Raw genomic sequence first — 57,284 nt, forward strand, 5'->3', positions numbered from 1 at the left:
ACCGCCCTCAGCTCATCCGCAGCGCCAAGAAGAAGTCGAGTTTGTCCTCCAGGCGGGACAGGTCGCGGCCGGTGAGTTGCTCGATGCGGCTGACGCGGTAGCGCAGTGTGTTGACGTGCAGGTGGAGGCGGGAGGCGCAGCGGGTCCACGAGCCGTCGGAGGAGAGGAAGGCCTCCAGGGTGGGCACCAGTTCGGCGCGGTGCTTGCGGTCGTACTCGCGCAGCGGGTCCAGCAGCCGGGCGGTGAAGGCGCGGCGCACGTCGTCGGGGACGAACGGCAGCAGCAGCACGTGCGAGGCCAGCTCCTCGTGCCCCGCCGCGCGTACCGCGCCGGGGCGGGCCGCGGCGACCCGGCGGGCGTGCCTGGCCTCCTCCAGCGCCCCCCGCAGGCCCTCGGCGGAGTGCACGGCCGCGCTCACCCCCAGGGTGAGCCGCCCGTCGTCGGCGAGGGCCTGCCCCAGCGGTTCGCCGACCGCGGCCAGCAGGGAGTCCGCCTGGAGCCCGGCACCGTCGGGCGCGCCGGTGAGCCCGGTGGTGCGGGCGGGCTCCCCCCGGGTGCCTCCGCGGCCCGCTTCGGCCTCCTCCTGCGGGCTCTCGCCCGGCAGCGGCACCAGCGCCACCGCCTCGCCGTCGACGTGGGCGACGGCGACGCGGTCCGAGCCGTCGGGGCCGACCGCGCGCGGGTCGATCAGCAGCTCCTCCAGCAGGGTCTGGGCGACGGCGCCGCCGTCCAGCGCGCGGGCCGGGTCGGGCTCGTCCCAGTCGACGCGGGCCACGATCACCTGCCAGTGCGGTGACGCGCCCTGTCCTGGCAGCAGGACGGGGGCCGCGACGCGCAGCCTGGCGGCGATCTCCGAGGGCGGGGCGCCGGTCTGCACCAGTTCGAGGACTTCCTGGGCCAGCCTGCGCCGCACCGTGCGGGAGGCGTCGCGCCGGTCGCGTTCGACGGCGATCAGCTGGGTGACGCCGTGCAGCAGGTCGAGGCGTTCGGCCGGCCAGTCGCCGGTGTCGGCGGCGACGGCCAGCAGCCAGTCGGACAGGACGGTGCGGCGCGGGTCGCCCGCCCCGCGGTGGACGGGGAAGAGGGAGTAGGCCGTGGACTCGTCGGTGGTGCGGTGCGGACTGCGCCGTCCGGCCCGTACGGCCGCCATGTGGGCGCCCGCCAGCCGGGTGGCGGTCTCCTGCGGCAGCCCCGGGCCCTCCGTGGGGCGGGCGATCTGGCGTCCTGTGGGGGAGAGCACCCAGGCGGCCAGGTCCAGGTCGGAGCCGAGCAGGTCCAAGACGACGTCGGGGCCGCCGCCCGCCGGGCCCGAGGACATCAGCCGCCGGTGCCGTTCCACGACGGCGGCCAGGTCTCCGGCGCGCTCGGTGGAGACCTGGCGCACCACGTGTTCGGTGATGGTGGCGAAGGCGACGGACTCGGTGACGGAGAACAGGGGCAGCCGGTGCCGGGCGCAGGCGGCGACCATGTCCTCGGGGACGCGGCCGAGCTCGGCCTCGCCCGCCGCCAGCCCGGCGACGCCCGCGCTCGCGAGGATCTGTACGAACGGTTCGGAGTCCTCGGGCGCGTGCCGCCAGGCCAGCCCCGTGAGCACCAGTTCGCCGCCGGACAGGTAGCGGCTCGGGTCGCGCAGGTCGGTGGTCATCACGCCGCGCACCGTGCGGTCCAGCTCGTCCTCGCCGCCCAGGAGCCTGAGGCCCAGCGAGTCGTTCTCCAGGAGGGCGCGCAGCCGCATCGTCTCGTCGCCTGCCGTTCGTGTGTCGGGTGGTGGTGGTGTGCGGGGGAGGCCGGGAGGAAACCGTGAGGTTACCGGTGCCCGGCTTTCGTCTGAATCTACAAGACCCGGTGGCCGACCAGCCAAACACTTCATGGTTTCGGTGGCTGCACCAGGGCGGGCACCAGTCTGTGTACTGACCGCGTCCCCGCCACGCTTCCCGGATCCGCCCCGCACCGAAGACCGCACCGAAGATCGCACCGAAGATCGCACCCCCACCCGAGCACCGAGAAGAGACACCATGGAGTTCCTGCGCCCGGCCACCTGGGAGGAGGCGCTCGCCGCGAAGGCGGAGCACCCCTCAGCCGTGCCCATCGCGGGCGGCACCGACGTCATGGTCGAGATCAACTTCGATCACCGCCGCCCCACCCACCTCATGGATCTGGGCCGGATCCGTGAGCTGCGGGAGTGGGAGATCGGTGACGGCACCGTCCGACTCGGCTCCTCCGTGCCCTACTCGACGATCATCGACCAGCTCGCCACCGAACTGCCGGGCCTCGCACTGGCCTCGCACACCGTCGGCTCGCCCCAGATCCGCAACCGGGGCAGCGTCGGCGGGAACCTCGGCGCCGCCTCCCCCGCAGGGGACTCGCACCCCGCGCTGCTCGCAGCGGGCGCCGAGGTCGAGGCGGAGTCGGTGCGGGGTACCCGGTTCCTCCCCGTCGAGGACTTCTACACCGGCGTCAAGCGCAACGCGCTCGCCGAGGACGAGCTCATCAAGAGCGTGCACATCAAGAAGGCCGAGGGGCCGCAGCAGTTCTCGAAGGTCGGCACCCGCAACGCCATGGTCATCGCCGTGTGCGCCTTCTCCCTCGCGCTGCACCCCGGAAGCCGCACGGTCCGCGCCGGCATCGGTTCGGCCGCCCCCACTCCGCTGCGGGCCAGGGCCGCCGAGGACTTCCTCGGCGCGGCGCTGGCCGACGGCGGCTTCTGGGACAGCGGAAGGGCCCTCCCGCCGTCGCTCGCCCGCGAGTTCGCCGAACTGTGCTCGGGCGCCTGCAACCCGATCGACGACGTGCGCGGCAGCGCCGCCTACCGCCGCCGCGCCGTCGGCGTCATGGCCCGCCGCACGCTGGGCTGGACGTGGGAGAGCTACCGCTCGACCGGCAACGGCCGCACCACCGAAGGAGGCGCCCAGTGCGCGTGACATTCACCGTCAACGGACGCCGGCACGAGGCCGACGACGTGTGGGAGGGCGAGTCCCTGCTGTACGTCCTGCGCGAGCGGATGGGCCTGCCCGGCTCGAAGAACGCCTGCGAGCAGGGCGAGTGCGGCTCGTGCACCGTCCGGCTGGACGGCGAGCCCGTCTGTGCCTGCCTGGTCGCCGCGGGTCAGGCCGAGGGGCGCGAGGTCGTCACGGTGGAGGGCCTGGCCGCGTACGCGAAGGAGCGCGCCGGCTCCGCGCGCACCGGCGATCTCGCCCCGGTGCAACAGGCGTTCCTCGACGCCGGAGCCGTCCAGTGCGGCTTCTGCACCCCCGGCCTGCTGGTGGCCGCCGACGAACTGATCGAGCGCAACCCCCAGCCCTCCGACGCCGACATCCGCGAGGCGCTCTCGGGCAACCTGTGCCGCTGCACCGGCTACGAGAAGATCATGGACGCCGTCCGCCTCGCCGCCGCCCGCACCGACGACGGCGCCCCGGAGGTGGTCTGAGTGGCCCCCGCGACCGGACCCACCGGGACCCCCACCAGGCTGGACCAGAGCGCCGGCACCCGGGCCGGGGTCGGTGACTCGCCGCTGCGGCCCGACGGCACCCTCAAGGTGACCGGCGACTTCGCCTACTCCTCGGACATGTGGCACGAGGACATGCTGTGGGGCTGCACCCTGCGCAGCCCGCACGCGCACGCCGAGATCCGCTCCATCGACACCGGCGAGGCGCTCCGGCAGCCCGGCGTGCACGCGGTCCTGACCTTCGACGACCTGCCCGCCGCCACGACCCACTACGGCCTGGAGATCCGGGACACCCCGGTACTCGCGCACGGCCGGGTCCGCCACCACGGGGAGCCCGTCGCACTGGTGGCGGCCGACCACCCGGAGACGGCGCGCCGCGCCGCGGCGAAGATCAGGGTGGAGTACGAGGAGCTGCCCGTCGTCCACGACGAGGCGAGCGCGCTCGGCGAGGGCGCGCAACTGCTCCACCCGGACCGCGACGATGACCACGCGCCGCACGTACCGCACCCGAACATCGTGCACCGCCAGCCCATCGTCCGCGGTGACGCGGAAGCGGCCGCCGGGCGCGCCGACGTGATCGTCACGGGCGAGTACGAGGTCGGCATGCAGGACCAGGCCTTCCTCGGCCCGGAGTCCGGCCTGGCCGTGCCCGCGGAGGACGGCGGTGTGGACCTCTACATCGCCACCCAGTGGCTGCACTCGGACCTGCGCCAGATCGCCCCCGTCCTCGGGCTGCCCGAGGAGAAGGTGCGCATGACGCTCTCCGGCGTGGGCGGCGCCTTCGGCGGCCGCGAGGACCTGTCCATGCAGATCCACGCGTGCCTGCTGGCGCTGCGCACCGGCAAGCCCGTCAAGATCGTCTACAACCGGTTCGAGTCGTTCTTCGGCCACGTCCACCGGCACCCCGCCACCCTGTGGTACGAGCACGGAGCCACCCGCGACGGCAAGCTCACGCACATGAGGTGCCGCATCGTGCTGGACGGCGGCGCCTACGCCTCCGCCTCACCCGCGGTCGTCGGCAACGCCTCCTCGCACGCGGCGGGCCCCTACGTCGTCGACGATGTGGACATCGAGGCCCTCGCGCTCTACACCAACAACCCGCCGTGCGGCGCGATGCGCGGCTTCGGCGCGGTCCAGGCGTGCTTCGCGTACGAGGCGCAGATGGACAAGCTCGCCGCCGCGCTGGACATGGACCCGGTCGACTTCCGGCAGCGGAACGCCATGTCGCGGGGGTCGCTGATGCCCACGGGTCAGCCCGTGGACTCACCCGCGCCGGTGGCCGAACTGCTCCGCAGGGTCAAGGCCATGCCGCTGCCGATGGAGGCGCAGTGGGAGAGCGTCGGCGGCGAGGCCGACGTACGGGCGCTGCCCGGCGGGCTGTCCAACACCACCCATGGCGAGGGCGTCGTGCGGGGCGTCGGTTACGCGGTCGGCATCAAGAACGTCTGCTTCTCCGAGGGCTTCGACGACTACTCCACGGCCCGGGTCCGTCTCGAGGTGGTCGGCGGTGAGCCGGTCGCCCTGGTGCACACGGCGATGGCCGAGGTCGGCCAGGGCGGCATCACCGTCCACACCCAGATCGCCCGCACCGAACTGGGCGTCACCCAGGTGACCCTCCACCCCGCCGACACCCAGGTCGGCTCCGCGGGCTCCACCTCGGCTTCCCGGCAGACGTACATGACCGGCGGCGCCGTCAAGCACGTGTGCGAGCTGGTGCGCGAGAAGGTGCTCCGGCGTGGCCGCGAGCTCTTCGGCACCCACCATCCGGCGTGGGCGACGGCCGAACTGCTGCTGGAGGGCGGCAAGGTCGTCACCGACGGCGGTGAGGTGCTCGCCTCCCTCGTGGACGTGCTCGGCGAGGAGGCCGTCGAGGCCGAGGACGAGTGGCGGCACCGCGCGACCGTGCCCTTCGACCTGGAGACGGGGCAGGGTTTCGGCCACGTCCAGTACTCCTTCGCCGCGCACCGCGCCGTGGTGGAGGTCGACACCGAGCTCGGGCTCGTCAAGGTCGTCGAGCTGGCCTGCGCGCAGGACGTCGGCAAGGCCATGAACCCCCAGGCAGTGGAGGGCCAGATCCATGGCGGCACCACGCAGGGGCTCGGTCTTGCCGTGATGGAGGAGATCGTGGTCGACCCCGCGGCCAAGGTCCGCAACCCCTCTTTCACGGACTACCTGATCCCCACGATTCTGGACACGCCGACCATCCCGGTCGACGTGCTGGAGCTCGCCGACGAGCACGCCCCGTACGGGCTGCGGGGTGCGGGGGAGGCGCCGACGCTGTCGTCGACGCCTGCCGTGATGGCGGCCATCAGGGCCGCGACCGGGTGCGCGCTGCCGCGCGTGCCCGTACGACCGGAGCACATCGTCGAGGTGTGATCCTTCTCCCCAGCCCCGCCCCTTCCCGACACCGGGGGCTCTGCCCCGGGACCCCCGCTCCTCCGTCGCCGGAGGGGCTGCTCTTGAGCCCGCCCCAAGATGGAGGACGAGCGAAGCGCTCGGGGGAAGGGGGGCGAAGCGCCCTCCGAGAAACGGTGAATGTGGGGGTCCCCCCCGGACGGAGTCCGGGGGAGGGGTTGGGGCCAAAGCGCCGGCGCGGGCCGTCCCCCGGGTCGTGGCTTCCCAAATCCCCGGTGTCTGCCGGGGTGCCCCTGTGAACCTTGGGAGTCAGCACAATGACCCAGTCCAAAGTAGGGCCGACGACGTCGCCGGAGGACGCGGGCCCCGGCTCGCGCATCCCCGCGGGACGCTCGTGGCTCGACCGGTACTTCCACATCTCCGCGAGAGGGTCGAGTTACGGCCAGGAGGTGCGCGGCGGTATCACCACCTTCATGGCGATGGCGTACATCGTCCTGCTCAACCCCGTCATCCTCTCCGTGCCCGACGCCACGGGGCACAGGCTGGACGGCGGCGAGGTCACCACGGCGACCGCGCTGGCGGCCGCGGTGACCACCCTCGTGATGGGCTTCGTCGGCAACGTGCCGCTGGCGATGGCGGCGGGCCTCAGCGTCTCCGCGGTCATGTCCACGCAGGTGGCCCCCGAGATGACGTGGGGCAACGCGTGGGCGATGTGCGTCATCTACGGTGCCGTGATCATCCTCCTGGTGGTCACCGGGCTCCGTGAGCTCATCATGAACGCGATACCCATGGCACTGAAGCACGCCATCACCATGGGCATCGGGCTGTTCGTCTGTCTGCTCGGTCTGGTACAGGCCGGGTTCGTCACCTCCACGGGCGGCCCCGGGGGCCTGCCCGGCGTCAAGCCGATCCAGCTGGGCACCGCCGAGGTGCTCACCGGCTGGCCGGTGCTGTGCTTCTCCGTCACCGTGCTGCTGATCTTCGCGCTCCAGGTGCGCAAGGTGCCCGGCGCGATCCTGATCGGCATCGTCGGAGGCACCGTCATCGCGGGGGTCATCCACCAGCTCGCCGGGCTCACCAAGAAGGACTGGGGCGGCCACAACGCCCCCGAGTTCCCGGGGTCGCTGGTCAGCTCGCCCGACTTCGGGCTCTTCGGTTCCGTCTCGTTCGACGGCCTCGGCGACGTCGGCGCCATCTCCATCGGCGTCATCGTCTTCACCCTCGTCCTGGCGGGCTTCTTCGACGCCATCGGCACCATCATCGGCATCGGCCAGCAGGCCGGGCTCGCCGACAAGGAGGGCCGCATGCCGGGGCTGGCCAAGGCGCTGACCATCGACGGTGCGGGCGGCGTCATGGGCGGTCTGGCCGGTGCCTCGGGGCAGACCGTCTTCGTGGAGTCCACCGCCGGTGTCGGCGACGGTGCGCGCACCGGCTTCGCCAGCGTGATCAGCGGCCTCGGCTTCGCCCTCTGCCTGTTCTTCACGCCCCTCGCGCAGATGATCCCTCCGCAGGTGGCGGCGGCCGCGCTGGTCGTCATCGGATCGATGATGATCACCAACGCCATGCACATCGACTGGTCGGACCCGGCCACCTCGATCCCGGTCTTCCTGACGACCGTTCTGATGCCTTTCGCGTACTCGATCACCACCGGCATCGGCGCGGGCGTCATCTCCTATGTTCTGATCAAGGCAGTACAGGGAAAGTTCCGCGAGCCCGGATGGTTGATGTGGGTGCTGGGATTCGTCTTCCTGGCCTATTTCGCGCTCAACCCGATCGAGCAGTGGCTGGGGGCGAAATAGCCGCCCGGCCGCCGGCCTGACGTCTGGCGGGAGCGGGTGCGGTCTCCCTGGCCGTTCCCGCTCCCGTTCAGGCTGTTTCGACCTGCGCCAACGCCGAGGAGTAGGCACATGCTGGACATCGCCGCACAGCTGGACCGCTGGTGCGAGGAAGGACGCGACTTCGCCGTCGCCACCGTCGTCGGCGTCAGCAACAGCGCCCCGCGACAGGTCGGCGCGGCACTGGCCGTCGACGCGGGCGGCGAGGCCGTCGGCAGCGTCAGCGGCGGCTGCGTCGAAGGCGCCGTCTACGAGCTGTGCCAGGAGGCACTGGCCTCCGGCGCCAGCATCCGCCAGACCTTCGGCTACAGCGACGAGGACGCCTTCGCCGTCGGCCTCACCTGCGGCGGCATCATCGACATCCTGGTCACCCCGGCGCGCGCCGGAACGCGGGCGCGCGAGGTGTTCACCGCGGCCGTCGCCGAGGCCGCCGAGCGCCGCACCGCCGCGCTCGTCCGCCTCGTGGAAGGCCCCGACGAGCTGCTGGGCGGCGCGCTGTGGCTGGACGCCGAAGGGGAGCCCCACGGCGCCCTGGGCGGCGCGCCCGAGCTGGACGCCACGGCGGTGGCCGAGGGGCGCGCCCTGCTGGACGCCGGCCGCACCGCGACCGTCACCGTCGGCGCCGACGGCAGCAGGTGCGGGCAGCCGGTGACCCTGCTCGTCGAGTCGAGCGTCCCCGCGCCCCGCATGCTGGTGTTCGGCGCCATCGACTTCGCGGCCGCGCTGGTGCGGATCGGCACGTTCCTCGGCTACCGCGTCACCGTGTGCGACGCGCGCCCCGTCTTCGCCACCGCCCGCCGCTTCCCCGACGCCGACGAGGTCGTCGTCGACTGGCCGCACCGCTACCTCGACACCCAGGAGCTGGACGGCCGCACCGTCGTCTGCGTGCTCACCCACGACGCCAAGTTCGACGTGCCGCTGCTGGAGCGCGCGCTGCGGCTCCCGGTGGCCTACGTCGGTGCCATGGGCTCGCGCCGCGCCCACCTGGACCGTCTTGAGCGGCTGCGTGAGGCCGGGCTGACCGACGCCGAACTCGCCAGGCTGCGCTCGCCCATCGGCCTCGACCTCGGCGCCAGGACACCACAGGAGACGGCGCTCTCGATCGCCGCCGAGATCGTCGCCGTGCGCCACGGCGGCACCGGCGTGCCCCTCAACGGCGCCCACACCCCCATCCACCACGACCGGGGCCCGTCCCCCGCCTCGCTGACGGGCGGCACGGACCGGGCGGCGGGCTGAACGCGCCGACGGCGGACGGCGCGGCGGGCTGAACCGGCCGACGGCGGACGGCGGACGGAGCTAGAGCAGTTTCACGTTCACCAGCAGCGCCCGGTGGTCCGTGCCCCGCAGGTCCAGGAACGTGCCGTCCACCGGCACCATCTCCTCGCTGAGCAGCACGTGGTCGATCTGCGCGCCCAGCACCGGGGTGGTGCGGGCCGGCCACGTCGGCGTGCGCGAGTTACCGAGCAGGCGGGCCGCGTCGTGCATGCCGGTGTCCAGGACGGCACGGAAGCTCGCGTGGTCCTGCGAGGAGTTGAAGTCGCCCGCGATCAGCGTCGGCAACCTGCGGTCCGCGGCGTAGGCGCGCAGCGCGTCCAGCTCGGACCGCCACGTCGCCGTGTCGCCGGGCGTGGGCGGCATCGGGTGCGCCACCTGGAGGGCGACGCGCTCGCCGTGGACCTCGGCGACGGCGCCGGGCATCGACAGCCGGCCGCTCACCTGGCTCCGGTCGTGCAGCGGGTAGACGCTCAGCAGCGCCGAACCCCGCGCGCCGCCGTCCACGCCGGTGACGAGCCTGTGCGGGTACTCCTCGCGCAGCGCGGGAGTGTTCAGCGCCTTCGCGCACCCCGTGTCGCACTCCTGGACGGCCACCAGCTGCGGACGCTCCCTGCGCAGCGTCTCCACCAGATCCCGCGTCGCACCGCCGTACTCGAGATTGGCCGTCAGAACGCGGAACTGCGCCTTGCCGACCCGGCCCGCCGCCCCGTCCGGCGCCGGTGGCCCGTATGGACGCAGGAACCAGCCGGTGCCCGCCAGCACCACCAGCGCCCACACCAGCACCAGCCACCGCCGGGCCAGCGCGGCGCCCACCAGCGCCAGCCAGGCGGGCACCATGAACCACGGCAGGAACGCCAGCAGCTGCGGCACCGGGGTCGGCCCGGCCTCGTCCGCGGCACGAAAACCCAACGGCACGCTGAGGACGAGGAGCGTCAGCGCACACAGCGCCGCGACGAAGGGGTGCCGGCGCCGCCGCCCCGCGAGCGCACCGTCCGCCCCGTCCCGCTCTCTGTCCGTCCTCGCCCCCGTGTACACGTCCCCGATGATGCCGCACCTCCTGTCACGTTGGGGTAAGCCCCCGCCCGGGGGTGGTGCGCGCGCGGGTGTACCCCCACGATGGGCTCCCAGCACTTCCAGCCCCCGCTGACCAGGAGGGAACATGATCCCGTCCACGCCCACCGAGGCCTTCCGCGCCGCCCGCGACACGCTGCTGACGCACCGGACGGACTACGAGGCCGCGCGCGCCGCCTTCACCTGGCCACGGCCCGAGCACTTCAACTGGGCGCTGGACTGGTTCGACCACATCGCCGAGGGCAACGACCGGCTCGCCCTGCACATCGTGGAGGAGGACGCCACCGAGCGGCGCGTCACCTTCGCGCAGATGCGGGAGCGCTCGAACCGGGTCGCCAACTGGCTGCGCGGCCGCGGTGTCGTCCCCGGTGACCGCGTCATCGTCATGCTGGGCAACCAGGTCGAACTCTGGGAGACCCTGCTGGCGCTGATGAAGCTGCGCGCCGTCGTCATCCCCGCGACCCCGCAGCTGGGCCCGCGCGACCTCACCGACCGCGTCACGCGCGGGCAGGCCCGCCACGTCCTGGCCCGCGCCGCCGACACCGGCAAGTTCGCCGAGGTGGCCGGCGACTACACGCGCGTCGCCGTGGGCAGCGGCGGTACGCCCGAGGCCGGCTGGCTCGCCTACGAGGACGCGTACGAGGCCGACGGCGCCTTCGACCCGCAGGGCGTCACCCGCGCGGACGACACCCTGCTGCTGTACTTCACCTCGGGGACGACCGCCCTGCCCAAACTGGTGGAGCACACGCACGTCTCCTACCCGGTCGGACACCTGGCGACCATGTACTGGATCGGACTGCGCCCCGGCGACGTCCACCTCAACATCTCCTCGCCGGGCTGGGCCAAGCACGCCTGGTCCAACTTCTTCGCCCCCTGGAACGCCGAGGCGACCATCTTCATCCACAACTACACCCGCTTCGACGCGGGCCGCCTCATGGCCGAGATGGAACGCGGCGGTGTCACCAGCTTCTGCGCACCGCCCACCGTCTGGCGCATGCTCATCCAGGCCGATCTGGGCAAGCTCGCGGCCGTACCGCGCGAGGTCGTCGCCGCGGGCGAGCCGCTCAACCCCGAAGTCATCGAGCACGTGCGCCGCGTGTGGGGCGTGACCATCCGCGACGGCTTCGGTCAGACGGAGACGGCCGTCCAGGTCGCCAACACCCCGGGGCAGGTCCTCAAGACCGGCTCCATGGGGCGCCCCACTCCGGGCTTCGACGTCACCCTCCTCGACCCCGTCACCGGTGAGGCGGGCGCCCGCGAGGGCGAGATCTCCCTCGACCTCGCGGGCGCCCCGGTCGGCCTGATGCGCGGCTACCACGGCGACACCGAGCGCACCGAGCGTGCCATGGCGGACGGCTACTACCGCACCGGTGACATCGGCTCACGCGACGCGGACGGCTACCTCACCTACGTGGGCCGCTCCGACGACGTCTTCAAGGCGAGCGACTACAAGATCTCCCCGTTCGAGGTGGAGAGCGTCCTGCTGGAGCACGAGGCCGTCGCCGAGGCGGCCGTCGTGCCGTCGCCCGACCCGGTGCGGCTCGCGGTGCCGAAGGCGTACGTCGTGCTGGCGGACGGCTACACGCCCGACGCGCAGACCGCGCGCGTGCTGTTCGCGCACTGCCGCGAGCGGCTGGCACCGTACAAGCGGGTGCGTGTGGTGGAGTTCGCCGAGCTCCCCAAGACGATCTCCGGCAAGATCCGCCGGGTCGAGCTGCGCGCGCACGCGGCCGGGGAGACGGGCACCCCAGGGGTGGAGCACCGCGACGGCTGAGACGCTCCCCGCTCCCCCCGGGAAACGGTTGCCCGTGCGGGAGCGGGGCACCCTCATCTCGGGGTGCGCAGCAGGCGCTGGGCCGTCTCGTTGATGGCGCTCGGCGTTCCGGTGAGGTCGAGGACGAACAGGGGGAGTGCGAGCGCCTCGGCGCGGGCCCGCGCCTCGGGCGCGTACCCGGCGAGGGCGAAGCACACGGCCACGACGGAGTCGTTGAGCCCGGTCAGCCACAGGGTCTCCACCTCACGCACCCCGGTCGGCGTGGTGGAGGGATCGACGTGGGCGATGACCCTCGCGCCGCGCACGTCGACCCCGGAGGCCGGGGTCCGCTCGGCGACGCGCACCCCCTCGAACCCGAGCCACCGCAGGTACTGCGCGGCGGCGTTCTTGGCGTCGTGCGCCGTGCGGATGGTGACGGGCCTGAACGGCGGCCGCGCCACGGGCGCCCCGGGCGCGGCGGGCGGCGCCGCGGGGGGTGTGGCGGGCGGTGCGGCCGCGGGCGGCCTTGTGGTGGCGCCTTCGCGCGCCGAGGCGCCCGCGCGGGCGACCGGCACCCGCAGCGTGGTGCCGCAGCCGCAGCCCAACTCCGGCTGCGGCCACTCGTCGACGCGGCCGCACGCCGGGCACCGCACGGAGATCCAGGAGCCCGCCCAGGTGCGGTGGCGCACCTGGACGGCGGAGGCGGTGGCGAGCAGGGGCAGGGCGATCGGGGCGCCGCATCCGCAGGGGTAGACGGGAGCGGCGTAGTGGTGCTCGCGCCGGCACACGGGGCAGCGCACAAGCACACTTTCAGCCATCGTTCGGGCTCCAGCAGGTCGTCCGGCGCATCGCCGGTCACGGCACGATTCCCTCCATCGTGCCCCACTCGCGCCCTGATCGTCAGTGGTCGTTCCGCTCGTCGGGGTTTGCGCGGAGGGGGCCGCTGTCGGGCGGTGCCCGCCGTGCGGGAGGATGGCATGAGGATGCCCCCGCGCGGGACGGCCACCCCTCATCAACTGGACCGTCCCGCACGGGGGCGCGCACGGACCGACCTCCCAATCGGTCTCGTACGCCGCTCGTGGTGCGGCTGGCGCGGAGCGCGGGTGCTCAGCCCTCCTGCAGCTCGCGGACCGCCTCTTCGACGCGCTTGCCGTACTCCGGGTCGGCGGCGGCGAAGTGGGCGATGTTCTTCTCGACGACGTCCTCGCGCGAGACCTGCGCCAGCCCGCCGGCGATGTTGGCGATCAGGCGCTTCCTCTCCTCCTCGGACATCAGCCGGTAGAGCTCGCCGGCCTGGAAGAAGTCGTCGTCCTTGGTGTGCTGCGGCGCCTCGTGGGTGCCCCAGTGGCCGGTCACCTGCTGCGGCGCGGACAGCGGGGCGCCGGTCTCGACGGGGCCGCCGTAGGAGTTGGGCTCGTAGTTCTTGGCGTGGCGGTCGTAGGCGTTGGTGGCCATCAGGCCGTCGCGGCCGTAGTTGTTGGCGCCCGTCGCCACGGCCTTCGGCGCGTTGACCGCGAGCTGGGTGTGGTTGACACCGAGCCGGTAGCGGTGCGCGTCCGCGTAGGCGAACAGCCGGCCCTGGAGCATCTTGTCCGGCGAGGGGCCGATGCCGGGCACGAAGTTGTTGGGCGAGAACGCGGACTGCTCGACCTCGGCGAAGACGTTGTCCGGGTTGCGGTCCAGCACCAGGCGGCCCACGCGCTGGAGCGGGTAGTCCTTGTGCGGCCAGATCTTGGTCAGGTCGAACGGGTTGAAGCGGTAGTCGGCCGCCTCCGCCGCGGGCATGACCTGGACGTACAGCGTCCAGGACGGGTAGACGCCGCGCTCGATCGACTGGAGCAGGTCGGTCTGGTGGCTGTTGGGGTCGGAGCCGGACAGCTCTTCGCCCTGCTCGGCGGACAGGCAGCGGATGCCCTGGTTCGTCTTGAAGTGGTACTTGACGAAGAAGGCCTCGCCCTGCGCGTTGGTCCACTGGTAGGTGTGCGAGCCGTAGCCGTTCATGTGGCGGTAGGAGGCCGGGATGCCGCGGTCGCCCATCAACCAGGTGACCTGGTGGGTGGCCTCGGGCGAGTTGGCCCAGAAGTCCCAGACGTTGCCGGGCTCCTGCTTGCCGGTGAACGGGTCGCGCTTTTGCGAGTGGATGAAGTCGGGGAACTTCAGCGGGTCCTTGATGAAGAAGACCGGGGTGTTGTTGCCGACGAGGTCGTAGTTGCCCTCCTCGGTGTAGAACTTCAGGGCGAAGCCGCGCGGGTCGCGGGCCGCGTCGGGGCCGCCGAGGCTGTCGGCGACGGTGGAGAAGCGGGCGAACGTCTCGGTACGGCGGCCGACCTCACCGAGGAAGTGGGCGCTGGTGTAGGCGCTGACGTCGTCCGTCACCTCGAAGTAGCCGTACGCGCCGGAGCCGCGGGCGTGCACCACGCGCTCCGGGATCCGCTCCCGGTTGAACCGCGCCAGCTTCTCCAGCAGGTGCTGGTCCTGGAGGAGGAGCGGGCCACCGATGCCGGCGGAGGTGGAGTTCTGGTTGTCGGCGACGGGCGCACCCGCCTCGGTGGTCAGCGTGGGCTTCGACGACTTCGACATGGACGACCTTCCTGGGGCGTGTTTCGCGGAAAACAGTTTCCGCATCATGGAGCGTAGGGAGGCCCGCAGGGTGAGTCAACAGTTTGTTGAAATTTTGGCGCGGGGGGAACCCGCCCGACGGCGAGACGATCGGAAACCCGCCGCTTCCCGGGTCTTGTCCGCCCGTGCCCGCCGCTCATATCGTCCTCGGGTCGCGACGCACGCACCTGCTGACCGCACGTGCGACAGGGAACATGACGCTTTCACGGGAGAAACCATGGAAACGCTGTCAGAGTTCACGCCACGCGAGGCCGGGGCCCTCCCGGCGGAGCCGCAGACCTCCTTCGCCGACACCGACATGAGCACCGCGGCGGCGGACCGCTGCCCGATCAGCATGTGCGTCGACCACTGCGTCGGCACGCAGACCGGCTGACCGCACGCCGGCGGACCGGCGGTGGCACGAAGATCGGCCGACCGCACGGTCCGGCGGTTCGGCGGCCCCGGGCCGCCGCTCAGCTCCGCTGACTGCTGAGGGACCAACGCCTTGGGGGAGTCGGGTCGATGACGGACTGGAACGCGCTGGGCAGCCTGCGCGCGCTCGTCGGGGAACCGGCTCCTCCGGGGCACCCGGCGGTCACGGGGACGCACGTGGTCACCCCGGGACCGCACTGGGTACACGTGCGGCCCCGCGAGGCGGACCCGCTGCCCGGCGAGGGCTGGAAGCTGCACATCTCCTCCCGGGCCGCCACCCTCCCCGCGCTCGCCGAGGTGCTGCTGCCCAGGCTCGTGCGGGAGCGGTGCCGCTTCAAGGTCGTGCGCACCGCGCGGGCGCTCGCCCTCATGAACGACGGGCAGCGCAGCCCCGCCTCGGTCGGCAAGGCCGTCACGGTCTACCCGTCCGCCGGGCGGGTCCGCGAGCTGGGCCTGGAGCTGGCCGCGCTGCTGCGCGGCCACGAGGGCCCCCGGGTGCTCAGCGACCGCCGGGTCGCCCCCGACGCACCCGTCTACTACCGGTACGGCCCCTTCCGGGCGCAGTGGCACGCGGGGGACAAGGGCACCCTCGTGGTCCGGCTGCACGGCGAGGACGGCGAGCCCTTCGACGCGGCCGCCACCCTCGGCTACCGGCAACCGTCCTGGGCCCGCGACCCCTTCACCCCCGAGGCCGCCGGCGAGGTGCCGGCGCCGGACGACCCCGGTGACCCGGATCACGGTGACCCGGACCACGGCGCGGGCGCCGCCGGAGCACCGCTGCTGGGCGGGCGCTACCGCGTGCTGGAGGGTCTGCAGGAGTCGGCGCGCGGCAACGTCTACCGCGCCGAGGACACCCGCGCCCCCGAGCCGGCCCACGGTGCGGCGCGCCCCACCCTCGTCGTCAAGCAGGCGCGCGCCTTCGTGGCCGAGAGCGCGGACGGCGCGGACGTACGGGCGCGGCTGCGCAACGAGCGGCGGGTGCTGGAGGCCTGCGCCGGCGTGCCCGGCATCCCCGCCTTCGTCGACCACTTCGCGCACGAGGCGGACGAGTACCTGGTCACCACGGATGCCGGAGACACCAACCTGCTCCGCCACGTGCGCAGGAACGGCGCACTGCTGCCGCCGGGACCCGGGCCAGGATCCGGCGGTGAGGGGCGGGAGGAGCGCGCGGAGCGGGGGCGGCGCGAGGAGCGCTTCGCCCGGCTGTGCCAAGACCTGGCCACCACGCTGCGGGCGCTGCACGAGCGGGGCGTGGTCATGCGGGACATCTCGCCGCGGAACGTCGTACTGGGCCCGCGCCGTGCCCACCTGATCGACTTCGGCATCTCCGCGCTCGACGGCTTCCACCTGCCCGGCGGGACCCCCGGGTTCGCCCCCCGCGAGCAGCTCGACAAGACGGCTCCTCCCCGCCCCGAGGACGACCACTTCGCGCTGGGCATGGTCCTCGCCTACGCCGCGACGGGGCTGCTGCCCGTGGTGGGGGCCGCCACCACCCGGCTGGCGCGCGAGCGGCAACTCGCCTGCCTCGCGGCCGTGTACGGCGCAAGCCGCGCCGCGCTGCGGACCACGCTGGCCCAGCTGCTGAGCGGCGACGCGGACGCCGGGCGCGGCGCCCTGCTGGCCCTGGCCACCCAACCCCCGGCGCCGGAACCCGCACCGGCACCCGCGCCCGCGCCCGTGCCGGCACCCGCACCCGTGCCGGTACCTGCCCCGGCATCGGCGCCCGCCCCCGGGCCCCGCCCGGCCGGGCTGCCGTCCCACCCGGCGGGAGCCGCTGTGGGCGCGCACCTGGCGCAGGCGGTGCGGGAGGCGCTGCTGTCGGGGGTCGCCGACTACCAGTTCGGCGGCGAGTACGCCGACTTCCCCGCCGTGGACGCGAGCCTCTACACCGGCAGCGCGGGCGTCGGCCTCGAACTGCTGCACCACAGGGAGGAGCCCGGCGTCGCCAAGGTCCTCGACCAGCTCGCCGCGCACGCGCACGACGGGCTGTGCCGCGTCGCGCTGCCGCCCGGGCTCTTCTCGGGGCGTACCGGCACCGAGCTCTTCCTCGCCAGGGCACGCGCGGCCGGTGTGGCCGTACCCGAGGGGGAGCGGCCCGGTGGCACCGACTGGAGCGCGCCGGAGCCGGAGACTGACGTGATCAGCGGCCGTGCGGGAGTGGGCCTGGCCGCCCTGGCGCTGGGCGACCTGGACGCGGCACGCGAGCAGGCCACCCGTCTGGCCGCGCTGCCGCCGCGCACCGACCCGCCCCACGAGGACGACGCGAGCGGCAGCGACCCCGGATTCGGCTACGCGCACGGGTTCGTCGGAACGACCGACCTCCTGCTGCTCGTCGCGGCCCGCACCCCCGGCGACTCCGCTCTGCTGCGCGCCGCGCACACCCACGCGCGCGAACTGGCCCGCCGCACGGTGCGGCTGGCCGCCGCCTCGCGCGGCCCCGAGGCCCTGCCGATGGTGGCCTCCTGGTGCCGCGGCCTGGCGGGCGCCGCCCGTACGCTCCAGCACGCCGGCGAACTCTTCGAGGACGAGGCGGACTTCGTAGCGGGCGCCGAACAGGCCGCGCTGGCCGCCGCCGCGTGGGTGCCGCGCATGGAGACGCTGGGGCAGTGCTGCGGCGCCAGTGGCGTGGGCACCATGCTGGTGGAGCTGGCGCGGGCGAGGGGAGACGACCGCTGGCTGGAGGCCGCGCACGAGGTGGCACGCCATCTGCTGCGGCGCAGTCTCGGCCCCGACGAGGCGCCCGTGCTGCTGAACACCGAGCACCAGGAGACCCCGTACTCCTGGGCGCAGGGGTACGCCGGGCTCCTCACCTTCCTGCGCCGCCTGGAGCGGCCCGAGAGCCCCGACGTGCTCGGCCCCGCCCCCTCGCGGTGAGGGAGCGGGGCCGGCGGCGCACAGGAGAGGGCGGGGCGGGCCGCCCGGGCCTCAGCCCAGCGGCACCGTGGCCGTCGGCGCGTGGGACGCCTCGGTGGCCAGCTCCTCGAACTCGTTGACCGAGCCGATGTCGCTGCCGCTCATCGAGATGTTGGTGATCCGCTCCAGGATCGCCTCCACCACGACGGGCACCCGGTGCTCGGCGGCGATCTTCTTCGCCTCCTCGAAGGCGGGCAGCAGCTTGTCCGGCTCGGTGACGCGGATCGCCTTGCAGCCCAGGCCCTCGGCGACCTTGACGTGGTCGACGCCGTAGGCCCCCAGCTCCGGGGTGTTGATGTTCTCGAACTCCAGGTTGACCTGGAAGTCCATGTCGAACCCGCGCTGCGCCTGGCGGATCAGGCCCAGGTAGGAGTTGTTGACCAGCACGTGCACGTACGGGATCCGGTGCTGCGCGCCGACGGCCAGTTCCTCGATCATGAACTGGAAGTCGTAGTCGCCCGACAGCGCGACGACGCTCGCCTCCGGGTCCGCCTTGGCGACGCCGAGGGCGGCCGGGACTGTCCAGCCCAGCGGGCCCGCCTGGCCGCAGTTGATCCAGTGCCGCGGCCGGTAGACGTGCAGGAACTGCGCGCCCGCGATCTGCGAGAGGCCGATGGTGGACACGTAGCGGGTCTCGGGCCCGAAGGCGCGGTTCATCTCCTCGTAGACGCGCTGCGGCTTGAGCGGCACGTTGTCGAAGTGCGTGCGGCGCTGCAGCTCGCCCTTGCGCTGCCGGGCGGTGTCCGCCCACTTGGCCAGGTCCTTGAGCCGCCCGGCGGCCTTGCGCTCCTTGGCGACCTCGACGAAGAGGGCCAGCGCGGCGTGCGCGTCGGAGACGATCCCGTAGTCCGGCGCGAAGATCTTGCCGATCTGGGTCGGCTCGATGTCCACGTGGACGAAGGTGCGGCCCTCGGTGTAGGCGCCCAGCGCGCCCGTGTGGCGGTTGGCCCAGCGGTTGCCGATGCCCAGGACGAAGTCCGACTCCAGGAACGTGGAGTTGCCGTACCGGTGCGAGGTCTGCAGGCCGACCATCCCGGCGTGCAGCGCGTGGTCGTCACCGATCGCGCCCCAGCCCATCAGGGTCGGCACGACGGGGACGCCGGTCAGCTCGGCGAACTCGACCAGCAGGTCGGACGCGTCGGCGTTGATGATGCCGCCGCCCGCCACGATCAGCGGCCGGTCGGCCTCGGCCAGCATGTCCAGGGCCTTTTCGACCTGTTTGCGGGTCGCGGCCGGCCGGTGCGGGACCAGCGGCTCGTAGGTGTCGACGTCGAACTCGATCTCCGTCTGCTGGACGTCGATCGGCAGGTCGATCAGGACCGGTCCCGGGCGGCCCGAGCGCATCAGGTGGAACGCCTCCTGGAAGACGCCCGGCACCTGCGCTGCCTCCTTGACGGTGGTGGCCTTCTTGGTGACCGGGGCCGCGATGGAGGCGATGTCGACGGCCTGGAAGTCCTCCTTCTCGATCACCGCGACGGGCGCCTGGCCCGTGATGCACAGGATCGGGATGGAGTCACCGAGCGCCGAGTAGAGGCCGGTGATCATGTCGGTGCCGGCCGGGCCCGAGGTGCCGATGCACACGCCGATGTTGCCGGGCGCGGTACGGGTGTAGCCCTCGGCCATGTGCGAGGCGCCCTCGACGTGGCGGGCGAGCGTGTGCTCGACGCCGCCGGCGGCGCGCAGGGCGGCGTAGAACGGGTTGATCGCGGCACCCGGCACGCCGAACGCGACATCCACACCCTCACGCTTGAGGATCTCAACTGCCGCACGGGCAGCGGTCATACGAGCCATCGAACTCTCCTGGTTCGGTGCAGGTGGTACCCGGGCGGCGGCGCCTGGGCGCGACAGGACAGTGTCGACGCCGCCGCCCGGAGTCGGTGGGTGTAAGCCCGCAGGTCAGGAACCGGGAGGGGTGTCCGGGGTGACCCGGGTGGGGCGTTCCTCAGTTGGCGCCGTCGGGGTTCTCGCCCGACAGCCGCTTGACGCTGCGCACCAGCGCCGAGTGGTCGAGCCCGCCGTCGCCCTGCGCACGCAGCGAGGCGACGAGCTGGGCGACCAGCGCACCGGCCGGAACGGCGGCGCCGACGGCGCGGGCCGCGTCGGTCACGATGCCCATGTCCTTGTGGTGCAGGTCGATCTTGAAGCCGGGCTGGTAGTCGCCGGCCAGGATGCTGTCCTTCTTGCGGGTCAGCACGGTGGAGCCCGCCAGGCCGCCGTTGAGCACGTCGAGCGCCGCGCCCAGGTCCACGCCGGACTTCTTGAGGAAGACCACGGCCTCGGCCACGGCCTCGATGTTGACGGCGACGATCAGCTGGTTGGCCGCCTTGACGGTCTGGCCCGAGCCGGCCGGGCCGCACAGCACGATCGTCTTGCCGAGCGCCTCGAGGATCGGCTTCGCCGCGTCGAAGTCCTCCTGCTCGCCGCCGACCATGATGGAGAGCACGGCCTCGATCGCGCCGGCCTCGCCGCCGGAGACCGGGGCGTCGATGGCACGGACGCCCTTGGCCTTGGCGGCCGCGGCGACCTCGATGGAGGTCTGCGGGGTGATCGAGGACATGTCGATGATGAGGCCACCCTCGCGGATGTTCTCCAGGACGCCGCCCTCGTGCAGCACGACGGCCTCGACCTGCGGGGAGGCCGGAACCATCGTGATCACGACGTCGGCGTCCTTGACGGCCTCCGCGATGGAGGAGGCGCCCTTGCCGCCGTCCTTGGCGAACTGCTCGACCTTCTCGGTCTCCAGCGTGTACGCCGTGACGTCGTAGCCCGCCTTGAGCAGGTTGCGGGCCATGGGGTCGCCCATGATGCCCAGACCGATGAAGCCGATCTTCGTGTTGCCGGCCGTGTGAGCCATGACTGCTTGCCTTTCGCAGATCCTGTCGTTGCCCGCCCCGCGCACGGGGCACTGCCCCGGACCGCGTCCGGGGCGGGTGATTACTTGCTGAGCCAGCCGAAGGAGGCCGCGCTGCCGTTGTCGCCGGGCTTGTACTCCAGCCCGATCAGACCGTCGTATCCGGCCTTGTCGAGCCGGCCGATGAGGTCGTCGAAGTCGAGGGAGCCGGTGCCCGGCGCGCCGCGGCCCGGGTTGTCCGCGATCTGCACGTGCCCGGTCTTGGCGGCGTAGCGCTCGATGACGCCCGCCAGGTCCTCGCCGTTCATGGACAGGTGGTAGAGGTCCATGAGGAACCGCGCGTTGCCCAGCCCGGTCGCCTCGTTCACCTTGTCGACGAGCTCGACCGCCTTCGGGGCGCTCACCAGCGGGCACTTGGGCGATTCGGGCGCGTTGAGCGCCTCGATCAGCAGGACGCCGCCCACCCGGTCGGCCTCCCGCGCCGCCAGCACGAGGTTCTCCAGCGCGAGTTCGTCCTGCTCCTGCTCGGTGGCGCCCTCGACGCGGTTGCCGTAGAGGGCGTTGAACGCCTTGCAGCCCAGCGACTGGGCGAAGTCCGCGGCCACCTCGAGGTTGGCGCGGAACCTCTCCGACTCCCGGCCGGGGAGGGACAGGGCGCCCCGGTCCGGGCCCGGGAGCTGTCCCGCGTAGAAGTTCAGCCCGGTGAGCTGGACGCCCGCGTCCTCGATGGCGCTGCGCAGCGCGTCGAGCTCCGCGCGCTCGGGCACGGGGGCGTCGACCCAGGGCCACCACAGCTCGATCTTGTCGAATCCCGCGGCAGCGGCGGCCGCCGGGCGCTCCAGCAGGGGCAGCTCGGTGAAGAGGATCGAGGCGTTGACGGTGAACCGGTCCGAGGAGACCACTGCGACCGCCCTCCCTTCCTTGGTGTTTCGTCCAGTGAGCGCGTCGAGTAATTCCGTATGGTGAAACTCGTATTCTGCTCACTGGAAGATTGCTCTGCGGGTGGCCGTCCTGTCAAGAGCCGCAGCCGGCCGCGGGCAGTCGCAGTCGGTCCCCGGGCAGCGAGAAGCCCCGGGCACCGTCGGGATGACGGAGCCCGGGGCTCGGTCGCGCACGCGCTGCCGGCGCGCCTGCTCAGGGCTTGCGGGCGACCCCCGCCCACATGCTCACGAGCGCGTCGGTGGTGTCCCCCGGATCGTGCGGAGGCAGGTTCACGACCTGCGAGGTGTCCTCGTCCGGGTGCCAGCGGTGGGGCACCTCGATGCCCGGCTCGACGAGGTCGAGCCCCTCGAAGAAGCGGGCGAACTCCCCCTTCGGCCGCACCTGGGCGCTGCCCCCGTCCATCTTGTAGACCTCCATGGCCTGCTCCCACTCCTCGGGCGCGAAGTCCGGGGTGCACTGGGAGAGGACGACGTAGCTGCCGGCGGGTATCGCCTCGACCAGGTGCCGGACGATGCCGTGCGCGTCGTGCTCGTCGGTGATGTAGTGCAGCAGCCCCACCAGGCACAGGGCGACCGGCCTGTCGAGGTCGAGCGTCTCGCGCACCTGCGCGGAGTGCAGGATGGTGTCGGGCCGGGTGATGTCCGCGTCCACGTACGCCGTGCGCCCCTCGGCCGAGCCGGTCAGCAGGGCGCGGGCGTGTGCGAGCACGATCGGATCGTTGTCCGCGTACACGACGCGCGACCGCGGCACCATCGCCTGCACCACCTCGTGCAGGTTGGGGCTGGTGGGGATGCCGGTGCCGATGTCCAGGAACTGGTGGATGCCGCGCTCGGCCAGGAACCGCGCGGCGCGGTGCATGAAGGCGCGGTTGGCGCGGGCGGCGTTGCGGAAGCCGGGGAAGGCGGCCAGCAGCTTCTCGGCCACCTCACGGTCCGGCGGGAAGTTGGTCTTGCCGCCCAGGAAGTAGTCGTAGATGCGGGCGCTGTGGTGCCGGTCGAGGCCCAGGTCGCGCCCGCTGTGCGGTGGCCTTGCGGCACGCTCCGTCCGCCGTCGCCGCTCGCCGTTCCGGTCCATGTGTCTGCCCCTGTCGTCAGGCCTGAGCTGTGGGCGGCATCGTAGTGGCCCCGGGTGTGCGGAGTGCTCCATTCCGCGACGTCAACTACCGCGTCCGTAAGGGTGGTTGCGGGGTTCCCCGTGAGGGAGTATGGAGGCGTCGCGGCGGACACGGGCCCGCCGGGGCGCGTATTCTCCCGGTGCCTGTACCGGACCGGTGCTCAGGTGCCACACTGTCGTGACCGCCCAGTCACCCTTGGGAGTCGGAATGTCCGCCATGATGCAGCCGTCAGGGGCGCCTTCGCGTGGGGGCGCGCCAGAAGCGCCGAACGGCCCCACCGCGCTGCGCATCATCCTGGGTGTCAAGCTGCGCAGGTTGCGGCAGGCGCTGGACATCTCCCGGGAGGACGCCGGCCGCGCCATCCGCGGCTCCCACGCCAAGATCACCCGGCTGGAGCGCGGTCAGGTCGGCGCCAAGGAACGCGACCTGCGGGATCTGCTGACGCTCTACGGCATCCACGATCCCGAGGAGCGCGAGGGATTCTTCGACCTCGCCCGCCAGGCCAACTCGCCGGGCTGGTGGTACCAGTACTCGGACGTGCTGGAGGACTGGTTCGAGCTGCACCTCGGCCTGGAGGACGCGGCCTCCCTGATCAGGACGTACGAGGTCCAGTTCCTGCCGGGGCTGTTGCAGACCGAGGAGTACGCGCACGCCGTCAGCCGCCTCGGCTATCCCAACACCGAGCCCCGCAAGGTCGCGCGGATCGTGGATCTGCGCATGGCCCGCCAGAAGCTGCTGCACCGCTCGGACCCGCCGCACCTGTGGGCCGTGGTCGACGAGGCCGTGGTCCGCCGGCCCTTCGGCGGTGCGGAGGTGATGCGGGCGCAGCTGGAGCACCTGCTGAAGATCGTGCGGCTGCCCCACGTCACCCTCCAGGTCGCGCCCTTCGAGGTGACCGCGGCGGCGGCCGGCACGCCGGTGACGCTGCTCAGGTTCGCCGACCCCGACCTGCCCGACAAGGTCTACCTGGAGCACCTGACCAACGCGGTCTACCTCGACAAGCCCGGCGAGATCGACCAGTACACGCTGATCATGGACCGGCTGTGCGCCGAGGCGTTCTCGCCGACGGAGACGGTCTCCTTCATCGAGGAGCTCCTGGAGGAGCTGCCCTGAGCAGCCCGGGGCGGCGCCCTCGGTAGTGTGTGGCGCATGGAACGCTTGCGTGTGGAGTTCACGACCGAGCCTTTCGATCTCGACGAGGCTCCGCAGCACGCTGTCGTGGCCCGTCAGGTCGTCCAGGGCGCGGCACTGGATGCCGTGGACGTCGGCCCCTTCGGCAACACCGCCGAGGGCTCGGGTGAGCAGGTGCTGGCGGCCGTGACCGAGCTGCTGCGCCGCTCCTTGGAGGCGGGGGCGACCCGGGTCTCCCTGCAGGTCAACGTGATCGGCCAGGACGAGGGCTGGAGCGGGGAGGACGAGGGCTGATGGGGGACGGGCCGCACGCCGCCCATCCGTTCGTCGTGGCGGTCAAGCCGCTGGTCGACGCCATGGGCGGGGCGATGGTGGAGCCGGAGCAGGCGCAGGGGGACGACGTGGTCCTCGCCTGGGAGGGCGAGGACGTGGTGGCCGTGCGGCTGCCGCACCTGTCCGACTCCCTCGACCACCTCCTGGCCGAACTGGAGAGACGGCACGGGGTGCCGCTGGCTCAGCTCGACCGCAGGACCAAGCAGTCGGTGGTCCGGATCCTGGAGACGCGGGGAGCGTTCTCGGTCCGGCACGGCGTGGAGACGGTGGCCGGCGCCCTGGGTGTTTCGCGCTTCACCGTCTACAACTACCTGAACCGGGACAACACCAGCTCGGACTGACGGCCTCCGCTGCCCCGCCGGGGACCGCACACGAGAGCCCGCCATGCTTCCGCATGGCGGGCTTTCGTTTCCAAGATGTCGAAAAGGCTTCAACAAACTGTTGACGTGGTGTTGCCGGGGGACTTAGCTATTCCCAGCCCGAACAGCACCACGGCCACGGAGGTCCCGTGACTTCGCGTTCGACGCCAGGTCTCACCTGGCTCAACACCGCCAAGGACACCGAGGCGCGCGCCGCGCTCCACGACGTGTGCGCCGCACGAAGCTGGGGGAGCGCGCTGCTCACCCGGCGACCGTACGACAGCGCCGAGGCTCTTCTCGCGGCGAGTGACGAGGCCACCGGGGCTCTCACCGACGAGGGTCTCGACGAGGCCATGGCCGGGCACCCGCCCATCGGCCGCCCGAAGCCCGGCGACCCGACCTCGGCCCGCGAACAGCGGAGCATGGCCGGTGCCTCCGAGGCACTGAAGGCGGAGATGCTCGAACTCAACCTGGCCTACCAGGACAAGTTCGGGCACGTGTTCCTCATCTGCGCCACCGGCAAGAGCGGAGAGGAGATGAGGGACGCCGTTCGTCACCGGATCGACAACTCCCCCCGGCAGGAGCGGGAGATCGTGCGGCAGGAGCTGGCGAAGATCAACCGTCTTCGGCTCACCCGCCTTACGGAGAATGGAGCCCCCACGGCATGAGCGACGCGACGAGCACCTCGGTGTCCACGCACATCCTGGACACCAGCCTCGGCCGCCCGGCCGCGGAGGTCGGCGTACAGCTCTTCGTACGCGAGGGTGGCGGACAGGCCGCATGGGCCGCGCACGGGGCGTCGAGAACCGACGCCGACGGGCGCTGCAAGGACTTTCCGGCGCTGCCGGAAGGAACCACGCACGTACGGCTCGTCTTCGAGACGGAGCCGTACTTCGTCGATAAGCACAGCGTGGAACAGCACAGTTCGAATTCGCGCAGCGAGCGCGAAGCCGCGGAACAGCAGGACGCCCCCCGCGTAAGGGACAGCGCACCAGGCAGCTTCTTTCCCGAGGTCACCATCGTGTTCGCGGTCGACCCGGGCGAGCACTACCACGTGCCGCTGCTGCTCAACCCGTTCGGCTACTCCGTGTACCGAGGGAGCTGACACCTATGCCCACGATTCTCGGCCAGAACCAGTACGGCAAGGCGGAGAACCGCGTCGTCAAGATCACGCGGGACGGCGACACCCACCACATCAAGGACCTGAACGTCTCGGTCGCCCTCAGCGGCGACCTGGACGACGTGCACTACTCGGGCTCCAACGCCCACGTCCTGCCGACCGACACCACCAAGAACACCGTGTTCGCCTACGCCAAGGAGCACGGCATCGAGTCGGCCGAGGCGTTCGGCCTCCTGCTGGCCCGGCACTTCGTCGACGACACCGGGCCGATCCACCAGGCCCGGATCCGCATCGAGGAGTACGAGTGGGAGCGCATCGCCACCTCCGACGCCAACTCCAAGTTCATCGGCGCCGACGAGGTCAAGCACTCCTTCGTCCGCAAGGGCCAGGAGACACGCACCGCGCAGATCACCTACGACGGTGACAGCGTCGAGGTGCTCTCCGGTCTGAAGGACCTGACCGTGCTCAACTCCACCAACTCGGAGTTCTGGGGCTACATCAAGGACCGCTACACCACGCTCCAGGAGGACTACGACCGCATCCTGGCCACCTCGGTCAGTGCCGTGTGGCGGCACAACTACACCGGTGCCGAGCAGGAGCGGACGCCCAACTGGGAGAAGTCCTACGCCCAGACGAAGAAGCACATGCTGCACGCCTTCGCCGAGACCTACTCGCTCTCGCTCCAGCAGACCCTCTACCAGATGGGTTCGCGCGTCATCAACAGCCGGCCCGAGGTCGACGAGATCCGTTTCTCGATGCCGAACAAGCACCACTTCCGCGTCGACCTGTCGCCGTTCGACATGAAGAACGAGGCGGCGGACGGTGCGGTCTACTACGCAGCGGACAGGCCCTACGGCCTGATCGAGGCGACGGTCCTCCGCGACGGTGCCACCCCTCGCATCCCCGTGGACATGACCAACCTCTGATCCACCCCCGCCTGCCCCTTCCCACCTCCCAGGGACCCTTCCCGGTCCCCGGACTCCCTCGGCGGGCCCGCTTGTCGCGCGGGCCCGCCCCGGGAGGGCGGTCCGTTCCCTGCGGACCGCGGGGCCCGGGACGGAAGCTCCGCACGGAGACGGGAAGAGCCCTGGCGGGGCCGTAAACCCCCCGAACGAGGACCCCATGGCGGACCAACAAGCCGCGGCTACCGGCCGCATCGTCATCGACAAGTGTGCGATCGCGACGGTCGACGCGCAGGACACCGAGTACGCGAGCGGTCACGTCGTCATCAACGGCAACCGGATCGAGTCGGTCGGTCCGGGTGACGCTCCCGAGGGCCTGCGAGACGTCACGCGCCGCGTCGACGGCACCGGACACCTGCTCACCCCCGGCCTGGTCAACACCCACCACCACTTCTACCAGTGGCTCACCCGCGGTCTGGCCACGGACTCCCCCCTCTTCGACTGGCTGGTCGCCCTCTACCCCACATGGGCACGCGTCGACGAGGAGATGGTGTACGCGGCGGCCCGCGGCTCGCTGGGGATGATGGCGCGCGGCGGTGTCACCACCGCCATGGACCACCACTACGTCTTCCCGCGCGGCGCCGGCGACCTGCTGGGCGCCGAGATACGCGCGGCCGGCGAGCTCGGCGTCCGCTTCACCGCGGCCCGCGGCTCCATGGACCGCGGCACCTCGGACGGCGGGCTGCCGCCGGACTTCGCCGTCGAGACGCTGGAGGGCGCGCTGGCGGAGACCGAGAAGGCCATCGACGCCCATCACGACGCCTCGTTCGGGTCGATGCTGCACGTGGCCGTGGCGCCCTGCTCCCCGTTCTCCGTGTCCACCGAGCTGATGCGCCAGGGCGCCGAGCTGGCCCGCCGCAAGGGCGTGCGCCTGCACACGCACGGCTCGGAGACGGCGGAGGAGGAGAAGTTCTGCCACGAGCTGTTCGGTATGGGCCCGACCGACTACTTCGAGTCCGTCGGCTGGCTGGGCGAGGACGTGTGGATGGCGCACTGCGTCCACATGACCGACGCGGACATCGAGGCGTTCGGCCGCACCGGGACGGGCGCCGCGCACTGCCCCTCGTCCAACGCGCGGCTGGCCGCGGGCACGGCACGGGTCCCCGACATGCTCGCGGCGGGCATACCCGTGGGCCTCGGCGTGGACGGCACCGCCTCCAACGAGTCGGGTGAGCTGCACACCGAGTTGCGCAACGCGCTGCTCATCAACCGCCTCGGCGCGCACAAGGAGAACGCGCTGTCCACCCGCGAGGCGCTGCGTCTGGGCACCCTGGGCGGTGCGCGGGTGCTGGGCCGGGCGCAGGAGACGGGCTCACTGGAGGCGGGGAAGCTCGCCGACGTGGTGCTGTGGAAGCTCGACGGGATCGGGCACTCCACCATCGCCGACCCGGTCGCCGCGCTCGTCCTGGGGGCCGCGGCTCCGGTCACGCTCTCCCTCGTCAACGGCGTACCGGTCGTCGAGGACGGCCGGCTGACCCGCGCGGACGAGGACGACATCGCACGCGGCGCGCGGGACGAGGCCCGCCGCCTCGCCAAGATCGCCGCCGGAGCCGGCTGACCGCCGGCGGACGGCACGGCGGGCCGCCTCGCGGCGGTCCGCGGGCCGGGCGCACACCACCTGGAGCGCCCGGCCGACCCTCAGACACCGGCCGGGGGGGACGGCCCCCGGCCGGTTCGGTTCCACGACGCGGCTCCGGAAACCTGGCTCCTGTCATGCTCCGGACATCCGTACGGGCGCACCGCACCACCGCAGAACGCAGCACACCGCTGCGCCACCCAGCACCACAGCACCACCATCACCACCTTGCACACCGCAGCACCTCCGGAAACTCGAGTGCCGCGACGGCGCCGTAAACGACAGGAGGACCCCGTGGCCAAGACGCCCAGGTTCACCACGCAAGGAAAGACGGCGGACGGCAGTGGGGACGTACCGGGCCAGGACTCACAGGGCTCACCGGACTCACGAAGCCCTGCTGGGACCAAGCACCCGGTCGACCAGGGCATGCCGCCGCTGAAGCTGTTCACCACCGGACTCCAGCACGTCGCCGCGATGTACGCGGGAGTCGTCGCACCCCCGCTCGTCGTCGGCGCAGCGGTGGGGCTCTCTCCGACCGAACTGGCGTTCCTCACCGGGGCCAGTCTCTTCCTCGCCGGCATCGTCACGCTCTTCCAGACGCTCGGCTTCTGGAAGGTCGGCTCCCGGCTGCCCTTCGTCAACGGCGCCACCTTCGCCGCCGTCGCGCCCATGCTGGCGATAGCCAAGTCGTCGGGCCCCGAGGACACGCTCCCCGTCATCTTCGGCGCGACGATGGTGGCCGCCGCGCTCGGCTTCGTCATCGCCCCGTTCTTCTCTAAGCTCATCAGGTTCTTCCCGCCGGTCGTCACCGGCAGCGTCATCACCCTCATCGGCGTCTCGCTGATGCCCGTCTCCTTCAACTGGGCCATGGGCGGCGACGAGAAGAGCCCGCACTACGGCGACTTCGCCAACATCGGCATGGCCGGGCTCACCCTGGTGATCGTTTTGGTGCTGCGCCGCTTCACCACCGGGTTCATGAAGCAGATCGCGGTGCTGATCGGCCTCGTGATCGGCACGCTGATCGCGATACCCGTCGGCATCACGGACTTCACCGCGGTGACGGAGTCCGACCCCGTCGGCTTCCCCACGCCCTTCCACTTCGGCGCCCCGCAGTTCGCGATCCCGGCGATCGTGTCGATGTGTGTGGTGATGCTGGTCTCCATGACCGAGTCCACCGCGGACATGCTCGCCCTGGGCGAGGTCGTGGACCGCCCCGCCGACCGGAAGACCATCGCGGGCGGCCTGCGCGCCGACATGCTGGGCTCCGCGCTCAGCCCCTTCTTCAACGGCTTCATGTGCAGCGCCTTCGCGCAGAACATCGGCCTGGTGGCCATGACCCGGATCCGCAGCAGGTACGTGGTCGCCACCGGGGGCGGCATCCTCATCCTGCTGGGCCTGTCCCCGATGGCCGCCGGGCTGGTCGCCTCCGTGCCGCAACCGGTCCTCGGCGGCGCGGGCGTCGTCCTCTTCGGCTCCGTCGCGGCGAGCGGTATCCAGACGCTCATGAAGGCCGACCTGAGCAAGGACAACAACGTACTGATCGTCGGCACCGCGCTGGCCGTCGGCCTCATACCGATCGCGGCGCCGGACTTCTACCACGCGTTCCCCGACAGCGCGAAGATCATCCTGGACTCCGGCATCTCCACGGGATGCGTCACCGCCATCGTCCTCAACCTGGTCTTCAACCATCTGGGACGCTCCCGCCGCGACGAGGAAGTCGTCGCCCACCCCATGGAGCCGGGAGAAGGCATCTCCTACGAACGGGACGAGCCCGACCCGGTGCCCGGCCCCGACAAGGCCCCCGCGTAACGCGGACACGGCGGCGCACAGGGCGCCGGGAGAGCGACCCTCGCGCTCTCCCGACGCCCTGTCGCTTGTCCGCACGCGGACACGGACACAGCCACGGACACAGCCACGGACACGGCCACAGCCACCGACACGGCCACGGAGCGACAAGGTGCCGGTCGTCTCCCGCAGCCTCAGCCCTCGACGGCCTCCCAGAAGCGGGTCAGGATCTCCTCCAGGAAGGCGCGGCCCGCCTCGCGCGAGGTGGCCGAGGCAGGCTGCCCCCAGCCCAGGGACGCCGCTGCCGTGGACTGGTACCCGGCGTGCAGCGCGCGCAGCCCTTCCACCACGTACTCCCTGGGCAGCGGCACCAGGGCGCCGGCCTGGTCCACGTACGCCTGCCACCTGGTGGTGGCGGCCTTGCGCAGCAGTGCCGCCAACTCCTCGTCCCGCCCGGTGAACTCGATCAGCGCCGGCACCGGCAGCCGCAGCACCCGCGCCAGCGCTTCGGCCTGCCGCGCGTCACCCGTCCAGGCGCCGGTGTCCTCGATGTGGGCGTACGCGTCCGGGGCCATCCCGATCTCCAGCGCGACGTCGGCGCGCGAGACGCCCCGCGCCATGCGGTACTCGCGCAGCGTCCCCGGGCTGCCCATCAGGTCGGCGGCCGAGCACCACAACGCCCCTGCGAGCGCGGCGAGTTGCCGCTCGTCGGGCGCGGCCACCCCCGCCTCCCAGGCGGCGACGGCGCGCCCGTCGACGGCCATGCCGTAGGCGGCGCGCATCCCGTACGCGACGTCGGCCGGTGCCATCCGCAGCTCTTCGCGCAGCCGCCGCGCGGCCGCGCCGTCGAACGAACTCCCCGCCTGCCCCCGTGACGTGCCGTAGTGCATCGGCACACGGTACGGCCCGCACGGGTGACGGCCTACCGTGCGTTCGCCCGAAGCGCGGGATTGGAGAAACCTCTATCGGTTCGGGGTATCCGACGGGTGTGCCGGGGCCAAGGCGGGGCGGCCCCGGAAGGGGACAGGCCCGTCAGGCCGCGCGGTGGTCGAAACGCGCCCGCGCGGACAGCAGGTGGCTCAGGTCGGCGCCGGGCGCGTACTCGGCGGGATCGGCGTCCGTGGTGAACAGGCGGGCGCCCGCCGCGACGCCGCCCAACTCCAGCGCGTCGTCCGCGCGGCGCAGCCAGGTGCCCTCGCGCAGGCCGAGGACGGGCACGTCGTTGTCCTGGAGGAACTGCGTCAGCCGCTCCTCGCGGGTCTCGCCCATGTGGGCACTGCCGGGCTGCGGGTCGAGGTAGTGCGGATTGATCTGGAAGGGGACCAGACCCAGCGTCTCGAAGGAGGCGGGCTGGACGATGGGCATGTCGTTGGTGGTCCGCAGCGTGGGACAGGCCATGTTGGTGCCCGCGCTCGACCCCATGTACGGCACGCCGTCCTGGCGCACGCGCCGGGTGATCGCCTCGGTCAGGCCGCGCTCCTGGAGCGACTTGAGCAGCCGGAAGCTGTTGCCCCCGCCGATGAAGACCGCACGCGCCGCGGCCACGGCCGCCCGCGGGTCGTCCGCCGTGTGCACGCCCGACACGCGGATGCCGAGCCCGTCCATGAAGGAGGCGACCTTCGCCGTGTAGCCGTCGTGATCGGCCAGCGCGTAGGGGACGAACAGCAGCTCCTCGATCCCGGCCAGGTGGTCGGCGATCACCTCGCGGGCGTGGTCGAGGTACGCGCGCCCGGGAGCGGAGGAGTTGGACAGCAGCAACAGCTTCATGGGTGGTTCGGCCTTTCGGTCTCTCGGTGGGAGGCGGTCTCTCGGTGGGAGGCGGTCTCGGTGGGAGGCGGTCTCGGCTTGAGGCCGGCTCTCAGCTTCGGGTGGTCTCCGGGCGGCGGGCGCCCCGCACCCGGCGCGGGGTGAGCAGCTCGCCGAGGTCCTGCGCGGCGGAGCGCAGCGGCTCCAGCAGCTCCTGCTGCTTGCCCGCGAGGTGGGCGTGCGGTCCGACGAGGGTGAGCGAGCCGACCGGCTGTGAGCGCACCAGCACGGGCACGGCCAGACCCGCCGTAGCCGGGTCGTACTCGCCCTCCGAGTACGCGAAGCCGTCCGCCGGCACCCGGCACATCAGCTCCTCCAGCTGGGCCGCGTCGGTGACGGTCAGGTCGCTGAAGCGGGCCATGGGGCGTCCGTAGAGGACCGCCGCACGGGCGCCGGGGGTGAGCATCCCGAAGTAGGCGCGTGAGGTCGCGCCCGCGTGCCCCGGGTAGAGCTCGTCGGCCAGCCGGTAGGCCCGCAGGGGGCCCAGGGTGCCGTCCGCCGAGTCGACGCAGCGCAGGTGCGCCCCGTCGGGCACGGCGAACAGCGCGGTCACCCCGCTGACCGCGGCCAGTTCGCGCAGGGCGGGGCGCACGAGCCCGGCCATGCCGCCGTGCCGCTCCCAGGCGGTCGCCATGTGCCAGACGGCGGGACCGAGCCGGTAGCGCCGGGTGACGGCGTCGGAGACCAGGAAGCCCCGGTGCGCGAGGGAGGCCAGGAGCCGCTGGGTGACCGACTTGTCCCAGCCGCACTCCGCCGCCAGGTCGGTCACGCCCCACTCCTCGCGGTCGTGGGTGAAGGCGAGCAGGACCTGCAGAGCGCGGTCCGCGGTCTGGAGCGGTGCTCCTCGATCGGTAGTCACGCCTCGCACTCTACCGTTACCCGATTCACTGTCCCTCATATAGGGAAAAGGTTGCTCTCTCGGAATCGTGGGAGCACGCTGGCCGCAACGGCCGACGGCTACCCCGACCCGGCCGACCCGCCCGCCCCCGGGGTCCGGCCCGCACCCGGCCCCCGGGACGGGCACCGACCCGCCCACGCCCACCCCTCGTGCGAGGCCGGATCGGACCGCACGCGGCGCCCACGCTCATGGGAGCAGGCCCGGACCGCGCGGCGGCCCCGTACGTCGTCCCCCCGGGGCGGCACCGGGCCCGCACGCCGGAAACCGTGCCGCCCCCAGTAGGCCCGCGCCTCGCCGCGGTACCTCCGAGCCGTCCACGGCGCGGGAACCACCTCGGCGCACCACCGGTGCACCTCGCTCCGGCGAACCACCGGCGCACTCGGCTTCGGCGCACCACCGGTGCATCCGGCTCCGGCGTACCGCCGGGTGTCCCGCACCGGAACGCCGCAGCGAGCCCGCACACGCCGCCCACGCGGCGCGCCACGCGGGCGACGCCCCGCACCGGCACGCCCGACGCCCCGCTTCGGCCCGTCCGACGCACCCCTCCCGCACAATCGCACGACCCGTACCAAGGAGCCCACGGTGCTCAAGCACGTACTCGACGTCATCGACCTTCTCGACCGGCCGCAGGCCGACGGGCACGCGCTCGCCGCCCATCTGCGCGGCGTGCTCGACCAGGCGCTCACCCAGGCGGGCCACCCGGATCCGGCGGCGGCTGCCGAGCGGGTGGAGATCTCCGTGACCCGCGTCGAGGGCGCCAAGGGGGGCACCGACTTCGTGAAGGTCGTCGTGCCGGGCCGCTCGGGCAGCGGCGCGGGCGGCAGCGCGCCCACCCTCGGCATCCTCGGCCGGCTCGGCGGCGTCGGTGCCCGCCCCGAGCGCACGGGCATCGTCTCGGACGCGGACGGCGCCGTGGCGGCACTGGCGGCGGCGGCCAAGCTGCTGGACATGTACGGGCGCGGCGACGTGCTCGAAGGCGACGTCATCCTCAGCACCCACGTGTGCCCCGACGCGCCGACCCGGCCGCACGACCCGGTGCCGTTCATGGACTCGCCCGTCTCGATCCTCGACTGCAACCGCGAGGAGATCGACGTGGCCATGGACGCCGTCGTCTCCATCGACACCACCAAGGGCAACCGGCTGCTCAACCACCGCGGTGTCGCCCTCTCGCCGACGGTCAAGGAGGGGTGGATCCTGCGGGTCAGCGACGACCTGCTGGGCCTGCTGGAGACCGTGACGGGCGAGGACGCGCACGTGCTGCCGATCACCACCCAGGACATCACGCCCTACGGCAACGGCGTCCACCACATCAACTCGATCATGCAGCCGTGCGTGGCGACCTCCGCACCCGTGGTGGGTCTGGCGCTGACCACGGGTCCTGCCGTCGCGGGCTGCGCGACGGGCGCCAGCCACGAGAGCGACATCGCCGCGGCGGGGCGGTTCGCCGTCGAGGCCGCGAAGGAGTACGGACGAGGGGCGGCCCGCTTCCACGACGCGGACGAGTTCGCCCGGCTGCTCGACCTCTACGGCCCCATGACCCGCCTCCAGTCGACCGAGGGAGCGACGCAGGAGTGACCCCCGCGAGCGGCCCGGCGCCCCGCGGGGCGACCCGGCCGCCGCCCCTGGTGCGGAACCGGGGCCCTCGCCCGGCCGTGCCCTCTCCGGCCGCCGGCCGGGAGAGGGCACAGGGCGGCTCCCGCCGGCCCACCGCACCACCCACGCACCGCATGCGCACCCGGAAAGACAGATCCGCATGAGCACTTCATCCCAGGCCTCCGCCCCGGAAACGGCGCGGACCCACCCCAGAGCACTGGAGCCGGTCACCCTCGTGGTGACGGTCCTGCTCTCCGTCCTCGGAGCCGTGATCGGCCTCGTCCTGATCACCACGCTGGGCATCGCGCCGAACACCTCCGTCATCGGGGCGCTCATCGCCATGCTGATCGGACGGATCTCCTTCGCGGCGCTGTCGCGGATGCGGGACCCCCAGCGGCAGAACCTCGTGCAGTCCGCGATCTCCGGCTCCACCTTCGCCGCGGCGAACTCGCTGGTCACCCCGATCGCCGTGCCGTTCCTGCTGGGCAAGCCGGGACTGGTGTGGCCGATGCTGGGCGGCGCGGTCATCGGGCTGGTCGTGGACAGCTGGGTGCTCTACCGGGTGTTCGACTCGCGGCTGCTGCCCGCCGCCGCCGCGTGGCCTGCCGGGATCGCCGCCGCCGAGACGATCAAGGCGGGTGACGAGGGCGGCCGCAAGGCCAAGCTGCTCGGCCTCAGCGCGGTCATCGGCTTCGTCGGCTCGCTCTTCAAGCTCCCGATGAGCGCGGCGGGCGTGGCCTTCCTGGGCAACATCTGGGCGCTGCTGATGTTCGGCGTCGGCCTGCTGGTGGCGCAGTACGCGCCGACGCTGCTCGACGTCGACCTGTCGGCCAACTACGTGCCGCACGGTGTCATGATCGGCGCGGGCCTCGTCGCGCTGGTGCAGGCGGTGCTGATGATGCGGGACCGCAAGGGCGGCAAGGGCGGGAGCGGCGCGAAGGGGACCGCCTCCGGCGCGGCACGTCCGGCGCGGGACGCCGAGGGCCGCTTCGACCCCGAGGTCCGTACGGTCGACTCCCGGCGGCTGCGGCGCGGACTGCTGGAAGGGCTCGCCCTCTTCCTCGTCGGCGCCCTCTTCATCGCCTTCACGGGCGGTGTGCTCGCCGACATGAGCGGCGTGGGGCTGGTGGGCTGGGTGCTGCTCGCCGGGGTCGCCGCACTGGTGCACCAGCTCATCGTGGGCCTGGCGGCCATGCACTCGGGCTGGTTCCCCGCCTTCGCCGTCACCCTCATCTTCCTGATCCTGGGCCTCGTGCTGGGCATCCCGATGGTGCCGCTGGCCCTGCTGGTCGGCTACGCCGCCTCGACAGGGCCCGCGTTCGCCGACGTCGGCTTCGACTTCAAGGCCGGCTGGCTGCTGCGCAAGGGCGCCGTGCCCTGGCACCCGTACGAGATGGCGGGGCGGCGGCAGCAGTACGTCGCCCAGCTCGTCGGCTTCGCGGTGGCCATCCTCGTCGTGGCTCTCGCCTGGAAGCCGTTCTTCGAGGACGGCAGGGTGCCGCCGGTCGCCCAGGTGTACGTCGACACCATCAAGGCGGGGCTCACCGACACGCACGCGCTGACGATGATGGCGCTGTGGGCGATCCCCGGCGCGCTGATCCAGTTCTTCGGCGGCTCCTCGCGCCAGATGGGCGTGCTGCTGGCGACCGGTCTGCTGGTCGCGACCCCGCAGGCGGGCTGGCTGGTCCTCGCCGCGCTCGCCGTCAGGGTCGGCTACAGCCGCTGGAAGGCGCGGAACAGGACACGGACCGGCGCGGACCCGTCAGCCGAGGCGGACCCGTCGGCCGACGCGGACAACGAACTGGCGCTGGTCGGTGCAGGACTGGTGGCCGGCAGCTCGTTGAACGACGTCAGCCAGATCTACAAGGCGGTGTGAGCATGCGAGGCGGCATGAGCGGGCGGGCCGAAACGGCGACGCCGGACGGCGGCAGGGGGACCCTGGGCCTGGTCACCATCGGGCAGGCGCCCCGCACCGACCTGGCCGGGGACCTCGAACCCTGGCTCGGCGGGCTGCGCGTGAGCGAGCACGGCGCGCTGGACAACGACGTCTTCGACGGCCCGGAGGGGCAGCGCACCCGCGCCGCCCTGGCCCCGGCCCCCGACGAGGCACCGCTGATCTCCCGGCTGCGCGACGGCACCTCCGCCGTTCTGGGCCACGACGCGCTGGCACCGCGCATGCGGGACGCCGTCGCCCGCTGCGCGGCGGACGGCGCGGCGGCCACGCTGCTGCTGTGCACCGGCAACTTCCCGCCTGTCCCACCCGTCCGCGGGGAGGGACCCGTCGGCGGGGAAGGGACCTGGCGGGGCCCGCACCCCGTCCTCTACGCCGAGTCCCTGGTCCAGCGCGGGGTCCGCGCGCTGGTCGGCGACGCCCCGGTGGGTATCGTCTGCCCGCTCGCCGAACAGCGCGCGGACGTGGCACGCCGCTGGTCCCAGCTGCTGCCGGGGCCGCTGCGCGCCGCTCCCGCCAACCCGTACGCGGCCGACGCCCACGACGCTGTCGCCGCGGCGGCGCGGCGCCTGGTGGAGGAGGGCAGCCACTGGATCGTGCTGGACTGCATCGGTTACACCGAGTCGATGCGCCGCGCCGCCGCCTTGGCCGCTGCCCGCCCGGTCCTGCTGGCCCGCGCGCTCGCCGTGCGGCTGGCCGCGGAGGCCGCGACGGCCGCGTCCGGCGACTGCACGCACGGCTCAACGGACGGCTGAGCGGACGGATGAACGCACGGCTGAACGGCCGGCTGGATGGACCGCACCGCCGCGCGGCGGCCGGGCCCGCTACCCTGCGGGCATGATCCGCGCCGCCGTCCCCGCCGATGTTCCCGTTCTGCACGCGATGATCCGTGAACTCGCCGAGTACGAGCGGGCGCCGGAGGAAGCCCGTGCGACGCGGGAGCAGCTGCGGGAGGCGCTCTTCGGTGCGCACCCCGCCGTCCACGCGCATCTCGCGGAGGACGAGACGGGCGAGCCCGTGGGCTTCGCACTGTGGTTCCTCAGCTTCTCCACCTGGCGCGGGGTGCACGGCATCCACCTGGAGGACCTCTACGTCCGCCCGGCCGCGCGCGGCGGCGGGCACGGCAAGGCACTGCTGACCCGGCTGGCCCGGCTGTGCGCCGAGCGCGGCTACGAGCGCCTGGAGTGGTCCGTCCTGGACTGGAACGCGCCCTCGATCGCCTTCTACGAGGCGCTCGGTGCCCGCCCGCAGGACGGCTGGACGGTCTACCGCCTCACGGACGAGGCGCTCAAGACGCTGGGCGCCTGACCAAGCCCTTCCCCGCACGGGCCCGAACGGGCGCGGACACCCGCTCCCTCCCTGCCGCGTCGACTTCCAGTGCCTCGATCCGGTCGCCCTCCGGACCCTCAGCCAGTTCTGTCCGTTATGGTCCATTGGTGCCGTTATGCTGCGCTATGTTGCTGGCTTGTTGGCTTGCTGTGTGTCATCCGGGATGTGACACCGACGCAGGAAAGAGGAGCGGGGCGTGGGCGGAGCCGAGGACCCTTCCAGAAACGGAGCTTCGAGGAAGGGAGCCTCGAAGAGCGAAGCCCCGGAGAGCGGAGCCTCGGAGAGCGCCGCCTCGGAGAGCAGAGGCGGGGACATCTCGGGGAACGGCAGCCGGGGGTTCACCTTCCCCAGCGCGCTGACGGTCCTGGCGCTGGTCACCCTCCTGGTGTGGGTGATCGCCTTCTTCGTCCCCTCGGGCCGCTACGAGCGCGACGCCGACGGGGCGCCCCGGCAGGGCACCTACCACAGGGAGCCGTCCGGACTCGGCTTCCTCGACCGGCTCACCGACCTGTTCCTCTCGCCGGTCAACGGCCTCTACGGCGTCCAGGACCGCGAGACGGGCCAGGTGGCCCCCGACGCCGTCGGCGAACTCTACGGCGCCGCGGGGGTCTTCCTGTTCGTGCTCGCCATCGGCGCCTTCATCACCGTCGTCTTCGCGACCGGAGCCATGGACCGCGGCATCGGCCGCCTCGCCCACCGGCTGCGCGAGCGCGGCGCGCTGCTGATCGTCGGTGTGATGCTGATCTTCTCGCTGCTGGGCACCGTGGAGGGCTTCGCCGAGGAGACGCTCGGCTTCTACGGACTGATCGTCCCGCTGATGCTCGCCCTGGGCTACGACCGGATGGTGGCCACCGGCACCATCATCCTCGGCGCCGGGACCGGGGTCCTGTGCTCGACGGTCAACCCGTTCGCCACCGGCGTCGCCTCCTCCGCCGCCGACATCTCCCTCGGCGACGGCATCGTGCTGCGCGCCGCGATGTGGGTGGTGTTGACGGCGGTCACCATCGCCTACGTCGTCCGCTACGCGCGCCGCGTACGGGTCAGGCCCGAGCGCTCGCTGTCCGGTTTCCTGCCCGGGGACCGCGACCGCGCCGAGGTGCGCTCCGACGCCGCGGAGCCGCCGCCGCTGACAGGTACGCACAAGATTGTCCTGGTGACCGTCGTGCTGGTCTTCGCCTTCATGATCTTCTCGGTGATCCCGTGGGCGAGCGCGCTGAGCGGCGACGCGGACGCCGCCCCCTACGGCTGGGAACCCGGCTGGTCCTTCCCGCAGCTCGCGGCGCTGTTCCTCTGCGCCGCGATCCTGGTGGGCCTTTTGACGCGGATGGGGGAGCAGCGGTTCACGGCGACGTTCGTGGAGGGCGTCGGCGACTTCGTCTCGCCCGCGCTGGTGATCGTGCTGGCCCGTGGCGTGACGGTCCTCATGAACAACGCGAAGATCACCGACACCGTGCTGCACTCCATCGAGGGCGCCGTCACCGGGGTGCCCTCCGCGCTGTTCAGCATCATGATCTTCGTCGTCAACCTGCCCCTCGCCTTCCTCATCCCCTCCACCTCGGGCCACGCCACCCTCGCCATGCCCATCCTGGCGCCGCTCGCCGACTTCGCGGGCGTCTCCCGCGCGGTCGTCGTCACCGCCTGGCAGGCGGCCAGCGGCTGGATGAACCTGTGGGTCCCCACCACGGCCGTCATCATGGGCGGCATCTCACTGGCCCGGGTCGGCTACGACCGCTACCTGCGCTTCGCCGCCCCGCTGTTGGGCCTCCTCGCGCTCCTGATCGCCGGTTTCGTTGCGCTGGGCGCCGTCTGGTCGTAGCCGTGGGTGACGTTTGGGTCCATGGCGGGTGGGCAGCGGAACCTGGAAGAACGGGGATGCACCAAGGGGGACCCATGACCGTCACGTTGGGTGAGGAAATCACCCTGCTCTCGCTGGACGACGACACCGGCACGGCCAAGGACCGCCCCGCCGCCGGTTGGGCCGTCGCGGGGGGCACGCTGCTGGAGCTGACACTGGCCGGGCGGGTGGCCGCCACCGAGGGGCGGCTCGCCGTCACCGACCCGACGCCGACCGGCGACGCGCTGCTGGACGGCCGCCTCGCCGCGCTCACCGAGTGGACCGCCCAGGACGACCAGGCCAAGGTCGGCGACTGGCTGTCCAAGGACCAGGCCAAGGCCTTCGACGCCGCCGTGGCCAACCTGTGCGCCCGCGGCGTCATCACCGAGGAGAAGCACCGCACGCTCGGCATCTTCGTCACCCGCCGGTATCCGGAGGCGGACGGCTCGGTGGAGCGCGAGCTGCGGCACCGGCTCGCGGACGTCGTCCTCGACGGCGCCGAACCCGACGAGCGCACCACGGGGCTGATCGCGCTCCTGCACGCCTCCAACCTCCACGCCGTGGCCTTCCCCGACGTGCCCCGCAAGCAGGTGTCCCCCCGCATGGAGTCCATCGCCGAGGGCCAGTGGGCGGCGGAGGACGTGCGCAGGGCGCTGAAGGACATGCAGGCGGTCCTCGCCGCGGTCATGCTCTGCACGACCGTGGCCACGACGGTCGCGGTCACCTGAGCCTGCCTCGCCCTCGCCACCGTCGTCCTGAATACCGCGTCGGCCTACCGCGACGGGCGGTGACCCGGCCGGCGAACAGCCGGCAGGTCACCGCCCGTGGGTGCCGTGTGCGAGGCGGCAGGCGGCAGAGGGCCGCCCAGGCGCCTCAGCCGCGCAGCATCTCGTAGGCGGGTGTGGTCAGGAAGTCCTCGTAGCTCTCGTCGAGGGCGACCCGCAGCAGCAGGTCGTGGGCCTGCTGCCAGTGGCCGGCCGCGAAGGCCTCCTCGCCGGTCTCCGCGCGGATCGCGGCGAGTTCCTCGGCGGCCACCTGGCGCGCCAGGTCCGCCGTGACCTGCCGGCCGGTGTCCAGCACGACCTCCGCGTTGATCCACTGCCAGATCTGCGAGCGGGAGATCTCCGCGGTGGCCGCGTCCTCCATCAGGTTGAAGATGGCCACCGCGCCGAGGCCGCGCAGCCACGCCTCGATGTAGCGCATGCCCACCTGGACGGCGTTGCGCAGCCCCTCGAACGTGGGGCGGGCCTCCAGCGAGTCGACGGCGATGAGGTCGGCGGCCTTGACGTCGACGTCCTCGCGCAGCCGCTCCTTCTGGTGCGGCCGGTCGCCCAGCACCGCGTCGAACGAGGCCTTGGCGATCGGCACGAGGTCCGGGTGGGCCACCCAGGAGCCGTCGAAGCCGTCGCCGGCCTCCCGGTCCTTGTCGGCGCGGACCTTCTCGAAGGCGACCTCGTTGACCTTCGCGTCCCTGCGGGAGGGGATGAAGGCGGCCATGCCGCCGATGGCGTGCGCGCCGCGCTTGTGGCAGGTGCGCACCAGCAGTTCGGTGTAGGCGCGCATGAACGGCGCGGTCATCGTCACCGCGTTGCGGTCCGGCAGCACGAAGCGGGAGCCGGCGTCGCGGAAGTTCTTGACGATGGAGAAGAGGTAGTCCCAGCGGCCCGCGTTCAGCCCGGCGGCGTGGTCGCGCAGCTCGTAGAGGATCTCCTCCATCTCGTACGCGGCGGTGATGGTCTCGATCAGGACCGTGGCGCGGACGGTGCCCTGCGGGATACCGCAGTAGTCCTGCGCGAAGACGAACACCTCGTTCCACAGCCGCGCTTCGAGGTGCGACTCGGTCTTGGGCAGGTAGAAGTAGGGGCCCTTGCCCGCGTCGATGAGGCGCTGCGCGTTGTGGAAGAAGTAGAGCCCGAAGTCGACCAGTGCGCCGGGCACCGGCGTGCCGTCGCAGACCAGGTGCCGCTCGTCCATGTGCCAGCCGCGCGGCCGCACCACGACGGTGGCCAGTTCCTCGGCGGGGCGCAGCGCGTAGCTCTTGCCGCTGCGCTCGTCGGTGAAGTCGATGCGGCGCTCGTAGGCGTCGGTCAGGTTGAGCTGGCCGCCGATGACGTTCTCCCAGGTGGGCGCTGAGGCGTCCTCGAAGTCGGCGAGCCAGACCTTCGCCCCGGAGTTGAGGGCGTTGATGGTCATCTTGCGGTCGGTGGGCCCGGTGATCTCCACCCGGCGGTCCAGCAGCGCGGGCGGGCAGTCGGCCACCCGCCAGTCGCCCTCGCGCACGTGCGCGGTCTCGGGCAGGAAGTCCAGCGAGGCGGTGCGCGCGGTCTCGGCGCGCTTCTCGGCCCGGCGGGTGAGCAGCTCGTCGCGGCGGTGGGTGAACTCGCGGTGCAGCGCCGCCACGAACTCCAGCGCGGCACCGGTCAGCACCTCGTCCTGCCGCGCGGGCCGCTGCCCGGTCTCGACACCGACGATTTCCAGCGGAGAGGGCGCTGGTGCGGACATGGTGGGTCACTCCTTCAGACAGCGTGATGTGCGGCCGCCGGGCCTCGGGCGAAGCGGGACGGCACGGGGTGCCGCGTGCCGCGCCGGGCGCGCGGAACACGGCCATGGCACCTCCGGGACAGGAAGGTGCTTCTGATCAGTGGAGATTAGTTTCCTCATAGTGGAACTTCAAGAGTTTGTTGACGTCGAGATATCTCTCACCCCGATCCGGCCCCGGAACCCGCCCCTGAACTGACCCCGGGTGCCACCACGCGCCCGGGCCATGCGGCTTGGACGCGCGGACGAACCGCGCGGCCCGGCCACGGGCGGTCCGGACGACGGGACGGGGGGAGAAGGGGAGGGGGAGGGGAGGAGGAGGGCAGGGAGAGGGGGGAGAGGGGAAGAAGGAGAGGCGGTGCGCTGGTCACCTCAGTCGGTGCAGGTCCTCGGGGGTGTCGATGTCCGAGGGGTCGGCCAGGTCCGCGCACTCCACCAGGGTCAGTGCCGTGCGGTGCGCGCGCAGGTAGGTGCGCGCCCCCGCGTCCTGGCGCGCGCTGCGGGCGGCGCCCTCCCAGTGCGCGGCCCCCAGCAGCACGGGATGGCCGCGGCGCCCCTCGTACGCGGCGGCGGCCAGCGTCGTGGGGGAGCGGTAGGCGGCCCGTACACGGGCGACGGCCCGCGCGCCGATCCCCGGCTGGTCCACCAGCAGTACGAGTGCGGCGTCGGCGCCGCCGCGCGGCAGGGCCGCCAGACCCGTCCGCAGCGACGTGCCCATGCCCCGCTCCCAGTCCGGGTTGTCGACCAGGACGCACCCGGCCGGGCACGCCGTCTCCCGCACCCGGTCACGCGCCGCACCCAGTACGACGTACACCGGATCGCAGCCGCCCTCGCGCAGCACGCCGGCCGCGTGCTCCACCAGCGGCCTGCCCCGGTAGGGCAGCAGCGCCTTGGGGCGGCCGCCCAGCCGTCGCCCGCCGCCGGCGGCCAGCAGCAGGCCCGCGACCCGCGGGGCCGCCGTGCCCGGCGAGGGGGTGGTGGCGGGCGGGCGGGCGTCAGCGGTGTGCCGGCCGTCGGCCGGTGTCGGCTCCCGTGTCATGGTCCCTCTCTACCGTGCGCCTACAGCCTGAGGGGGACACGCGCCCTCCTCCTTGGGGACGATCATTGAAAATGCACCCCCGAATCTCGCGTTCCGTGTGGCGCCACACGCGGAGAGTGGCGTTTACTGTCGGAACCTCCGACGACGCGGGTCACTGCTCGGAGGAACGGCACCTCCGGGCGAGCGTCTCGTCCCGGGGAGATCCTGTGGGGGGAGAGCGTGCGGAGCGAGACGATGGCGCAGTGGGGGCCGGTGGCCGCCGAGCCGGACACCGGTGTGGATCCGCGGGTCGAGGCGTTGCGGAGCGCCGTGCACCGGATGCGGCGGGAACTGGACGCCTACCCTGCCGAGTTGCGTGACCGCCGCGAGGCGGAGCGCGAACTGGACGTGCTGGCCGCCTCGGTGCACTCCGGCGCGCCGGCCACCGAGGAGTTGCGGCACTCACTGCTGCTGCTCGCGGCCGCGGTCGGCTCCGTCAGCGCGCTCGCGCTGCCGCTGGCGGCCGTACGTGAGGCCGTCGAGCTGTTCGGCACGGCCCCGCGCGCCGCGCACTGATCACCTGGGGGTACGGTCTTGTGGTCTTCCAGGCCACCGACTATCCCAGGGGCAGCAGTTCATGGCTGACGGAGCGGCAGCAGAGATCTTCTCGCCACTGACCGACCAGGACCCCGCTTCGGTTGCCGGTTACCGGCTGGCGGCCCGGCTCGGCTCCGGCGGTATGGGCAAGGTCTACCTGTCCTACACGCCCGGCGGGCGCGCCGTCGCCATCAAGGTGATCCGGCCGGAGTTCAGCGAGGACCCGGAGTTCAGACGCCGCTTCCTGAGCGAGGTGCGCCTGGCGGAGCGGGTGCAGGGCCTCTACACCGCACCCGTGATCGACAGCGACGTCGAGGGCGACCATCCGTGGCTGGCCACGGCGTTCGTGCCGGGGCCCTCGCTCACCGAGGCGGTCGTCGGGCACGGCAGGCTGCCGGTCTCCTCCGTCCTGTTCCTGGTCGCCGGGATCGCCGAAGCCCTTCAGGTCATCCACAAGGCCGGCATCGTGCACCGGGATCTGAAGCCCTCCAACGTGCTGCTCGCCGACGACGGGCCCCGCGTCATCGACTTCGGCATCGCACGCGCCGCCGACGCCACCGCGCTCACCGGCAGCGGCGTCACGATCGGCACGCCTTCGTTCATGGCCCCCGAGCAGGCGGAGGGCTCCACCGTGACCGAGGCCACCGACGTCTTCGCGCTCGGCCAGATCGCGGCCTACGCGGCGCTCGGCACCCCCGCCTTCGGCGAGGGCACGGCGCACGGCGTGCTCTACCGCATCGTTCACGACGAGCCCCGGCTGGACGGGCTCGACCAGGAGCTGCGGGAGCTGGTCAGCGGCTGTCTGGCCAAGGCGGCGGAGGACCGCCCGCGCACGGATGAGGTTCTGCGCCTGTGCCAGGCGGCCTCCGGCGAGACGCAGCTGAGGCGCCCAGGCAACTGGCTGCCGGACGCCGTGGCCGCCGACATCGCCCGGCGCGCCGCCGCCCCCGTGCCCCCGTCGTCGCATCCCGCGACGCAGCCGGTCACCGGCGCCGCCCCGCAGGCGCCCGCGGCGGCCGGGGCCGCTGCGGCGGGCCGGGCGGCGGGCCACGCGGCGGTGGCCGACGCCGAGACGGCGCACGCACCGGGGGCGCCCGCCGCTTCCGGCCCGGCCCCGGCACCGTCGGCGTCCACCCCCACGGCGGGTCCAGGGGCGCAGCAGCGGCCCCCCGGTTTCGGTCCCGCCGTCCCGCAGCCGCCCGCCGGGTTCGGCGGTCCGCCTCCGACGGTCGGCTACGGACCTCCGGGTCCTGTCGGACCGTACGGCGCACCGGGCCCTCGGCGGCCTCTGCCGCCGCGCCGCAAATCGAACGCGTTCAAGATCGTGGCGGTGTGCCTGGTCGTGGGGTCGCTGATCGTGGTCGGCGGGTGCTCGATGCTGGTCGAGCTGGTCCGGGGCGCGGGCAGCGCGGCGGGGAGCGGTCCGGCGTCCCCGGACGAGCGGAAGCCGAAGGCCCATCCCGAGCCCGCGGCCTACAAGGACATCGAGCTGCCCAACAAGTACTTCCTGGCCATGTCCGACGATCCTCTCGAACCGCGCGAACTGGGCAAGGGCGGCGAGACCTCGGAGCTGACGTACCTGAACGTGAGCGCGGACGGGCCCAGCCTCGGCATCGACAAACCGAACGGCAAGCTGTCCCTGCTCCGCGACACGCAGACGGGTTCGCTCGACACCTGCCGCAACGAGACGCGGTTCACCGACGACGTCCAGTTGAACCGCCTGGCGCCCGGAGCCCGGCTGTGTCTGCGGACGAGCTCCGGGCACGTCGGTCTGGTCACCTACCGCGGCCACTCTCCCGAGGGCGACCCCAGCGACTACGTGAAACTGGACGTCACCGTCTGGCGGGACGCCATCGAGGCGAAGGACTCGTAGCCGTCCCGCGGCTTCACTGGCCGTTTACTGGCCGTTTCCGCCTGCGCCGTTGCCCGAGCTGGCCAGCGCGGCGGACAGGTCGGCGGCGACCTCGTGGAGCAGAGGGACGAACTTGTCGGTGGCGGCGTCCGTGACGCGTCCTGCGGGACCCGAGATGGAGATGGCCGCCGAGGTGGGGGAGTCGGGCACCGTGACGGCGATGCAGCGCACGCCGATCTCCTGCTCGTTGTCGTCGGTGGCGTACCCGGCCTCGCGCACGTGCCCGAGAGCCTCGAGGAAGCCCTCGGGGGTGGTGATCGTCTTCTCGGTGGCCGCGGGCATGCCCGTGCGCCCGAGCAGGGCCCGCACCTGGTCCTCGGGGGTGTGGGCGAGCAGCACCTTGCCGACACCGGTGGAGTGGGGCAGCACCCGGCGGCCGACCTCGGTGAACATCCGCATCGAGTGGCGCGAGGGCACCTGGGCGACGTAGACGATCTCGTCGCCGTCGAGCAGCGCCATGTTCGCCGTCTCGCCGGTCTCCTCCACCAGCCGCGCCAGGTAGGGGCGGGCCCAGGTGCCCAGCAGGCGGGCGGCGCTCTCGCCGAGGCGGATGAGGCGGGGTCCGAGCGCGTAGCGCCGGTTGGGCTGCTGGCGTACGTAGCCGCAGGAGACCAGGGTGCGCATCAGGCGGTGGATGGTGGGCAGCGGCAGCCCGCTGGCGGTGGACAGCTCGCTGAGCCCGACCTCGCCCCCGGCGTCCGCCATCCTCTCCAGCAGGTCGAAGGCCCGCTCCAGGGACTGCACTCCGCCGGATGCGGCAGGGGCCGTGGCAGCCTGGGCTGCACTGGCGGTGGGCTTGCGCTCTGCGGACGGCGGCACGTCGCGTTCCTTTCCTGGCCTGCGGTCAGGCGCATGGTATCGGGGGTGGGGGCGGCGGGCCGCCTCCTACGGATCGCCTCCCGTGAACGCCCGGCGCAGACGCCGGTCTCCTTCTGTATGGCGAAATTCTAGTTCCATTTTGTGGACTTCTCCAAGAGGAGAACCCTTGACTGGCTCTTCCCGGCGGATGAGGATTCGTTCAACAGATCGTTTCAACACTTCGTTGAAGAGGCTGAAGGAGGCCGGTTTGTCCGACGTGCGGCTCGTCCTGCGCTCACGGCGCGTCCTCACCCCCGAGGGGGAGCGTCCGGCGACCGTCACCGTCAACGGTGCGGGCCGGATCGAGGACGTGCTGGGGTACGACGCGGAAGTACCACCCGGCGTCGCCCTGGAGGACGTCGGCGACGACGCGCTCCTCCCCGGCCTGGTCGACACCCACGTCCACGTCAACGACCCGGGCCGCGCCGAATGGGAAGGCTTCTGGACGGCCACCCGGGCCGCGGCGGCCGGCGGCATCACCACCCTCGTCGACATGCCGCTCAACTCCCTCCCGCCCACCACCACCGCCGACAACCTGCGCACCAAGCGCGAGGTCGCCGAGCCCAAGGCCCACATCGACGTCGGCTTCTGGGGCGGCGCGATCCCCGGCAACGTCGCCGACCTGCGGCCCCTCCACGACGCGGGCGTCTTCGGCTTCAAGTGCTTCCTCTCACCGTCGGGCGTGGAGGAGTTCCCCGAGCTGAACCGGGAGCAGCTCTCCGCGGCCATGGCCGAGATCGCCTCCTTCGACGGGCTGCTCATCGTGCACGCCGAGGACCCCGGGGCGCTGTCCGCCGCCCCCCAGAAGGGCGGCCCCGCCTACCGCGACTTCCTCGCCTCCCGCCCCCGCTCGGCCGAGAACGACGCCATCGCCCTGCTCATCGAACTCGCCGAGCGCTACGGCACCCGCGTCCACGTCCTGCACCTGTCCTCCAGCGACGCGCTGCCCCTGCTGGCCAAGGCGCGCGCCGACGGGCTCCGCCTCACCGCCGAGACCTGCCCGCACTTCCTCACGCTGACCGCCGAGGAAGTCCCCGACGGCGCCACCGAGTTCAAGTGCTGCCCGCCCATCCGCGAGAAGGAGAACCAGGACGCGCTCTGGCAGGGCCTGGCCGACGGCACCCTCGACTGCGTCGTCTCCGACCACTCGCCCTGCACCACCGACCTCAAGACCCCCGACTTCGGCACCGCGTGGGGCGGCATCTCCTCCCTCCAGCTCGGGCTGCCGGCCATCTGGACCGAGGCCCGCCGCCGCGGGCTCGCCCTGGCCGACGTCGCCCGCTGGATGTCCGAGGCGCCCGCCCGGCTGGCCGGCCTCGACGCCAAGGGAGCCATCGCGCCCGGACACGACGCCGACTTCGCCGTCCTCGCACCCGAGGAAACCTTCACCGTGGACCCGGCGCACCTGCACCACCGCAACCAGGTGACCGCCTACGCGGGCAAGACGCTCCACGGCGTCGTCCGCTCCGCATGGCTGCGCGGCGAGCGCGTGGCCGACCACGGTGTGCCCACCGGAAAGACCGGCCGACTCATCGAAAGGAAGGCAGCATGACAGCGGCGCAGACCGCCGGAATACCCAGCTACACCTCAGACGCGGAGCCCTACTCGGGCGGCGACACCTACGCCGACTACCGCGCACCGGAGGCCGGGTTCCCCTTCGCCCACCTCCCCGACCTGGCCGACCGACGGCTGGGCGCCACTGTCATCGCCGCCAACGACGAGTTCTTCGCCGAGCGGGAGAACCTGCTCAACCCCGAGCGCGCCGAGTTCGACCCCCACGCCTTCCAGCACAAGGGCAAGATCATGGACGGCTGGGAGACCCGCCGTCGCCGCGGGGCCTCCGGCGAGGAACCGCACCCGGCCGAGGGCGCGAACGACTGGGCGCTCATCCAGCTCGGCACCCCCGGCGTCATCCGCGGCCTCGTCGTCGACACCGCGCACTTCCGCGGCAACTACCCGCTGGCCGTCTCCGTCGAGGCCACGTCGGTGCCGGGGTCGCCCTCGCCCGAGGAACTCCAGGCCGACGACGTGAAGTGGACGACCCTGGTGCCGCACACCCGCGTCGGCGGGCACGCGGCCAACGGGTTCGCCGTCACCGAGGAGAAGCGCTTCACCCACCTGCGGCTGCGCCAGTACCCCGACGGCGGCATCGCCAGGCTGCGGGTGCACGGCGAGGTCGTGCCCGACCCCGAGTGGCTGGGCGCGCTGGGCAGCTTCGACCTGGTGGCGCTCGAGAACGGCGGGCTCGCCGAGGACGCCTCCGACCGCTTCTTCTCCCCGCCGGTCAACACCATCGTCCCCGGCCGCTCGAAGAAGATGAACGACGGCTGGGAGACCCGCCGCCGCCGCGACAAGGGCAACGACTGGATCAGCTACGCGCTGACCGGCCAGGGCCGCGTGCGCGCCGTCGAGATCGACACCGCCTGCTTCCGCGGCAACGCGGCCGGCTGGGTGGCCCTCGTCGGCAAGGACGGCGAGAGCGGCGAGTGGACCGAACTGCTGCCGCGCACCCGCCTCCAGCCCGACACCATCCACCGCTTCCTGCTGACGGAAGCGTCGGCGGTCACCCACGTGCGCATGGACATCTACCCCGACGGCGCCATCTCCCGGCTCCGCCTGCACGGCTCCCTCACCGACGAGGGCGCCCGCCGCCTCGCGGCGCGCCACGCCGAGCTGAGCTAGCAGTTCCCTGCGGCTCCCGGGCTCCCGGGCTCCCGGCCCCCGGCCCGGTAAGGGGCGCCACTGTCCGCAGTGCGCGGGCCGCGGGCCGCGGGTGGACCGCGGCTCGTCGCGCCGTTCCCCGCGCCCCTTCGGGGCACGCCCACGCCTCCCAGCCGCGCTGGGGACCCGGGTTCGTCCGGTCGAAGAGCGGCACGAGAGGCCCTGGCCGCCGGCGGCGGCCAGGGCCTCTCGTGCCGTCGCGAAGGGAACAGCAGCCCGACGCGGCGGCGCGTCAGCGTGAACGCCCGGCAAAAATCCGGTACTTGCCGTTGACACGTCGTCTACGCGCGTCACCATGGGTGCCATGAGAATCCCCCCACACATCAAGCGCATCGGCGCCGCAGGCGCCCTCGCCGCCGCCCTGCTCGCGGGCGGCCCCGCCCTCACGACGGCGAGCGCCGCCGCACCGGCGCCCACCGTGGCGGCGGCCCAGCACGTCGCCGCCGTCGGCGACATCTGTGAGTCCAAGCTCCCCGCCGAGGCGCACGAGACTCTCGACCTCATCGAAGAGGGCGGCCCCTACCCCTACCCGCAGGACGGCACCGTCTTCCAGAACCGCGAGGGCATCCTCCCGGACCAGAGCGAGGGCTACTACCACGAGTACACCGTCGAGACCCCGGGCTCGGACGACCGCGGCGCCCGCCGCATCGTGACCGGCGAGGAGGAGCAGGAGGACTACTACACGGCCGACCACTACGAGTCCTTCGACCTCGTCGACTACACCTGCTGAGGCCGCACGAGCGCGGATCCGAGCTCCGGGTCCCCACGCCCCGGGCTCCGCGGCGGCCGTTGTCCCGTATTGGGACGGCGGCCGCCGCTTTGCGTGTAACGTTCGGCTCTCATCACCGGTGCCCCGGCCCCCCGGGGGTGGTCAACCCGCTGTGAACGGGTAACGTTCCCCACAGAGAGTGATGCGTCGGCGGTGGATATGGGGAGTTACCGGTGAGAAACGGTCCGGAAGCGGTCACGTGCGGTGAGGCCATGCTGCTCATGCTCGCCGAGCCCGGCCTCCCCCTGGAACGAGCGGCGCACTTCAGGCGTTCCGTCGCGGGCGCCGAGTCGAACGTCGCGGCGGGCCTCGCCAGGCTGGGCCACTGGGCCCGCTGGATCGGCAGGGTGGGGGACGACCCCGCGGGCGAGGCCGTTCTGCGGGAACTGCGCGCCGACGGCGTGGACGTCTCCTGCGCGGAGATGGACCCCGAGTCGCCCACCGGGCTGCTGCTGCGCGACAGCCACCCCCAGCGCGCCATCGACGTGCAGTACTACCGCACGGGCTCTGCGGCCTCGCTGCTCAGCCCGGCACAGATCACCCCCGAGGCGCTGGCCGGGGTGCGGCTCGTCCACGTCACCGGCATCACGCCGATGCTCTCCGAGGACGCCGAACGCGCCACGCACGCCCTGATCGAGGGCGCCAGGCAGGCGGGCGCCACCGTCTCCTTCGACCCCAACGTCCGCCGCAAGCTGGGCACGGAACACGAGTGGATACGGCGCGTCGGTCCGCTGCTGCGCGAGGCCGATCTCGTCCTCGCGGGGGAGGACGAGCTGGAGCTGCTGCTGGGCGCCGGCCCCGAGGAGGGCGCCAAGGCGCTGCTGACGCTGGGCCGCGCCGGCACGGTCGTCGTCAAGCACAGCGACCACAGCGCGGTCGCCCACACCGTCGAAGGACGCTGGCGGCAGGAGCCGTTCGACGTCCCGGTGGCCGACCCGGTGGGCGCGGGCGACGCGTTCGCCGCAGGCTGGCTCTCGGCCCGGCTGCGCGGGCTCGACCAGCAGCGCGCGCTCGCCGAGGCGGCGTGCGTGGCCGCGCTGGTCGTCCAGGCGCCGGGAGACACCGACGGGCTGCCCACGGCCGCGGGCCGCGACCGCGCGCTGGAGGCGTTCACCCGCGGCACCGACCCGGTCCACCGCTGAGCCCCGCACCCCGCGCCGGGTGACCGGCCGAGCCCGCCGATCCGCCGGGCGAAGGCCGGAGCACCGGCGTCCGACAGACCAAGAGAGGCGGCGAACTGCCGTGTACCGCTGGGAGATCACCAAAGCAGCGCTGGAACAGCGCGTCTTCGCCATCGTGCGCGCGGACAGCTACGAGAAGGCCACCGCCACCGCCGACACCCTCCTCGGCGCGGGACTGACCAGCATGGAGATCTCGCTGACCACGCCGTACGCGTTCGACGCGATCACCACGCTGCGGCGCGAGACCGGTGAGGAGACCGTGATCGGCGCCGGAACCGTCCTGGACGGGCCCTCGGCGCGGCGTGCCGTGGACGCGGGCGCGCACTTCCTCGTCTCGCCCAGCCTGGACGAGGAGGTCATACGGACCGGACACCGCTACGGCGTGCCCGTCTTCCCCGGGGTCGCCACGCCCACCGAGATGGTCCGGGCGCTGGAGATGGGCGCCGACGGGCTCAAGCTCTTCCCGGCCTCGGCCCACGGCCCCCGCTGGCTGCGGGACGTGACCGCGGCGCTGCCCCAGGCCCCGGTGCTGCCCACCGGAGGCGTCACGGTGGAGACGGCGCCCGAGTGGATCGCCGCGGGGGCCGTGGCCTGCGGCATGGGCTCGGCGCTCACCGAGGGCGACCGCGACGCGGTGGCCAAGCGCGTCACGGAGCTGCTCCAGAGCCTCGCCGACGCGGCGCCCTCCGGCGCCCAGGGCTCCTACCGCTGACCTGCCCGGCTCGCCGCCGACCCGTCCTGCTCGCCCCTGGCCTCCTCCAGCCGACCCGTGCGGCCGGCGCCCGTGCCGCCACCCGTGCGGCCGGCGGCACGGGCGGCGGTCACCTGGCCGGATCACGCCAGTGGAACGCCTCGTTCCGCCTGCGGTCCGTACGATCGCGCCATGGCTGACCTGAGTGTGATGGAGCTGAGCCCGGACGCGGACGGCATCGTCGACCTGGCGGCGCTGGGGGAGGAGTTCGTCCGCGACCCCTACCCCTTCTACGCCGCACTGCGCGAGCGCGGCCCCGTGCACCGCGTCCGCATCCCCGAAGGCGCCCTCGCCTGGATGGTGGTCGGGCACGACGCGGCGCGCGCCGCCCTTGCCGACGACCGGCTCTCCAAGAACTGGGCCAACGCCGCACCGGAGGCGGGAGCCAACTCCGTCTCCTCCGGCTACCACATGCTGATCGCCGACCCCCCGGACCACACGCGGCTGCGCAAACTGGTCGCCCGGGAGTTCACCACGCGCCGGATCGCCGCGCTGGAGCCGCGCATCCGCGAGATCACCGGGGAGCTGCTCGACACCCATCTCGCCGGCGCCGAAGGCCGGGCCGACCTGGTGGCGGCGCTGGCCTTTCCCCTGCCGATCACCGTGATCTGCGAACTGCTCGGCGTCCCCGGACTGGACCGCGACCGCTTCCGCGAGTGGTCGGACAAGGCGCTGGGCATCGCCCCCCGTCAGGAGAAGACCGTCCACGCGCAAGCCCTGAGCGGCTACCTCGCCGAACTGCTGGAGCACCGCAGGTCCCAACCGGGCGACGACCTGCTCAGCGCCCTGATCCGCACCAGCGACGAGGACGGCGACCGGCTCGACGAGCAGGAACTGCTCGGCATGGCCTGGCTGCTGCTGGTCGCCGGGTACGAGACGACCGTCGGGCTCATCGCCAACGGCACCCTCGCGCTGCTGCGCCACCCCGACCAGCTGGCCGCGCTGCGCGCCGACCCGGCGTTGCTGGAGGGCACGGTCGAGGAGATGCTGCGCTACGACGGCCCGGTGGAGACCACCACCTACCGGTTCACCACCGAGCCCGTCGAGATCGGCGGCACGCTGATCCCCGGCGACGGCCAACTGGTCCTTCCGGTGCTGGCCGACGGCGACCACGACCCGGCGCGCTTCCCCGGCGGCGACACCTTCGACATCCGCCGCGCCCCGCGCGGCCACCTGGCCTTCGGCCACGGCCTGCACTTCTGTCTGGGCGCCCCGCTGGCCCGTCTCGAGGCGCGGGTGGCCGTCGGCATGCTGCTGGAGCGCACCGGCGTGCTGGAGTTGGACGCGGATCCGGCCACGCTGAGGTGGCGGGAGGGCGTGCTGCTGCGGGGGGTCAAGACCCTGCCGGTGCGCTGGGCACGGTGAGGAGCGCCGCGACGCCATCGCGACCGGCGCGGCGAACCGTACGGCGGCCGGCACGGCGAACCGTACGGCGGCCGGCGCGGCGAACCGTACAGCGACCGGCACGGTCGGAGGGTTCCCGGGCCGGCGGCGGCAACTGGACGGTGTGCTTCCGCTGATGGCGGTTCGGTGGGCCGCGTGCGGCGCGCACGCCCTGTCCTTTGCGGGTTCGGGGAAGGTCGGTGCGGAACCCCCCAGTGGTCTGGACCGGCTGCGTAGGCTACGGACATGCGGATCAGCCAGTGCCGGGAAGAAGACGTCGAGACGCTCGATGCGCACATGCCTTTCCGGGGAGCGACCTCGCACCACGGCGTGCGCTGGGCCCGGCAGCAAGACGGCCGCGGCACCTTCCTGGTGGCCTGGCGCGAGGAGCGTCCGGTGGGCAGCTGCGAAGTCCGCTGGGAGGGGTGTGCGGCCCCCGAAGTGCGCGCCGTCCACCCTGGCTGTCCTGAGGTAAACGGGCTGGGGGTGTGGCCCGAGACGCTGCGCTCCCAGGGCATCGGCACGGCCCTCATCAAGGAGGCGGAGCGGCTGGCCACCGGGCGCGGGTGCCGGGCGATCGGGCTGGGCGTGGAGAAGAACAACCCCCGCGCGCACGCGCTCTACGACCGCCTGGGCTACCGGCCCTCCACGCCGTACCTCGACTGCTGGAGCTACGAGGACGGCGCGGGCGTCACGCACAAGGTGGCCGACGCGTGCGTGTTCATGGTCAAGCTCTTCTAGCGCGCGGTCGAAGCCACGCGCGGTTGTTGTCCTTTCGTCCTGACAATCGAATGTACGGTTTCGGGGCGCCCGGAAGACCACTACGCTCCCCTCGTGCCCAAGAATGATCCGGTGGACCTGCAGCTGAGCGTGGACCGAGCGAGTCCCGTCCCGCTCTACTTCCAGCTTTCCCAGCAACTGGAGAGTGCCATCGAGCGCGGCAAGCTCGCCCCGGGGAGCCTGCTGGGGAACGAGATCGAGCTGGCGGGGCGCCTCGGTCTCTCCCGCCCGACCGTCAGGCAGGCCATCCAGTCGCTGGTGGACAAGGGGCTGCTGGTGCGGCGGCGCGGCATCGGTACCCAGGTGGTGCACAGCCAGGTCAGGCGCCCCATGGAGCTGAGCAGCCTCTACGACGATCTGGAGGCGGCCGGGCAGCGGCCGGCCACGCGGGTGCTGCGGGAGAGCGTGGGGGAGGCCACGGCCGAGGTCGCCGCCGCGCTGGGGGTGCCCGAGGGTGCGGAGGTCAGGTCGGTGGAACGGCTGCGGCTCACCCACGGTGAACCGATGGCCTACATGCGCAACCACCTGCCGGCGGATCTGCTCCCCCTGGAGCGTGCCGAACTGGAAGCCACCGGGCTCTACCGGCTGATGCGGGCGGCCGGGGTGACGCTGCACTCCGCGCGGCAGGCCGTGGGGGCCAAGGCCGCCGACGCAGCGGAGGCCGAGCTGCTGGGGGAGGAGCAGGGTGCTCCGCTGCTGACGATGCAGCGCACGACCTACGACGACACCGGGCGCCCCGTCGAGTACGGCGCGCACCTCTACCGTGCCTCCCGCTACGCGTTCGACTTCCAGCTCCTGGTCCGCCCGTGACCGTCCTGCGCGTGGGTGCGGCGCCTGCTTGTTGACGGGCACCGCGTGGGCCGCTACAACACGGCCATGGCGAACAGGCATCCGGCCCGTCCGTCACGTTCCGGCCACGGTGACGGATACTTGTGCGAAGATCCGGGGCTTCCTCCCGGCAGTGTCCGTAGTCCGTACCAATCCTCCAGCCAGAGAGCAGAACAGGGTGGCCAGCGTGCTCAGGTCCCGGCTCACGTCCCGTACGTCCCGTGCGGGCAGGCAGTCCCGTACGGGCAGGTCGTCTCGTACGGGGCGCGCTCCCGTGCGTACGACAGCCGCCGTGGTGGCCGCGATGGTCGTCGCGACGGCCTCGCTCGCCGGGTGCAGCAGCACCGGGGGCAAGCGGGCCGAGGAGGCCAGGCAGCAGGCCGCCTCGGGCAAGGCGAACGTCACTACGCCCCGCTGGAAGTTCGCCATGGTCACGCACTCCGGTGACGGCGACACCTACTGGGACATCGTGCAGAGCGGCGCCAAGCAGGCCGCCGCCAAGGACAACATCGAGTTCCTCTACTCGCACGACAAGGAGGCGGGCCGCCAGGCCCAGCTCGTCCAGACCGCGATCGACAAGAAGGTCGACGGGCTGATCGTCACCCTCGCCAAGCCGGACGCGCTGAAGAACGTCGTGAAAAAGGCGGTCAAGGCGGGCATACCCGTCATCACGATCAACTCCGGCCAGGAGGTCTCCCAGGACTTCGGCGCACTCACCCACATCGGCCAGGACGAGACGCTGGCCGGCGAGGCCGTCGGCCGCGAGCTCAACGAGCGCGGGAAGAAGAAGGCGCTCTGCGTCCTGCACGAGCAGGGCAACGTCGGCCACGAACAGCGCTGCGAGGGCATCAAGAAGACCTTCGACGGCAAGGTCGAGGACCTGTACGTGGACGGCACCAACATGCCGGGCGTGCAGTCCTCCGTCGAGGCCAAGCTCCAGTCCGACAAGAAGGTCGACTCCGTGGTGACGCTCGGCGCCCCCTTCGCCGCCACCGCCGCCGAGGCCAAGAAGGATTCCGGCAGCGACGCCGAGATCGACACCTTCGACCTCAACGCCAAGGTCGCCGCGGGCCTCAAGGACGGCACCATCGGGTTCGCCGTCGACCAGCAGCCCTACCTGCAGGGCTATCAGGCCGTCGACCTGCTGTGGCTCTACCGCTACAACGCCGACATGCTCGGCGGCGGCAAGCCCGTGCTCACCGGACCGCAGATCCTCACCAAGAAGGACGCGGGCAAGCTGGAGGAGCTCACGAAGCGGGGGACCCGATGACGGCGACGACCGACCCGGGCAAGCCCGACTACGACGAGCCTGGCGACGGGCGTGCACAGCAGGACCCGCCGAGCCCGGCAGCCGCCGGGGACCGGCTCGTGCACCGCCCGCTGCCGGTGCGGCTGCTGCGCCGGCCCGAGCTGGGCGCCGTCGTCGGCGCGCTCGCGCTGTTCGTCTTCTTCGCGTGCGTCGCCGACAGCTTCCTGCGGGCCTCCAGCCTCTCCACGGTCCTCTACTTCTCCTCCACGATCGGCATCATGGCGGTGCCGGTGGCGCTGCTGATGATCGGCGGCGAGTTCGATCTGTCGACCGGCGTGATGGTGACGTCCTCGGCGCTCATCTCCTCGATGTTCAGCTATCAGATGACGGCCAACACCTGGGTGGGTGTCGGGGTCTCGCTGCTGGTCACGCTGGGGATCGGGTTCTTCAACGGCTTCATGCTCACCCGCACCAAACTGCCCAGTTTCATCATCACGCTGGCCACCTTCCTGATGCTGACAGGCCTCAACCTGGGCCTCACCAAGGTGATCAGCGGCACCGTCACCACCAAGACCATCAGCGACATGGAGGGCTTCGACTCGGCCAGGGCCGTCTTCGCCTCCACGCTGACCCTCGGCAGCGTCCACATCCAGATCACCGTGCTGTGGTGGCTGCTGCTGGTGGCCGTCGCCACCTGGATCCTGCTGCGCACCAGCGCCGGCAACTGGATCTTCGCCGTCGGCGGCGGGGTGGACGCGGCCCGCGCCGTCGGCGTCCCGGTCGCCCGCACCAAGATCGGCCTGTATCTGGGCGTCGCCTTCGCGGCCTGGATCTCCGGCCAGCACCTGCTCTTCAACTACGACACCGTCCAGTCCGGCGAGGGCGTCGGCAACGAGCTGATCTACATCGCGGCCGCCGTCATCGGCGGCTGCCTGCTGACCGGGGGCTACGGCTCGGCCATCGGCGCCGCCGTGGGCGCCTTCATCTTCGGCATGGCCAACAAGGGCATCATCTACGCGCAGTGGAACCCCGACTGGTTCAAGTTCTTCCTCGGGGCCATGCTGCTGCTGGCCACCCTGCTGAACGCGTGGATCCGGAAGCGGGCGGAGGCGACCCGATGACTGAGCAGACCCGGCAGGACGAGCAGACCCGCCAGGACGAGCAGACCCGCCAGGACGAGCAGGCCCGGCGAGCCGGGCAGGCCCGGCAGGACGCGCAGCCCGGGGACGCGGAGGCGCCGCTCGTCGAGCTGACCGGTGTGGCCAAGTTCTACGGCAACATCCGGGCGCTGGAGGACATCTCCCTCACCGTCCGTCCCGGCGAGATCACCTGCGTCCTCGGCGACAACGGCGCGGGCAAGTCCACCCTGATCAAGATCATCTCCGGGCTCCACCAGCACGACGGCGGCACCTTCCGCGTCCAGGGCGAGGAGACCCGC

The 57,284-nt window shown here is 72.4% G+C and carries 49 protein-coding genes (1 of these 49 cut by a window edge); 35 read left to right on the forward strand and 14 right to left on the reverse strand.

Translation table 11 applies throughout. The features are described 5' to 3' along the window. Positions 1-7: 7 nt before the first annotated feature. Positions 8-1,735: a PucR family transcriptional regulator gene (locus MMF93_RS26570; protein WP_242755423.1), complete on the reverse strand. Its 1,728-nt coding sequence runs from the start codon at positions 1,733-1,735 to the stop codon at positions 8-10. A 280-nt stretch (positions 1,736-2,015) separates the two neighbouring features. Here MMF93_RS26570 and MMF93_RS26575 point away from each other — a divergent pair, with 280 nt between their 5' ends. From MMF93_RS26575 to MMF93_RS26595, 5 genes are all read left to right on the forward strand, one after another. Next, positions 2,016-2,921, forward strand: coding sequence for an FAD binding domain-containing protein (locus MMF93_RS26575; protein ID WP_242755424.1), 906 nt, complete (start codon positions 2,016-2,018; stop codon positions 2,919-2,921). Continuing rightward, a complete protein-coding gene (locus MMF93_RS26580; protein ID WP_242755425.1) occupies positions 2,912-3,427 on the forward strand; it encodes a (2Fe-2S)-binding protein in 516 nt (171 codons plus the stop codon). Before MMF93_RS26575 ends, MMF93_RS26580 begins: the two co-directional genes overlap by 10 nt. Continuing rightward, positions 3,428-5,821, forward strand: a complete 2,394-nt coding sequence (gene pucD, locus MMF93_RS26585; protein WP_242755427.1) for a xanthine dehydrogenase subunit D — start codon at positions 3,428-3,430, stop codon at positions 5,819-5,821. It abuts the gene before it with no gap. Positions 5,822-6,117: 296 nt separating this feature from the next. Continuing rightward, positions 6,118-7,599, forward strand: coding sequence for an NCS2 family permease (locus MMF93_RS26590; protein WP_242755429.1), 1,482 nt, complete (start codon positions 6,118-6,120; stop codon positions 7,597-7,599). A 108-nt stretch (positions 7,600-7,707) separates the two neighbouring features. Continuing rightward, positions 7,708-8,871 (forward strand): XdhC family protein, encoded by a 1,164-nt coding sequence (locus tag MMF93_RS26595; protein ID WP_242755431.1) that lies wholly within the window; start codon positions 7,708-7,710, stop codon positions 8,869-8,871. A 60-nt stretch (positions 8,872-8,931) separates the two neighbouring features. Here the strand turns inward: MMF93_RS26595 and MMF93_RS26600 are convergent, their stop codons facing one another. After that, positions 8,932-9,945, reverse strand: coding sequence for an endonuclease/exonuclease/phosphatase family protein (locus MMF93_RS26600; RefSeq protein ID WP_242755433.1), 1,014 nt, complete (start codon positions 9,943-9,945; stop codon positions 8,932-8,934). 124 nt (positions 9,946-10,069) lie between these two features. Here MMF93_RS26600 and MMF93_RS26605 point away from each other — a divergent pair, with 124 nt between their 5' ends. Beyond that, positions 10,070-11,755, forward strand: a complete 1,686-nt coding sequence (locus MMF93_RS26605) for an AMP-binding protein (RefSeq protein WP_242755434.1) — start codon at positions 10,070-10,072, stop codon at positions 11,753-11,755. Between the two features lie 53 nt (positions 11,756-11,808). Here MMF93_RS26605 and MMF93_RS26610 read toward each other — a convergent pair whose 3' ends face one another. Both MMF93_RS26610 and MMF93_RS26615 read right to left on the reverse strand, forming a co-directional pair. Continuing rightward, positions 11,809-12,552 carry a hypothetical protein gene (locus tag MMF93_RS26610; protein WP_242755436.1) on the reverse strand — a complete coding sequence of 248 codons (744 nt, stop codon included), beginning with the start codon at positions 12,550-12,552 and terminating at the stop codon, positions 11,809-11,811. Positions 12,553-12,841: 289 nt separating this feature from the next. Then, the gene (locus MMF93_RS26615; RefSeq protein ID WP_242755438.1) at positions 12,842-14,314 is read right to left on the reverse strand and encodes a catalase; all 1,473 of its coding nucleotides are present in this window, start codon (positions 14,312-14,314) and stop codon (positions 12,842-12,844) included. Positions 14,315-14,570: 256 nt separating this feature from the next. Here MMF93_RS26615 and MMF93_RS26620 point away from each other — a divergent pair, with 256 nt between their 5' ends. After that, on the forward strand, positions 14,571-14,726 hold the full coding sequence (locus MMF93_RS26620) for a hypothetical protein (RefSeq protein WP_181856542.1): 156 nt from the start codon (positions 14,571-14,573) through the stop codon (positions 14,724-14,726). A 128-nt stretch (positions 14,727-14,854) separates the two neighbouring features. Beyond that, positions 14,855-17,638: a class III lanthionine synthetase LanKC N-terminal domain-containing protein gene (locus tag MMF93_RS26625; RefSeq protein WP_242755440.1), complete on the forward strand. Its 2,784-nt coding sequence runs from the start codon at positions 14,855-14,857 to the stop codon at positions 17,636-17,638. A 51-nt stretch (positions 17,639-17,689) separates the two neighbouring features. Here MMF93_RS26625 and gcl read toward each other — a convergent pair whose 3' ends face one another. From gcl to MMF93_RS26645, 4 genes are all read right to left on the reverse strand, one after another. Beyond that, positions 17,690-19,459: a glyoxylate carboligase gene (gcl, locus tag MMF93_RS26630; protein WP_242757794.1), complete on the reverse strand. Its 1,770-nt coding sequence runs from the start codon at positions 19,457-19,459 to the stop codon at positions 17,690-17,692. 160 nt (positions 19,460-19,619) lie between these two features. Further along, the gene (locus MMF93_RS26635; protein WP_274709551.1) at positions 19,620-20,552 is read right to left on the reverse strand and encodes a 2-hydroxy-3-oxopropionate reductase; all 933 of its coding nucleotides are present in this window, start codon (positions 20,550-20,552) and stop codon (positions 19,620-19,622) included. A gap of 59 nt (positions 20,553-20,611) precedes the next feature. Further along, positions 20,612-21,430: a TIM barrel protein gene (locus MMF93_RS26640; protein ID WP_242755444.1), complete on the reverse strand. Its 819-nt coding sequence runs from the start codon at positions 21,428-21,430 to the stop codon at positions 20,612-20,614. Positions 21,431-21,662: 232 nt separating this feature from the next. Further along, positions 21,663-22,544, reverse strand: coding sequence for an SAM-dependent methyltransferase (locus MMF93_RS26645; protein ID WP_242755446.1), 882 nt, complete (start codon positions 22,542-22,544; stop codon positions 21,663-21,665). A 247-nt stretch (positions 22,545-22,791) separates the two neighbouring features. Here MMF93_RS26645 and MMF93_RS26650 point away from each other — a divergent pair, with 247 nt between their 5' ends. From MMF93_RS26650 to MMF93_RS26685, 8 genes are all read left to right on the forward strand, one after another. Then, entirely contained in the window at positions 22,792-23,697 is a 906-nt protein-coding gene (locus MMF93_RS26650) for a helix-turn-helix domain-containing protein (protein WP_242755448.1), read from the forward strand. A 36-nt stretch (positions 23,698-23,733) separates the two neighbouring features. Further along, positions 23,734-24,009 carry a YkoF family thiamine-binding protein gene (locus MMF93_RS26655; RefSeq protein ID WP_242755450.1) on the forward strand — a complete coding sequence of 92 codons (276 nt, stop codon included), beginning with the start codon at positions 23,734-23,736 and terminating at the stop codon, positions 24,007-24,009. Beyond that, positions 24,009-24,389 (forward strand): helix-turn-helix domain-containing protein, encoded by a 381-nt coding sequence (locus tag MMF93_RS26660; protein WP_242755452.1) that lies wholly within the window; start codon positions 24,009-24,011, stop codon positions 24,387-24,389. Before MMF93_RS26655 ends, MMF93_RS26660 begins: the two co-directional genes overlap by 1 nt. 167 nt (positions 24,390-24,556) lie before the next feature. Continuing rightward, positions 24,557-25,075, forward strand: coding sequence for a 2-oxo-4-hydroxy-4-carboxy-5-ureidoimidazoline decarboxylase (gene uraD / locus MMF93_RS26665; RefSeq protein ID WP_242755454.1), 519 nt, complete (start codon positions 24,557-24,559; stop codon positions 25,073-25,075). Further along, entirely contained in the window at positions 25,072-25,512 is a 441-nt protein-coding gene (locus MMF93_RS26670) for a hydroxyisourate hydrolase (protein ID WP_242755455.1), read from the forward strand. The genes uraD and MMF93_RS26670 overlap by 4 nt, the downstream gene beginning before the upstream one ends. Before the next feature lie 5 nt (positions 25,513-25,517). Beyond that, the gene (gene pucL / locus MMF93_RS26675; RefSeq protein ID WP_242755456.1) at positions 25,518-26,453 is read left to right on the forward strand and encodes a factor-independent urate hydroxylase; all 936 of its coding nucleotides are present in this window, start codon (positions 25,518-25,520) and stop codon (positions 26,451-26,453) included. Positions 26,454-26,649: 196 nt separating this feature from the next. Then, positions 26,650-28,047, forward strand: a complete 1,398-nt coding sequence (locus MMF93_RS26680) for an 8-oxoguanine deaminase (RefSeq protein ID WP_242755457.1) — start codon at positions 26,650-26,652, stop codon at positions 28,045-28,047. Between the two features lie 312 nt (positions 28,048-28,359). Then, entirely contained in the window at positions 28,360-29,874 is a 1,515-nt protein-coding gene (locus tag MMF93_RS26685; RefSeq protein WP_423835535.1) for a nucleobase:cation symporter-2 family protein, read from the forward strand. Between the two features lie 170 nt (positions 29,875-30,044). On the opposite strand, the gene MMF93_RS26690 is transcribed toward MMF93_RS26685, so the two are convergent. From MMF93_RS26690 to MMF93_RS26700, 3 genes are all read right to left on the reverse strand, one after another. After that, positions 30,045-30,740 (reverse strand): helix-turn-helix domain-containing protein, encoded by a 696-nt coding sequence (locus MMF93_RS26690; RefSeq protein WP_242755458.1) that lies wholly within the window; start codon positions 30,738-30,740, stop codon positions 30,045-30,047. Between the two features lie 142 nt (positions 30,741-30,882). After that, positions 30,883-31,617, reverse strand: a complete 735-nt coding sequence (gene pepE, locus MMF93_RS26695; protein ID WP_242755459.1) for a dipeptidase PepE — start codon at positions 31,615-31,617, stop codon at positions 30,883-30,885. Between the two features lie 91 nt (positions 31,618-31,708). Continuing rightward, complete coding sequence (locus MMF93_RS26700) at positions 31,709-32,554, reverse strand: IclR family transcriptional regulator (protein WP_423835536.1); 846 nt, start codon at positions 32,552-32,554, stop codon at positions 31,709-31,711. A 582-nt stretch (positions 32,555-33,136) separates the two neighbouring features. On the opposite strand from MMF93_RS26700, the gene MMF93_RS26705 reads away from it, so the two are divergent. From MMF93_RS26705 to MMF93_RS26730, 6 genes are all read left to right on the forward strand, one after another. Then, complete coding sequence (locus tag MMF93_RS26705) at positions 33,137-34,129, forward strand: DUF1177 domain-containing protein (RefSeq protein ID WP_242755462.1); 993 nt, start codon at positions 33,137-33,139, stop codon at positions 34,127-34,129. Between the two features lie 178 nt (positions 34,130-34,307). After that, positions 34,308-36,023, forward strand: a complete 1,716-nt coding sequence (locus tag MMF93_RS26710; protein ID WP_242755464.1) for an OPT/YSL family transporter — start codon at positions 34,308-34,310, stop codon at positions 36,021-36,023. Between the two features lie 14 nt (positions 36,024-36,037). Further along, positions 36,038-36,853, forward strand: coding sequence for an AroM family protein (locus MMF93_RS26715; protein ID WP_242755466.1), 816 nt, complete (start codon positions 36,038-36,040; stop codon positions 36,851-36,853). 82 nt (positions 36,854-36,935) lie between these two features. After that, positions 36,936-37,406 (forward strand): GNAT family N-acetyltransferase, encoded by a 471-nt coding sequence (locus MMF93_RS26720; protein ID WP_242755468.1) that lies wholly within the window; start codon positions 36,936-36,938, stop codon positions 37,404-37,406. A gap of 334 nt (positions 37,407-37,740) precedes the next feature. Beyond that, a complete protein-coding gene (locus tag MMF93_RS26725) occupies positions 37,741-39,243 on the forward strand; it encodes a YfcC family protein (protein WP_242757796.1) in 1,503 nt (500 codons plus the stop codon). Positions 39,244-39,317: 74 nt separating this feature from the next. Next, positions 39,318-39,989, forward strand: coding sequence for a GOLPH3/VPS74 family protein (locus MMF93_RS26730; protein WP_242755470.1), 672 nt, complete (start codon positions 39,318-39,320; stop codon positions 39,987-39,989). Between the two features lie 145 nt (positions 39,990-40,134). Here MMF93_RS26730 and aceB read toward each other — a convergent pair whose 3' ends face one another. After that, positions 40,135-41,763 carry a malate synthase A gene (aceB, locus tag MMF93_RS26735; RefSeq protein WP_242755471.1) on the reverse strand — a complete coding sequence of 543 codons (1,629 nt, stop codon included), beginning with the start codon at positions 41,761-41,763 and terminating at the stop codon, positions 40,135-40,137. 403 nt (positions 41,764-42,166) lie between these two features. Beyond that, positions 42,167-42,838, reverse strand: a complete 672-nt coding sequence (locus MMF93_RS26740) for a nucleotidyltransferase family protein (protein ID WP_242755473.1) — start codon at positions 42,836-42,838, stop codon at positions 42,167-42,169. 234 nt (positions 42,839-43,072) lie between these two features. On the opposite strand from MMF93_RS26740, the gene MMF93_RS26745 reads away from it, so the two are divergent. Together MMF93_RS26745 and MMF93_RS26750 are read left to right on the forward strand one after the other, a co-directional pair. Continuing rightward, positions 43,073-43,393 carry a DUF5955 family protein gene (locus tag MMF93_RS26745; protein WP_242757797.1) on the forward strand — a complete coding sequence of 107 codons (321 nt, stop codon included), beginning with the start codon at positions 43,073-43,075 and terminating at the stop codon, positions 43,391-43,393. A 61-nt stretch (positions 43,394-43,454) separates the two neighbouring features. Then, positions 43,455-45,287: a serine/threonine-protein kinase gene (locus tag MMF93_RS26750; RefSeq protein ID WP_242755475.1), complete on the forward strand. Its 1,833-nt coding sequence runs from the start codon at positions 43,455-43,457 to the stop codon at positions 45,285-45,287. A 24-nt stretch (positions 45,288-45,311) separates the two neighbouring features. Here MMF93_RS26750 and MMF93_RS26755 read toward each other — a convergent pair whose 3' ends face one another. Continuing rightward, positions 45,312-46,145 (reverse strand): IclR family transcriptional regulator, encoded by an 834-nt coding sequence (locus MMF93_RS26755; RefSeq protein ID WP_242755477.1) that lies wholly within the window; start codon positions 46,143-46,145, stop codon positions 45,312-45,314. Between the two features lie 247 nt (positions 46,146-46,392). On the opposite strand from MMF93_RS26755, the gene allB reads away from it, so the two are divergent. The 11 genes from allB to MMF93_RS26810 all read left to right on the forward strand — a co-directional run. Beyond that, positions 46,393-47,736 (forward strand): allantoinase AllB, encoded by a 1,344-nt coding sequence (gene allB, locus MMF93_RS26760; RefSeq protein ID WP_242755479.1) that lies wholly within the window; start codon positions 46,393-46,395, stop codon positions 47,734-47,736. Then, the gene (alc, locus tag MMF93_RS26765) at positions 47,733-48,866 is read left to right on the forward strand and encodes an allantoicase (protein ID WP_242755480.1); all 1,134 of its coding nucleotides are present in this window, start codon (positions 47,733-47,735) and stop codon (positions 48,864-48,866) included. The genes allB and alc overlap by 4 nt, the downstream gene beginning before the upstream one ends. A 343-nt stretch (positions 48,867-49,209) precedes the next feature. Next, positions 49,210-49,635: a guanyl-specific ribonuclease gene (locus MMF93_RS26770; protein WP_242755482.1), complete on the forward strand. Its 426-nt coding sequence runs from the start codon at positions 49,210-49,212 to the stop codon at positions 49,633-49,635. Between the two features lie 251 nt (positions 49,636-49,886). Then, a complete protein-coding gene (locus MMF93_RS26775; RefSeq protein ID WP_114023173.1) occupies positions 49,887-50,816 on the forward strand; it encodes a sugar kinase in 930 nt (309 codons plus the stop codon). A gap of 100 nt (positions 50,817-50,916) precedes the next feature. Beyond that, positions 50,917-51,567, forward strand: a complete 651-nt coding sequence (locus tag MMF93_RS26780; protein WP_242755483.1) for a bifunctional 4-hydroxy-2-oxoglutarate aldolase/2-dehydro-3-deoxy-phosphogluconate aldolase — start codon at positions 50,917-50,919, stop codon at positions 51,565-51,567. Positions 51,568-51,738: 171 nt separating this feature from the next. Further along, positions 51,739-52,971, forward strand: a complete 1,233-nt coding sequence (locus MMF93_RS26785) for a cytochrome P450 family protein (protein WP_242755484.1) — start codon at positions 51,739-51,741, stop codon at positions 52,969-52,971. A gap of 264 nt (positions 52,972-53,235) precedes the next feature. Beyond that, positions 53,236-53,730 (forward strand): GNAT family N-acetyltransferase, encoded by a 495-nt coding sequence (locus MMF93_RS26790; protein WP_242755485.1) that lies wholly within the window; start codon positions 53,236-53,238, stop codon positions 53,728-53,730. A gap of 129 nt (positions 53,731-53,859) precedes the next feature. Further along, a complete protein-coding gene (locus MMF93_RS26795) occupies positions 53,860-54,579 on the forward strand; it encodes a GntR family transcriptional regulator (protein ID WP_274709552.1) in 720 nt (239 codons plus the stop codon). Positions 54,580-54,901: 322 nt separating this feature from the next. Further along, complete coding sequence (locus MMF93_RS26800; protein ID WP_242757799.1) at positions 54,902-55,867, forward strand: sugar ABC transporter substrate-binding protein; 966 nt, start codon at positions 54,902-54,904, stop codon at positions 55,865-55,867. After that, positions 55,864-56,967, forward strand: a complete 1,104-nt coding sequence (locus MMF93_RS26805) for an ABC transporter permease (protein ID WP_242755486.1) — start codon at positions 55,864-55,866, stop codon at positions 56,965-56,967. The genes MMF93_RS26800 and MMF93_RS26805 overlap by 4 nt, the downstream gene beginning before the upstream one ends. Further along, positions 56,964-57,284, forward strand: the start of a protein-coding gene (locus MMF93_RS26810; protein WP_242755487.1) for an ATP-binding cassette domain-containing protein. 564 nt of this gene lie beyond the right edge of the window; only the first 321 of its 885 coding nucleotides appear in the window; it begins with the start codon at positions 56,964-56,966; its stop codon lies off the right edge, out of view. Before MMF93_RS26805 ends, MMF93_RS26810 begins: the two co-directional genes overlap by 4 nt.

This window comes from Streptomyces tubbatahanensis, assembly GCF_022699385.1.
Taxonomy (GTDB): Bacteria; Actinomycetota; Actinomycetes; order Streptomycetales; family Streptomycetaceae; genus Streptomyces; species Streptomyces diacarni.

Excerpts from the sequence above, each read along its gene's own strand:
- MMF93_RS26650 (WP_242755448.1), top strand. The coding sequence starts at position 22,792 with ATGTCCGCCATGATGCAGCCGTCAGGGGCGCCTTCGCGTGGGGGCGCG.
- pucL (WP_242755456.1), top strand. The coding sequence starts at position 25,518 with ATGCCCACGATTCTCGGCCAGAACCAGTACGGCAAGGCGGAGAACCGC.
- MMF93_RS26680 (WP_242755457.1), top strand. The coding sequence starts at position 26,650 with ATGGCGGACCAACAAGCCGCGGCTACCGGCCGCATCGTCATCGACAAG.
- MMF93_RS26775 (WP_114023173.1), top strand. The coding sequence starts at position 49,887 with ATGCTGCTCATGCTCGCCGAGCCCGGCCTCCCCCTGGAACGAGCGGCG.
- MMF93_RS26645 (WP_242755446.1), bottom strand. The coding sequence starts at position 22,544 with ATGGACCGGAACGGCGAGCGGCGACGGCGGACGGAGCGTGCCGCAAGG.
- MMF93_RS26690 (WP_242755458.1), bottom strand. The coding sequence starts at position 30,740 with ATGCACTACGGCACGTCACGGGGGCAGGCGGGGAGTTCGTTCGACGGC.
- gcl (WP_242757794.1), bottom strand. The coding sequence starts at position 19,459 with ATGACCGCTGCCCGTGCGGCAGTTGAGATCCTCAAGCGTGAGGGTGTG.
- MMF93_RS26800 (WP_242757799.1), top strand. The coding sequence starts at position 54,902 with ATGGTCGTCGCGACGGCCTCGCTCGCCGGGTGCAGCAGCACCGGGGGC.
- MMF93_RS26620 (WP_181856542.1), top strand. The coding sequence starts at position 14,571 with ATGGAAACGCTGTCAGAGTTCACGCCACGCGAGGCCGGGGCCCTCCCG.
- MMF93_RS26720 (WP_242755468.1), top strand. The coding sequence starts at position 36,936 with ATGATCCGCGCCGCCGTCCCCGCCGATGTTCCCGTTCTGCACGCGATG.
- alc (WP_242755480.1), top strand. The coding sequence starts at position 47,733 with ATGACAGCGGCGCAGACCGCCGGAATACCCAGCTACACCTCAGACGCG.
- MMF93_RS26710 (WP_242755464.1), top strand. The coding sequence starts at position 34,308 with ATGAGCACTTCATCCCAGGCCTCCGCCCCGGAAACGGCGCGGACCCAC.
- aceB (WP_242755471.1), bottom strand. The coding sequence starts at position 41,763 with ATGTCCGCACCAGCGCCCTCTCCGCTGGAAATCGTCGGTGTCGAGACC.
- MMF93_RS26655 (WP_242755450.1), top strand. The coding sequence starts at position 23,734 with ATGGAACGCTTGCGTGTGGAGTTCACGACCGAGCCTTTCGATCTCGAC.
- MMF93_RS26670 (WP_242755455.1), top strand. The coding sequence starts at position 25,072 with ATGAGCGACGCGACGAGCACCTCGGTGTCCACGCACATCCTGGACACC.
- MMF93_RS26610 (WP_242755436.1), bottom strand. The coding sequence starts at position 12,552 with ATGGCTGAAAGTGTGCTTGTGCGCTGCCCCGTGTGCCGGCGCGAGCAC.
- MMF93_RS26785 (WP_242755484.1), top strand. The coding sequence starts at position 51,739 with ATGGCTGACCTGAGTGTGATGGAGCTGAGCCCGGACGCGGACGGCATC.
- MMF93_RS26590 (WP_242755429.1), top strand. The coding sequence starts at position 6,118 with ATGACCCAGTCCAAAGTAGGGCCGACGACGTCGCCGGAGGACGCGGGC.
- pepE (WP_242755459.1), bottom strand. The coding sequence starts at position 31,617 with ATGAAGCTGTTGCTGCTGTCCAACTCCTCCGCTCCCGGGCGCGCGTAC.
- MMF93_RS26715 (WP_242755466.1), top strand. The coding sequence starts at position 36,038 with ATGAGCGGGCGGGCCGAAACGGCGACGCCGGACGGCGGCAGGGGGACC.
- MMF93_RS26750 (WP_242755475.1), top strand. The coding sequence starts at position 43,455 with ATGGCTGACGGAGCGGCAGCAGAGATCTTCTCGCCACTGACCGACCAG.
- MMF93_RS26805 (WP_242755486.1), top strand. The coding sequence starts at position 55,864 with ATGACGGCGACGACCGACCCGGGCAAGCCCGACTACGACGAGCCTGGC.
- MMF93_RS26575 (WP_242755424.1), top strand. The coding sequence starts at position 2,016 with ATGGAGTTCCTGCGCCCGGCCACCTGGGAGGAGGCGCTCGCCGCGAAG.
- MMF93_RS26745 (WP_242757797.1), top strand. The coding sequence starts at position 43,073 with ATGGCGCAGTGGGGGCCGGTGGCCGCCGAGCCGGACACCGGTGTGGAT.
- MMF93_RS26770 (WP_242755482.1), top strand. The coding sequence starts at position 49,210 with ATGAGAATCCCCCCACACATCAAGCGCATCGGCGCCGCAGGCGCCCTC.
- MMF93_RS26570 (WP_242755423.1), bottom strand. The coding sequence starts at position 1,735 with ATGCGGCTGCGCGCCCTCCTGGAGAACGACTCGCTGGGCCTCAGGCTC.
- MMF93_RS26700 (WP_423835536.1), bottom strand. The coding sequence starts at position 32,554 with ATGAGGGACAGTGAATCGGGTAACGGTAGAGTGCGAGGCGTGACTACC.
- MMF93_RS26660 (WP_242755452.1), top strand. The coding sequence starts at position 24,009 with ATGGGGGACGGGCCGCACGCCGCCCATCCGTTCGTCGTGGCGGTCAAG.
- MMF93_RS26615 (WP_242755438.1), bottom strand. The coding sequence starts at position 14,314 with ATGTCGAAGTCGTCGAAGCCCACGCTGACCACCGAGGCGGGTGCGCCC.
- MMF93_RS26595 (WP_242755431.1), top strand. The coding sequence starts at position 7,708 with ATGCTGGACATCGCCGCACAGCTGGACCGCTGGTGCGAGGAAGGACGC.
- MMF93_RS26605 (WP_242755434.1), top strand. The coding sequence starts at position 10,070 with ATGATCCCGTCCACGCCCACCGAGGCCTTCCGCGCCGCCCGCGACACG.
- MMF93_RS26625 (WP_242755440.1), top strand. The coding sequence starts at position 14,855 with ATGACGGACTGGAACGCGCTGGGCAGCCTGCGCGCGCTCGTCGGGGAA.
- MMF93_RS26740 (WP_242755473.1), bottom strand. The coding sequence starts at position 42,838 with ATGACACGGGAGCCGACACCGGCCGACGGCCGGCACACCGCTGACGCC.
- MMF93_RS26790 (WP_242755485.1), top strand. The coding sequence starts at position 53,236 with ATGCGGATCAGCCAGTGCCGGGAAGAAGACGTCGAGACGCTCGATGCG.
- MMF93_RS26730 (WP_242755470.1), top strand. The coding sequence starts at position 39,318 with ATGACCGTCACGTTGGGTGAGGAAATCACCCTGCTCTCGCTGGACGAC.